The organism is Stenotrophomonas sp. C-A (assembly GCF_054030835.1).
This window is the reverse complement of record NZ_CM132916.1, coordinates 1,239,807-1,294,913: the sequence shown is the minus strand read 5'-3', so window position 1 is coordinate 1,294,913 and position 55,107 is coordinate 1,239,807. Positions and strand designations below refer to the sequence as shown.

Sequence of the window (55,107 nt, the reverse complement as noted above, 5' to 3'; positions counted from 1 at the left end):
GCATAAACAATGGAACCACCAACAAACGCTTCAACATCATTCCTCCAAATCGATCACCTCCTTTGATCCAACCGAAACATTTAAAGTTGTCAACCCACCCTCAAAAGAAAACCCCCGGAGATATCCGGGGGTTTGGTAGAAACCCTTTGAGGGTCAGTAAGTCAGGGTCACGGCGATGGTATCGGAGAAGGTCCCGCCGGGCACCTTGTTCAAATCATAGAAGGCATAACCGATGCCAATCATCTGCTGCTCACCGGTTCCCACGCCCTCCCAAGCGTCGGCCCCACTGCCCCACACTTGACTGGCACCAGGATCTTTGAAGAGGCCGTAGGCGACGAAGTTTCCGGCCCCATCGGACACGGCGCGGTGATTGGGACGAGCAATCGCGGCGCCGTAGTTCAACCCATCGCCGGGCACGATGCTGAAGGCGGTGCCTTGGTTGCAGCGAACCATCAACGCACCATTGGAATAGCCCTGCGTGCCGGACGCCAAGCCGTTGTATTCACCGCCGCCCAGCTGGGTCACGAGTAGGCTGCACTCGTTGTTCACGGTCGCAGAAATCATCAGGTCTTCGGTGACGTCAGCGGCGGACGCCGAAGTGGCAGAAAACGCGGCCATCAAGGCCAGAGAAAAAGAAAGGGTCTTGCGCATGAAAAATCCTCCTCGGATATTGGGGAAAAGGGATATGGCCCGACCTGGGCTTACTTCACCAATACTCGATAAATCCATTTCCGCAAGAGGATCGGGCAACAAGAGTTGCAGGAGCCAACCCAAGCGCTTGCACCGAGGACACGAGTGAGCTAAAAAGCAATCGCCGGTCGCAGAAGCGTCGGTGTTGTGCTCGCATAGCCAATAGGCTCCGGGTGCCCGAGGTCCACCCAATGGGGGCGCGGGAATCTTTTTTTTGATTCCGGAGCCATCCATGACGACCAAACGCCGCAAATCCCTCCGCACGTCTGCCTTCCATGCCCAGTTCGGCCGCTGCTACTACTGCGGCCTGCCGATGTGGCTCGCGGCTCCTTCAGAGCTCGGGCTGAAGCCCAGCAAGGCCCGAGCCTTTCAATGCACCGCCGAGCACCTGCTCGCCCAGCAAGACGGGGGCCGAGACGTATCCGGGAACGTGGTGGCCGCGCATGCCCGGTGCAACCAGTGCAGGCACAAGCGAAGCGGGCCAGCTCCTTCCCCCGATGCTTTCCGGGCGCTCGTGATGAGGCGCGTCAACGCGGGGAAGTGGTGGCCCCAAAACCAGAAGTTCTGGCAACATCAGTCGACCCAGTAGGGGCGATGCCTTGCCCCACTGCAAGGAGGCTTTGATGTTGATCCGGGGGGCAGAACCCGTCAGTTGCTTTGGGCTAGCCGGCTGCGATGAGAACGCGGGCACCTATGCCCTGGGATGGTGCTTGGAGCAGTCCGCAGCGCTTCGTGCGGAGCTCTTCGGTTCCATGGGGCTTGATCCGTTGGCACAGGTGGCGCTTTCCAGCCAAGACTTCGGGATGAAGGATCGCGGGTTCACTGATTTGGAGGTTCTTTCAGGCACGGCCTTTCATCTGGTGTTTGAAGCCAAGAGACACTGGCAGGTGGCCACGCATGCGCAGCTTGCCCGGTATGTCCATCGCTTGGCCGACTCGAATGTGCAGCACAAGCGGCTCATCTCGGTCAGTGCGGCTCGGAAGGAGTGGGCCGTTCGGCACCTTCCCGCGGACGTCAAGGGCATCCCCGTCGATCACCTCTCCTGGTCTGAAATCCGTGCCATGGCGAAGCGGGCTCATGCTGCGACCAGAAACCAAATCGAGCGCTTGTGGCTGGACCAGCTCGCCTTGCACCTATCGGAATATGGAATGACCTCCAACGCTTTTGACTCGCTCGCCTATGTGGTCTCGCTAAGCCGCGACTTGATGCCCAGCTCTCAAGAGCTGACCTGGATCGATGTCGTAACCAAGCAGGGCAGGTATTTCCATCCCATCGGTGGCAACGGCTGGCCCACTGTCCCGCCGGCCTACATCGGCTTCCGCTACCTATCGCAGTTCCGAAGTGTCCACTTCATCGAGCGCGTAGACACGGTTGATCGGCTTCAGGACGTAGACCCGCATTGGCCGGAGACCCATTCTCCGCACTTCGTTTACACCCTTGGTCCCGCGATGCGTCCAGCGACGGTGTTGCCACTGGGGAACATCTACTACACCGCCCGGCACCGGGTCGCGTTGGATCTGCTTCTTAGCGGCAAAGCAGCCACATATGAGGAGGCGGTTGCGCTCACCAAGGACCGCCAAGCCCAGCGAGGCGAGGCCTGACACCAGGCAAAAAAATACGCCGGGGATGAGCCGGCCGAAGAATCCCGAGGAACAAGGGATGGGCAGAAGTATGCCCGGCCTCATTCGCAGTGGTAGAGACCCTTGGCCGAAATCCCGTCTGCCTCGATGTCAGGCGTGCGTGGGAAGCTTGACCAGTCCCATCCACCCCGACTGCGCAGTGGAAGCACTCGCCATCAGGGGCCCGTGCCCGGGGATGACCGTGAGCTGGTCCACGCCGGCCTGGTCCTGGGGGAAGAACGGGCCGTCTGGGCTGAATATGAAATGGTCTCCCTGCAGCGCACCGCAGATTTGACAGTGGTTGGCCACATAGGTTTGGTTGGCCGTCTGCGAGTAGTTGGGCTTGAGCCAGGGGGCCGCGGCCCTGACCCGGGCCATCGTGCCCACGTCCAGCTCGCTGACGTATTTCAGCAGCGATGGGCCGCCTTCCTCTGGATACTCCTCGTCCTCGTTGTCGAGGAACCTAGGCACCCAAATGGCGGTCACCACGATCGACTCCGAGCACTTCCAGCAGGTGGACTTGCCCTGCAGCAGTGCGTAGCTGGTGGCCGTGATATTGAGATCGGTCATGGCGACTCGTCCACGTATGCACCGCGATCCCAGGAGCGGTAGCGCCAGGGCAACACTTCCTCCAAGAAGGTGACACGGGGGCTGGGGAGGTTCTTCAGCCCGCCGATGGCGGATTGAATGCCCTTGGTATTGGACTCTGGGACAAAGAGCCAGGGCCTGGCACTCCAATCCAGCGGCACACCGCTGTCCCGAGCCAGGGCTGCCCTGACCCCAGGCCAATGCTCGTCCCACGCCCGCAGATGGGCCAGCAGCGACGGCGCGCGTGCGGCGTAGGTGATTTCGCAGAGGTAGGCCGCCTGCTCCTTGAAGCTGACCGCGACGGCGTCGCAATACCAGTGCGGGCCGCTGGTATCCGGGTTCGCGCCTTCATTGAGTTGGATGCAGCACTGGCTGTTAACGAACAGCGCTCGGTCGGCGCGCAGGTAGTCCAGCACCACACCTTCGAAGTGATCCATCGCTATTTGGGCTCCATTGCGGTTCGCAGCTCTTCCAGCCGCTCGGCTATCTTGGCGCCGGAGAGCTTGCAGCCCCCAGCGCCGCAGACGTCTTTGACCATGACCAAGGAAACGACCGAGGCACGCAGGAGGTCTTTCCTGTTGCGCTCCAGCCCCTGCCATTCGTCTGGCAACGCAGGGAGCGCGGCGGTGGCTTCTTTGCCGCACAGGTATTGGAGACAGTTTAACGGTGACCACGCCTGGCCGATCTCGTTGACCAGCAGGCTGCGCAGCTCGCGTTCGCCGGCCTTGCCTTCTGCCAAGTTCAGCACCGCGTGCGCGGCGACGATGGCCTTCTGCCGGGGGGCAACTTCGCGCTGGGCCAGTTTGTGGTGCGGACCATTTCCTTGCTCTCGACATTCTGGGCATTGCCAACCTAGACGATCGCTGTATCGCAGCTTGAGACCCTAGCGGAGAACAGCCAACGGCAGGCTACGTGATCCGCCATGCGCTTCAGGCTTCGATCCATATCTAGGACTTCAACCAAGGCACCGCAGGCTCGTATAGCGGACGATCAACCATCCGAGAATCAGCCCGTGCGCTAAGCATCCCGTTTACATCCTTCGCCCGGGTCCATCCTTACCGCCCCCAAGCTCTTTCTTCATCTTGTCGCCCACGGCTCTATCAAAAACTTGCGCAGCCTTTCTGTAGCGCCCTTTAGCCTGATTCACCAGCTTGCGCTTGAAACGTGTAGGACTCTCCTTCGCGACCCTTTCAGCTTCTTCAAGCTCTTTTCCAGCCTTATCCATACTTCCTTTAGCCAAGCGCACTCTGGCTTCAATCTTTCGTTGTTCGATCTCGTCTTCGGTCACACACCCTCCTTGCACTGTATGGTTAGGCGGCCTTCCGGTGTTCGTAATACGGGGGTGAACCCCACTCACACCTGATCATTTAGAGATCGCTGCTTTAAGTTGCTCAGTGATGCTGTTGCCCTTCTCATCCTTCAACTGGGCCATGAGGTAGACCCCTCGGCCGTTGCTCTTAGCAGCCCATAGCTCGCCGATCATTCGCTTCTCCTTCTCGGAGTCCGCCGTGTATCGGTCGCCGCCCTTGTATTCAACGACCAGCAGGCGACCGTCCTTGAGCTTTGCTACAAAGTCAGGGTAGGTCCGCTGCTTGGACGTCGGCATCCAGAACTGGCTCTTGTCCACCAGGTTGCGGACCCAAAACTCCACCTCGTCCAGCTGATCGATGGCCTGGGCGCAGAGGAACTCCTCGCCCACCTTGCCCCCGGCGGTCTTCCATTGAAGATCGCCCACGAAGGGGTAGTAGTGCTTGCGGAAGCGATATGTGCCGCCTTGGTAGTAAGAATGCGCTGGATACTGGGTCATGTCCGCCGGATAGGTGAACATGGCATCGGGCTCGTCGCTGACCACGATCTCTGCGTCGGCACCAAACAGGGCCTGCTGGAAGCCATCCTTGAGCGCCTCCGCCTTGGCGATCTGAAGCTGCTCGCCGAGCTTCCGTCGGAGCACGAACTGGCCATTGAGCAGTTGGGATAGCGAGAAGCCCCGATCTTCGGACAGCCCGCTGATGGACCGGCGCAACCACTCCCGCAGCACGGGCTGCTTGATCCCCGGATCGCGGATCTTTTGGTCCAGCCAGCCCACCAAGTCCGCTTGAGTGCGGTCCTTGGCGAAGCCTGGCAAGTAGGTGTTGACGTCGTCATCAATCGGCGTGTAGCTGACCTTCTCGTCCACTAAATCGACTTCAAAGGTCTTGGTGTCTGCGTTGAACTTGAGGCTAGTCAAGTCTGCGGGATAGGCCAGCAAGTCCCAGGTGAAGCCCGGCGGCGTGGCGCCGCTCTCCACGAACTCCAGCTCGCCCTGCTCCATGACCCCGAGCCGGGGCACGCTGAACACTGCGCCGTTCTGGCTGGGTGCCTTGACGGACTTGGCGGCGATCTGGTGCCGCTGGATCGTAGCCGTCGCTTCCTCGCGCTCCTTGGTTGGCACAGCCTTGGTGATCGCTTCCACGGTGGACTCGTCCACCTCGCCCGTGATCTCTACCAAGCCCCCCTTACCTTCTTCGTTCGGAGTGAATACCACGCTGGCCTGGTCCCGAGCGGGGATCCCAGTAAGATCCGGCTGTTTGCTCACGGCAATGGTGGCCTTGGGCGTCGCGGGGACCGGATTGATCTTGCCGCCTTGCAAGTCCAAGCCGGGACCGGGGGTGGGATCCGGCAGCACCGCGCCTACGGCCTCCAGAGGGTTGAACCCGATGTCGATGAGCGACTTGGTGAGCTCTGCGGCAGCCAGATTGAACGCCGCAGTGGTGACATGGGCGTAGGCCTTGTTCATGGCCTCCTGCTTGCGGCGGGTGGCATACGGCATGCGCAGCACGCGCCCCAGCAGCTGCTGGATGTCCTTGTCGCTCTTGACCTGGGCCACCGAGCAGAAGACGTAGGCAAAGGAGCAATCCCACCCTTCCTTGAGCGCTTGCTTGGTGATGATGACCTCGATGGGGCAGTCCTTGGCGAACAGGTCCACCCCGTCGATCTCGCGCTGATCGCCCGTGGCGATGGCAATCGCTTTCTCGGGCACCTTCTCGTTGTCGATGAGGTGCTTCTTGACCTCCTCAACCGTGGCGATGCCCCTGGCGTTCTCAGCCTGAATCAGCAGGATGGGACGGATGTAATCCGGCTCGCCCAGCGCGGTCTTGCCCAACTCGTTGCGGCGGGCCACAGCGCTGCCCACGGCGACTTCCCATTGCCCGACGTGCTCCTTGAGCACGACTGGGAACTTGATCATGTCCGCGCCCTTGAGCTCAAAGGCACTGACGCTGACCAGCACATTGCTTTTACTGGCTTCCGGGGTTGCGGTGAGCTCCACCACTACCTTGGCACCCAGGCGCTCGTAGACCTGATAGGACAGGGGCGTGTTGGCATTGTGGGCTTCGTCGGTGATGACCAACGGGCCGTGAAGTTTCAGCAGATTGGCGAAGGACGCTATGGCCTTTCCCGCCTTGCTCTGCTCCAAGTAGGGCAAGTCGGACACGCTGCCGGCGAAGTGAGGCTCCAGATCTTCGTGGTGCTCGTAAACCTTGCGGCCTTCCTGGTTCTCCACGCGCAGGGCCGCCATGGTCGAAATGACCACGCACACCTTGGTGCCCAAGTCAGCAGGGCGGATGTGGGTGAAGTCTTCCACGTCAAACACCGCGACCTTGCCCCCGAACGCCTCGTCCAGTTCCTGGCGGTAGGGATGGCGGGGATTCTTGAAGGCCTCCAGCGTCTGGGTCTTGATCTGGGTGGTGGGGACCATCCACATGACCAGCGGAAACTCGCGCTCGAGGTAGGCGTCACCTGCCGCCTGGATGATGTGCGCACCCATAACGGTCTTTCCGCCGCCGGTGGGGATGCGTAGGCACACGTAGGGCGAGGCCTCAAGATGAGGCATGGGTTTGTATTGGGTGACCAGACCGGCATCCACGTTCTTCTCAAACGCGGATGCGGGGCCGGTCAGCCGGGCGTCTTCGAGGAACTGGGCCAGGCTGGACAACGCCCGCTGCTGATACACCTTGAGGGAAAGAGCCATGCTTAGCGCGCCTTGATGTCGTAGGGGGTTTGCTTGAAGGTGATCTGGAGCTCCTCCAGCCGCTCTTTAGGCAAATCGCAGGATTCGCCGTAGATCACCTTGGGCCCCTCAAAGGGCTGCAAGCCCTTCAAGATCCGCTTGGTCAGCACGTTACCGCCACTCTTGCTTTCATCCCCGAGAATGCCGTTGAACAGCAGGTAGTAGCCGATCCCATGGTGCTCACCCAGAAACGGTTGCTTGGGGGCACGTGTGGAGCGTGCGGTGCCTGTTTCGGCAAACCAGACGTGGGCGGCCAAGTGTTCGAACTTGATGCCCTCGCGGATGTGGCCCGCATCATCGAACACGGGCACACCGAGCTTGTAGAAGCGGAAACCACCGCCGCCTTTCCAATCCACCGCCTCGGAAATCCCTCCTGCTTCACCGTCCACCACCTTTTTCAGGCGGGGCTGACAGTGGCTTCGGGAATGCTCCCCCATCTCGATACCAATCCATCTGCGACCCATCTTGTGGGCAACAGCCGCAGTGGTGCCGGAACCAAGAAAGCTATCCAGAACCAGATCTCCTGGGTTTGTGGCGATCTCTACAATGCGCTTAAGCAACCTCTCGGGTTTGGGAGTTGCGAAAGAGTCCCCCTTTCCCATCAGCTGATGCTGCTCCTTTGCAGCCTCATCTGTATGGCCGACCTCATCCGAAGGCCACCATGTCCAGGGCACAACGCCTTCTGACTGGTCCAGATACCGAATGATGTTTGGTTGCGAGTTGTTGTCCTTACCGAAGTAGATGCGCCCCTCGGCTTTCAGCTTCAGGTATTCCGGCTCAATGGTGCTCCAACAACGCCCCTCTGGCGGCGTGTGAATAGCTCCGCCTGGCGCTTCGATCTCATACATCTGATTGGCGCGAAAGCCTTGTGCGGTCATTGGAATAGGACGCCAGCGCCTTCCCGTTGCCTTGTCTACGTTGCGATAGACCTTCGCCTGCTCCTCGGTGAACGGAACCCGATTTCGCGCTTTCTTGAAAGCATCGGGGTCAGATGCATAGACCAAAATGTAGTCGTGCACATCGCCAATAGCTTCTCGGTTTTCACGGGAATAGCGCTTCTGCCATACGCACGTTGCAACGAAGTTCTTCCTTCCAAAAATCTCATCCATGATGACCTTGAGGTAGTGAGCCTCGTTGTCGTCGATGGTGATCCAGATCGATCCATCATTAGCAAGGAACTGCTTGAGTAGTTCCAGTCGCGGATAAATCAACGACAGCCACCTGGAATGCTCCAAGTTGTCATCGTATTGCTCGAAGGCGCTCTTGGTGTTGTAAGGCGGATCAATGAAGATGCACTTCACCTGGCCTGCGTAGTAGGGCAACAACGCCTTCAACGCATCCAGGTTGTCGCCTTCGATCAGCATGTTCGGAGAGTCGACCTCCCCATAGGACAAGCTGGCCACCGGCTCCAAGAGTCGGTAGGGCGTCAGGGCGGAACGGGTCAGGTCTTCATCACGGTTAGACCAGTTGAGCAGTGGCATCGAATACATCCCCTCGAACAGGCTCCAAGTATCGTTCAGCGGGTGCATTTGGGCCAATCCCTAAGGGCCCATCCGGCCCTAAATCATTGATCAAAACGAGCTTTGCGACATCAGAAGCCGCCCGGGCTTTAGAGCCTCCACGACGCATCGGCAGTGGGGCCAGGAGATACGTCTCGGCTACTACGTGCTGAGGCCCACCTTCCCGCAGTAGCGATAGACGGCGGAACTGCTCACCCCGAGTTCCCGCGCCAGCCGGGCCCGGCTGACCACCCTCAAGCGAGCCCGAACCTGGTCCAGGCCCAGCCCCCGCAAGCTGCGCTGCTCCGGCCTTTTCAGGACACGCCCTAACCGAAGAGCTTGGCGGTCCAGGCCGATAGTGGCCGGCGACACGCCCAAGCGCTGGGCCACCTCGGCCGAGGTCAGCCCGGCTCGGACCAGCCGCTGCACCTGCTGGCGACGCTCAGCGAGCTCGCGGGCTTGGCGGTCCCGGAACGCCTGCCGTCCGGAGCCCGCCAGGCGGTGCCGCCGGACAAAGCGGTTCACGGCTTGGTGGGTGACGCCTAGGCGTTGGGCCAAGGCGCGCTGAGTCACCCCTTCGTCCAGCAAGGATTGAACCTGGGCCGGGGAGCGGCCGCCGAGGAAGCCTTTGCGTGGACTCATCGATCCATCGCCGCCAAGTCGCCCTGAATCTCGGAGGGTGACACACCAAGCGCCTGGGCGATGGCCCCAAGCGTCAGGCCTGCGGTCATTCCGGCGCGAATCGCATACCGCCGCTGACGTGCATAGGCTTGGCGACGCGCCTCCGGCTCGATGGGCATGGCATCGGACGGGTCTACCCGTCGGGCGTGCTCGATTTGATCCCGCTCACCACACGTTTGGCGGTGCGCGGCCAGGGCGTCGTCCACGTCCATGCTGAAAGGCGTGTTGCGTTGGGCAGCGTCGTAGATGGCTTGGATCTCCGCAGGCATGGGGAGCAGCTCGATGCCGTCAGGCCCGGGAAGAACGCCTGGGGCAAACAAGGTGGAAGGCTCGCGGTTCATCGGCCCACCCAGTAGCCCAGTCCCGCGCTAGTCAAGGTGGCCGCGTATAGAACGGCGTCCTCAGCGCTGGAAATGTTGAGGGCCATTACCACCGCCCCGAATGCGAGCGTGAGGACGCAACCCGCGAAGATCCCCCCAAAAATCGCGAAATCCACGTAGAGCGATGCGTCGCGCTTCCCGGCGCAGAATAGGGCCAGCGATTGCTTTACGGTCGGGTAAGTCAACGCGATCATAAAAGAGAGAAACGCCGCCGAGCAGAGAAACACAGCAAGGACCAGCATGGAAAGGACCAGCATCGTCAACGCACTCATCCGCGCGACCTCCCCTTGCCCCAGAAAAAGGCCAGCAGACAGAGCACCGCGACCGTGCCGAGTGCAAAAAGGCCTCCCACGTTGGCGACCTGGTGCCAGACGCTGAAGGTGGCTTGGGCCAGGAATGCGGCGATGACCACCATCCCAACTCCAAACAGCCCGCCATGAATCACGAAGCGGCCGTGCGTGCGGGCGTCTCGCTCACCGCCTCTCACCCGCTGCCACGCTGTCTTGGCGTCGGCAAAGCGCTTCAGCGTCCAGAGCGGAATCAGGACCATGAGGCCAAGCAGGGTTAGCAAAAGAATCGCGCTCACCATCGGCGGCCTCCCGCGCGACTCCTCAACGGGCGCGCCTGGAAAGTGAGAGGTTGGCCCCACTGGCTGGGCTTGAGATTCCATGCCATTGGCAGGTGGTGCAGCTCGCGAGGTTGCGCAGGGGAGCAGTCCATGCCATCCAGGATTAGATGCCCGCATTGCTTGAAGTCTTCGACGGTCAATGAGGCAGCGGAGCGCTTACGAGGAAATGCGTTCCACTTCATCGGCTTTGTCCCTCAATCGGCACAACGCGGGTCTTGCTGCCCTTCCCGGTCAGGAACACCTTGTCCCCGGCGCGGATCGGCAGGTCATCGGCCTGAACAATGGCAATGACTTTTCCGCTCTCCAGATCCCGGACATACACCTCCACGCCCCGGCGCTTGCGAAAACCGTTTTGAACGGCCGTGCCGGCGACGCCCCCAATCACCCCACCCGCCACCTTGGCGGCGCTGCGGTAATCGCCTTTAACCTCGCGAGCGGCCCCATAACCCACGGCCGCGCCGATGGCGCTGCCGGCGTTAACCTTCTTGTCCGATTGGAGGACGACCTCGCGGACCATGAGGACCTCGCCCAGGTGGGCGTTCTGAACGGACAAGGTTTCGCCGCTGCCGTATCGGCGGGCGGAGGTGTTGTCTGCGGCGGAGGCCGTCAAGGGAGCAGGCCGGCAAGGGCCAGAGAAAGAACCAAAACGCGCATGAGGCCTCCTTTTCCGAATGGGTTGCACTACCCATAACAAAAGGTTTGGTTTGCGCAAGGGGATCGGGAAAAGAAAAAGGCGGCTTTCGCCGCCTTTGTCGTTACTTACAGGGATGCGCTTCCGAAATATCCGACGCGACGGCATCCCACCCAACACCGCGAACACAAATGGCCGGCGATGAAAGCCGTGGCTGGTCGCCAGCCCGCACGATCAACCGGGTGGTTCGGCCGAGAACGTCAACGGCCACTGCCAACGAACGGCCGTCGCTCCAAGGACGGTCGAAGGAGCCTTCGAGCTGAACCCTTCCTTCTTGGACCTTCTCCCAAGCGATACCCCCGGCATTGAGAAGGCTGGGGAAATCGTCCAGGGTCGCGCCCTTGGGCAGGTCTACCTCCCCCAACAGGATCACGGAAGTGGCCGCAGTTTCGCTCTCAAGTGGAGCAGTGCCGGGCTGACTGGAACACCCCGCAGAGAGCAGCAACGCACCGGCGATGGCCGACAAACAAAGATTGCGCATAGATCCTCCTTTTTTGTGTGAGTAGAAATACCCATAACAAAGAAAAGGGGATGCGCAAGGGGCTGCAAAGAGAAAAGCGTGGCGTTCGCCACCCCTCTCAATCCAGCGTAAGAAGCTCAAGAAACAACATGGCGCTTAGTTAAACGGCCTAGGAAATCACTAACCAAGCATTCTTTCAACCCCGACGACGGCAAACGTCGGAAACCAAGGATTATAACAACAGCAAGGATAACCACCCAACCACCTTCTAACCGCTCACCCTGGAAAAGTTCTCAGTTAGAAGTAGAGGAATCGGACCACAGCCGGGTCTTCCCCCAGCACATTCATTTCTAACTCGAAACCTCAAAAGGTCAACCCCCTACCTGCGCTAAGCAACCTGGCGTTCCTTGCGTCGCGATGGGGTCCTTCGACCGGCTTCCGTCTTTCGCCCCTGCTCCATGTCCTGCTCCTTCTTGACCTGCGGCAGCGGCTCGCGTTCAAACGCCGGGATGTCCAAAAAGGTCATGACCTTCTCCGCTTGGCTGGCTGCGCGGAACAGGGTCCTGGGGTCATCGGCCAGGGCTTTCATCCAGGACTGCAGGTAGGCGGCGTGTTGCTCTTCGTGCTCCTTGCCCAGGGCAATACCCAGGCGCTCGGAAATGAAAAGGCTGGACAACTCCGCCACCAGTTCCTCTTTTGCGTAGTCCTGGCTGCCGAACCGACCGGCCTGGTCGCGGTCGAGCCGGTGTTTGGCGCCGGTCCAGTGGGCCAACTCGTGGAGCAACGTGGCCTGATAGCTGACGTCATCTCTGAAAGTGTGGTGCTTCGGCAGGTGAATCGAATCCGCGGCGATGGAGTAGAACGCTCGGTTGCCACCGTCGTGATGAAGTTTTGGCTGGTGCTTGTCCAACAACTCCCGCACACGCAAGTGGCGGATCGACTCGGGCATGACGAAGGGCGGCGGGGGCTCGGGCATGCCGTCCATTTGGCTGGCATTGAACACCGTGGCGACGAACACCGATGGCCCTTGGTATCCGTTCTTCTCTTCGCCCTCGGTCAACGGCTCGGCCCCGTCTTTGGCCTTGCCCGTCTTGCTGAAATCCCAGTAGGCGATCCGCTGCCCCTTCTCGCCGCGCTTGACCTGGGTGCCAATGCTTTCGGCCTGGCGATAGGTCAGCCAGCGGTCGTCTTGGTAGCCATGGGTTAGTTGGGCACCGCGCAGGATGAGTGTGTTGCTGCCGCGATAAGCCTTGCCCGTGGTCGGGTTCCAAGGCCCGTTGATCGAGCCGTTCTGCGGGGCGTCGGGATCATTCCATGGGCGGCGCCAGGGGATGGTGCCCTGCTGCATGAGCGCAAGCATTCGCTCGGCGGTGGCTTGGATGAGATCGGAATACTTGGACATGCGGGGTTGCCTCAAATCTTTTTCAACCTCCTGCGCCTCCAAGCGGGTGGTTGTGGGTGGGGTCGGGTCAGAACTCGATATGAAGGGTCAGACTCTTGCGGTGATACAACGCTCGCCGCACCAGCTCGGCGATTTCGTCCTCGCTGCGCAATCCCTGGTCGCCGTCTTTTCCCAGACGGACATGGAGACCAAACCCGCTTTGCACGAGCAAGTATTGCGGGTCCGCTTCCGGTGTCTCTGGGCTCTCTAGATCGGCCAGGCTGATGGCCGATTCGGGGAACGCGTCGTCGGGGATGTGGTTGGGCGATGGCATGGGGGCTCCGTTTTGGTTTGGATACCCCTTTGCAATAGCGCAACGTCGCCGGTTGTAAAGGCCTGCCCCGGAAATGCCCGGCGTTGCTGGGTTAGCCGGCCTTCTTCTTTTCCGCTTCGGCCTTGCGTTGCTCGCGCGCCTGTCGCTCCCGGCGATCCTGCCTCTCCCATGCGGCGGCGTTCTTGGCTTGGCGCTCCCGTTCGGCGCGGCGTTCCGCCTGGACCTGCTCGTAGGGCGTATTGGTGAAGCCAAAGACGTCTCGGATGGCATCGGGCATGTCGGCGAAGTCCTGCTCGTCTTGCCGTTCGGCGGCGACGGCCAGTGCTTCGTTCTGGGCGTCGTTGGCCGCCTTGGCCTGCTCAGATTCGGATTGGCGGGCTTCTGGGGTCAGGGCCTCCAGCCGCTTGAGCTCCTGCTCTTGTGCGCGCTCGGCGTCGGTCTGCTCGCCCTTCCAGCAGCAGAGGTAGCAGTCCAACTGCTCGCCCTCCACGCGCCGATTCGACGGGCGCCCACGCAGGTGCCCGGCGGTCTTCAGGCCACGGGTGAACTGGCGCTGCGAGAGGATTTCCTCCGGTTCAAAGCCCTTCTTCTCGCACCAGGCCACATAGCGGGCATGGATCGCCTTGACGCTCTGCCATTGCTCACTGCCAGCGGCAGCGCCGAACAGCACGCGGTCGGCATGGGCCCAGGCGGCGATGGAATCGGCGTTGTGGATGACGGCCTGCTTGTAAGCACGCGCGGCCTCCGGGAGTTCGTGGTCGGCCATGAAGCGACCGCGGGCCACGACTCGGCGGGCGCCTTCGAGCATCCAATCGAGGAACAGCTGCCCTTCTTCCTCCAGCAACTTACGACTGAAGTCCTCCACGCGGTCTTTTTCCGGAATGACGTTGGCCCACTCCACGATGGAAAGGCGTCGGGCGACGCCACCGGACTTGTCGCGGTAGAACGGCGCGGAGTTGCTGCTGATGATCCACTTGGCCTTGGAGTGGTAGTTCAGAACGGAGAGGTGTTTTCGGTTGATGCCGATCCCATTGCCACTCACCAGCGTTTTGAACGTGCCTTCCTTCCACTTCTCGCACTCCACCTCATCCACCAGGATCAGCTGGCTGCCGAGGATGCCTTCGAGCGCAAACGTGTCCCCCAGGGTGGCCAGGTCCAAGCGAGCCACTTTGTTGTGGACGCCTTCCACGCATTCGGCCAGCGTCGATTTGCCGCTGCCGGCGGCGCCGTGCCACCACGCTGCAATCTGGTAGGAACCGGGCAGCAAGGTCATGCCGCACTGCTCCTGCACCAGGGCGCGCACGCCCTCGTCGGGCAACGCGTGGGCCAGGAACTTGCCCAGCAGGCTATCGGCCGGCACGGGGCTGGGGATGTAGCGCTCGCCGGGCGTGGCGCCCGTGGCGATGTTCAGGGCGTGGGTCATGCCATAGCGCGGCTGGGGTTCCAGCGCCTGGATGCTGTCCGCCGTGATTTCCAGGTAAGCGTCAGCGCAGGGGACCACCGCACGCTTGGGTTCCAACTGCGGCAGCGCGCTTTGCTGGCCCAGCCGAGTGCGGGCGTAGGCCCAGCAGCTGGAAGCGAGCTTGTCGCTGGCCTTTGCGGGGATGTTGGCATCGAGCCAGTCGGACGCCAGGCCGTCGCCGAGGCCGCGGTGAACCAGCGCCCAGTGATTTGCACTCCAACGGTAGACCAACGTCGATTGCGTCGCGGATTCGTCGCGGACGCTGGCCCAGAGGTGGCCGTCAAGCCCCAACTGGAGGTGGCGAGCGAACAGGAAGTCCAGGCTTTCCGGGCGCAGCTCGCCTTTGTTGAGCTTGGCTTGCTTGTGGCGATCCAAGGCGCGTTGTTCGACCTTGAGATTGCTGGCGTAATCTCGCCGGTTTTTCTCCCAGTGCTTTTCGATGAGAAAAGCAACCTCAGGGGGGTTGACGACCGACGGATCTTGAGGGAGATTGTTCGTAGACATTGTAGTTGGCTCCAACGACTCCCCGCCCGGCAAGGCGGGGTTTCGCGTTTGTGGGGTTAGGCGACGTGCGGCAACGCGTTGTCGAGGATCCGGCGCAGCTTCTCGCTGGGAGAAATCCCCGACCGCTTGGCTTCGGCTTTCAGCCGCTCAATCAACGCCCTTTCCATGCGGGCATTGAAAGGGTCTTTGCGTGGGGTTTGGTTCTGCTGCGTGCTCATGGGTTCTCCGTGTTGCATCCGTAATACATTCAAGAAAGCAGGTTTCTTGAAACCGTCAAGCCCCTTTTCCAGAAATATTTTTTAGCTGCTGGTTAACTTTCCTGCTGGTTTTCTGTTTTTTCTTAAACCAGCAGCCAAACCAGCAACTAAAAACCTTCCAAGTGATTGTTTAATCTCGTTTTTGTTCAAAAAATAAGCTAACTGCTGGTTTGCTGGTTAAAAAAACAGGTTTACGCTACGCGCCAACGTCTCATCTGGTCGAGAGATTTTCACTCGCTCTTAACATTTTATAGTTGCATAGAAAAAGTGAAAAAATTAACCAGCAAACCAGCAGGGGCCTTCAAAGCCTTACGTGGCAGGGGTTTTGCTGCTGGTTTGTCTACTGGTTAACGGTTTTGGCGTTAACCAGCAGGAGCGTTAACCAGCAGTCTTTCCTAACAAACCGATACGGCTGGATTATTTTTCGTATGGAATGGCTTTCAGGAAAGCGGGGTAACAAGCACTTGTTACCCGGCTTCTGCGGGTTGAAGAGCAAAAGCAAAAGCGGCTTGGAGCAAGAGCCGGCGGCTGCTCGCCGCCGAGTCTTGGGAGGATTTAGGCCAATGCTCATCGACGGCTGGCATTCTCCAAGCGGATTTCCTCGCCCATGGCGATGAACCGATCTCGCGTGAGAGACCAAAACACCACCCGCGTTTCCAGGTATTGAGTGATGATGTCTTTGCACTCGACCACCACGCTCCCGATGGGCATCCTCCAAATCACCTGGTTTGACAGCAGTTGCAGGGCTGTAATCGCCGAGCACAACGGATCGCGGTCATTCGCTTTCACGGTAAGCCCCAGAAGGGCCTTCGGATCGTTCCTGACCAGTTCGTGAAGCTTCGCAAGCAACAGCGTGCCGGCTCCGCAGGTGGGGTCACCCATGGACCACTTGTCTTTTTGAGGAGTTGGAGCAAAGGCAGTCAGCGCCCTCGCAAAGTCCCAAGGGGTGAAATATTGAGCGTCGTTTTTATTCCCATTCCCCACGAACTCTCCAAAGAGCTGCCCCAGGATGCATTCGAACGGCTCGAAGGTTTCCACTGCGCCCCCATAGGCCTGGCCCGCCTCGAGGCACCAATCCTCGGTCCCATCCACATCGGTCCCAAGCAGCGTCAAGTCGCACCAGGGAGCCAAAGGCCCACCTCGCCCGACGGCCAACTCCGCCTGCTTGAGCACGAGAACCTTCAGCGCAAGCGCGGTGAACTTGCGCATCTTTTCCCTGGGCGATTCCCCGGGGATGGCTTGGATAGCCTTCAACAACCGCTGGTAAGCATTGTTGCGGCGGGAGGTCGGCTTGGCTTTCTTCGGAGTGCGCTTATTCATCGTTAGCCGCCCCCACGTCAGCGCCCGCCACCCGGCTCACGTGGGCCATGTCGAGGTAGGTTCCGCGAATCAGGCCAGACTCCACTCCCCGCTTGAGCCTGCGCGCGGCTGCAGCACCGTAGCCGATGAACACCGATCCCGCCGGGCAACTCGTGCCCAGGGTCCCATCCGGGCGGCAGAACGACAGACGCCCCTTCGTGAACACCACCGCTGAAACGCTGGGGTGGTTGAGCACCGACTCCTGCATCCAGCTCGTTTCCATCCGCGCCAGCACAAGGGCAATCCCGTTGCCATGCTCGGCGGCCTTCTCCATCCAGCGGTGCTGGCTGGTCGGGCTGTTCTTGTGCCCGCCGTAGGGCGGATTCATCCACACAAACGCCGACTTTGGCCAGGGCGTCTTGAGCCCGTCGTCGCTGGGCTTCAGCATCCGGGTGGCCGTGCGCCAGGGCATGCCCTGCTGCGGGATGCAGGGATCCAGGTCAAACGGACCCAGGCCGTGGACGATCTCCGGCGGGGTGAGCCAGGTTTCGGTCGTGATGCCTTCCGGCGCCCGGTCGTAACCAACGTTGTTGGCGACGGCGAGTGAAAGCGCGGTCTGCTTGGGCTTCTTTGCGGGCTTCTTCGGCTTGGTCGAAACAGGGAGGTGGCGAGCAACAGCGTTCATGGGAAATCTCCAGGTTTGAAGGGCTTTTAGGCAAAGCTCCGCCAGCACGGCTGGTCAGCCGCGTCGCGAAAGGGTTTGGGGTTGGGCCTCAGATGACTGCCAGGCCTCGACAGTTACAGCTCTAGTTCGATGTGCTCGGCAATGGCTTGAAGCGTCTCTTCATCGACGCGAAAGGCATACAGGTTTCCTCCCAACGTAAACTCGACGTCGTCGTAAAAGGTCACTCCCCACACCTGCCACCGCGTGGCATTGAGCTGCACCGCGTCAAGCTTGCGAAACTTCTCCAGCGCTTCAGATTTGGTCGCCGCAGCAATCGCATAGCTTTTGGTCGCCAGCCCGTCCCCCGTCAACTCCACACATCCCTCTTTTTGATCGGGATGCTGGATCGCAGGAAACTCCAAGAGAGCTGCACGCCTGCGGGAAAGTACGACCCGCGGCACCTCTTCCGCGATGGCATCGCCCTCCGAGCAACTGATGCGCGTCTCGATCCGATTCAGATCAAAGAAAGTAATCAATGCGTCCGCGGCTTCTTGGGGATCGATGCGATCCATCAGCGCTTCAGCACTTTCAATGCTCCGAGCGTGGCTGGGCAGCAATGCGGTGACGTCAAGAGAAGCGGTGATGTGAAAGGTAAAGATCTGCTGCGTCATGTCGATTCCTTGGTTTGGACAAAGCTCCGCCAGCACGGCTGGTCAGCCGCGTTTCGCGAACGTTTTTTTTGGGGTTCGGCCAGACTGACCAGGTTTACTGCTGCGCTGCTGGCTTAGCCGTTGGCGGCGTCTTCGATGTCCAGGAAGCTGTTCAGCGTTGCCAGCTGCAAGGTGAGCACTTGGTCGGGGGGTACGCCCCGCAGGTCGCGGTTGGGCACGATGACCGACGTGCTGGTGTCGGCGGCAAGCAGGCCCAATGCGTGGGGCAGAACGTCGGCCAAGGCGTCGGCGAGGACCTGCGGGGTTACGTTAGAGAACTGGTTAGAGAGCGAGGGGTCGAGCGAGAGGATGAGCGGCTGCATGAATGTCTCCGTGCTGGTGTGGCTCCATTTTCCAGTCACGATCCGAGCGCTTCGATGCCCTAAGAGGGGTCCCCCTCTTGGACCTGAATCTTCATTCATCCAGCCACGCTGGGGCGGCGGCGGAAGCCGCTGCTTCCCCGCTTTTATCTCTCCACGACCGAGCCGGCGGGCAGCCGGCGAGACAGGGGCGTTGCGCCCCTGAAGGACCGTCTAGAAGGGAGTTCCCTTTCTGCTCGGGGCAGGGGCCGGAAGCGAGAAGTCCAGCAGCTCCGCCCTTGCTTCGTTGCGGGCCGTCAGCGCCAACTTCGCGTCCTTTAGTCGCTCTGCTTCGCGCGCTTTCAGCGCCATGGCTGGCGCGGCCTGCGGGTCCTCTTCGGCATCGAATGCAGCCTGGGCTTCCGATGCGTCCTTGATGGCCAGGGATTCCTCCCACGCCATGAAGTCGGAAACGGCGCCCAGCCAGCCCTTGTGGCATTGAAGTAACGCGCCTTTCAGTGCGGGCTGTGCCCAAGGCCTACCGAACGCTTCGGCAAGCCCGCGTTTCTCGAGCTCGAGTTTGAAGTAGTTGCTTTCATCAACCTCGGCGATGCTCTTGCCTCGGAAGAACATCCGGACATGGTCTTTAGCGCCCAATGAGTTGCCTGGCCTCACCGATGCCACCACCCGCTCGCCTCGCTCATCGACCCCAATCGTGAGCAGGAGGTCGCCATTGAGCTGCTCTCGAAACGTCGCCAAGCCTTCGGGCAGCGTTCGCGTGGCCCCCAAGAGATGGCCTGCCGCCCTCGCTTCCCGCCACGGGCGGCCGCCCGGACGGCTTTTCTCGTCCTCAGCGGCGTCGATCAGGTCCACCAGCGATATGGCTGCATGAGTGCGCGCCTGCCCCGGCTTGTCCACCACCACGCCCACCTTGCGAGCCCACGCGTTGAAGGCTTCGTAAGTCATGTTCAGCAGGCCCGCGGCCTCGGCTGCGGTCCATGTGTCCATCCACACCGCCTCCCGCTTGCCAGCCGCCAGTTCCTGGCGTTGCTTCTTCTCATCGGCCAGCTCTTTGTCGAGAGCGCGCAGCAACTTTCCCCAGGTTACCCCCCACCCGCCCGCGAACGTGTCGTCCACGTGCCCGTAGCGGTCGGCATAGCGACGGATCAGCGCCGCTTCGGTCTTTGCTTTCGAATCAAACGACATACGGGGCAACCACTAGGATCGGTGGGGACTGTAGATGCTTAGAAGCGGAACGGCGTGCGAGTGATTGGACCCGCCGCGGGCGGCAGGCCTTCGTCCAAGCCTTGAGCACGGGCTTGGTTGCGGACCTCGCTCCACGCCGCCTGGAACGCGGACTGTGCCGCCTCCATTGCGTCATCGAATCGCTCGCGCGCCTCCATGCTGACCCAGGGCTCCAGCAGGGCGTCGACCAAGGGGGCCTCCCAGATTTCGCCCATGTCCAAGGCCCTGTCGCGCTCTTCGATGGGCAGCAGTTGCACATGGCCCACCAAACGCCCGTCCTGCCGCACCCAGGGCTGAAGCTCGGCGAAGCAGTCGGCGGGCGTTGCGGTCAGCGCAGGGCGCTGCTGAGGCTGCCCCAGCACGGCCAGCACCTCGCCCCAAAACTCCGCTGCATCGAAGGTGGTCAATGCAAAGGCCAAGGACGTCATGTCGGCCAGTGCCATGTGCTTGGCCCGGTCAGGAACCCGCCCCCCCTTACGCGGCACGATGGGGTTGGCACGGGTGACCGTGTGCCGGGTTGGCAGTGACTTGGGGGTGGCCTGCCCGGCCGCGTCGGTGTCTGTGAGCCCGTCGAGCGCCTCGGCGAGCGCGGTCACCGGGACCAGCCAACTGCCGCCCAGCTTGCGCAGGCCCGGAACGATGACGCCGGCCGCCAGTTGCTCGCGGGTCTGCTCGTAGCCGCCGGCCCCCGTTCGGTTGAGCACCCGCGCCACGTCCTCGACCGACAAGAGCGGCTTGTCGGGGAACATGGCGCGCAGGATGGGCAGCATTCCGGTCATGGGCTGGGGAAAAAGTGGGGAAAAACGATCCCTGGAAATCCCTGTTTTTCCCGGGATGGACCGGGGGAGGCAAGAAAAAGGGACTGGTCGGAAATCCGGCCAACCCCTTAATTTTAAGCTAATTTGAAGCTTGAACCTGGTGCCGGAAACAGGAGTCGAACCTGCGACCTACGCATTACGAATGCGCCGCTCTACCAACTGAGCTATTCCGGCTTAGCAGGGAATTGTAGAGGGTGCCGCTCAGCCGGTCAATCAACCTCGGGAGGATGCGATTACCCTCGCTTGCTCCTGCCACGACGGATCGACTGAACGGTCAGGAAAACAAAGAACAGGCAGAAGAACACGAATCCAGTCAGGGCAATGTCGTGCATGCCGCCCAGCTGCCCGCTCATGGTCCGGCTCCACAGGTATCGCACCGCCAGGATGATGATCAGCATCACCACCACGAGGTTGACCCACTTCATGGTGGCTCGGAACGTCGTTTTACTCATAGGTACAGGAATCGTCGGCGGCCCCCTTGGCCGCCTTGATGGTACGCATCACATCCCAACCTGTCGCGTTGCGTCACAGCACGATCGCTCGACGCCATCGCATTCGTTCCGGACGCCGTTGAAACCATCATTGAAGCCGGCATCGCCGTCCGCCACCAGCACCAGCGCACCCAGCGCCACCTCCGGCTGCACTTCGCGTTCGTGTGGATCCGGAGATGTGGTGCGCGACAGAACAAGCGCCGCAGTCACGATGTCGCCGGATCAGCCAGTCCCCACCGCATTGGCGCACGCCCGTCCCGCCGCGAAATCCTGCAGATTCCCCAGCGTGATTGCCGAGATCTCCTGCAGCGCATCTACGGTGAAGAACCCCTGGTGGCCGGTCACCAGCACGTTGGGGAAGGTCATCAGGCGCTGGAAGGCCTCATCATCGATGATCTCGCCGGACAGGTCCTGGAAGAACAGCGCGCTTTCCTGCTCGTAGACGTCGATGGCCAGATGACCCAGCCGCCGCGACTTCAGCGCGCGGATCACCGCATGGGTATCGACCAGCGCGCCGCGCGAGGTGTTGACCAGCATCGCGCCGGTCTTCATCCGCGCCAGCGAGGCGTCATTGATCAGGTGCTGGGTATCGGGCGTCAGTGGGCAATGCAGTGACACGATATCGGCGCGCGCCAGCAGTTCATCCAGCCCAACCATGTCGCCCACGCCGGCGAAGGCCGGCGACGGGTACGGGTCGTGCCCCAGCACGATGCAACCCATGCCCCTGAAGATGCGCGCGGTGGCCAGCCCGATCTTGCCGGTACCGACGATGCCCACGGTGCGGCCATGCAGGGTGCGCCCGAGCAGGCCATCGAGCATGAAGTTGCCTTCGCGCACCCGGTTGTAGGCGCGATGGGTCTGCCGGTTGAGGGTCATCACCAGCGCCAGCGCATGCTCGGCCACGGCTTCAGGCGAATAGGCTGGTACGCGTGCGACGAACAGATCCAGCGCTTCCGCAACCGCCAGATCCACGTTGTTGAAACCTGCGCAGCGCAGCAGCACGGCCCGCACCCCCATCGCATGCAGGGCATGCAGTACCGGCGCATCCAGGCGGTCGTTGACGAACACGCATACGGCTGCGCAATCCTGCGCCAGCGCCGCCGTATGCACGTCCAGCGCCACATCGAAGTACACGAACGCAAAGCCGTCCTCAGACGCATCGCGCTGGTTCGCCTCATCAAGGAAGCGGCGGTCGTAGGGACGGGCACTGAAGACGGCGATCTGCATGGATGGGCCTGGGTGGAATGCCATACCGACCATACCGCAGCAGCGCCCGCGTTGGGATGGCACCGGCGATGCCGTCATCGCCGGTGCCGGGTGCCATTTAGAACCGGTAGCCCAGGCCCAGCATCACGCCGTTCTGGATCTGCCCGTCGCGGCGCTCACCCACGTAGTCGGCCATGATCGACAGGCGCTCGCTGGCGCGACTGGTCACGCCGACGTTCCAGGCCAGCACCTGCTCGCCCACCGCCTGGCTGCTGGCGCCGAACACCAGATCCGGTGCCGCGGCGAAGCCGGTGCTGTAGCGGGCCTGCGAATCGCCCAGCTCCTTCTGCCAGACCACCCGGGCGCGCGGCGTGATGCGCTCACCGTTGTTGCCCTCAAAGGTCTTGAACAGCTGCAGGCCCGCACCCACGCGGATGCTCTCCAGGCTGCCACTGCGGCCAACCAGCGCACCAGCGCCCTGCCCTTCGTTGAAGCGGGTGGCCGAAGTACGCGCGTAGTCCACCACCGGCAGCAACGGCTGGATCACCAGGCCCTTGCCGGTGGTGAACGAGAACGCATGTTCAACACGCGCGGAGATCGCATCGTTGCTGTACTTGGCGCGCAGCGGCTGCTGCAGGCCATCGATACCACCGATGCTGCGACGAGTGTCATGCCGCAGATCGGTGTAGCGCACCGCTGCCGACAGATAGCCGCGCGCGTACGTCGCATCGAGGTAACCGCCCACGTCCAGCGCGCGCACATCACCGGTGAAACCAGAGCCATCGCTGGCCTTGGTCGACATGTCCGCCGCGGCCACGCTGACGCCCAGGGTCACGCGGTCATCGGCCACGCGGGTGTCGGCACCGACCACGATGCCACCGATGTTGTGGCTCAGGCCGGCCACGCCACCGTCGGCATCGATGCGGCCATGGCTGGCGAAACCACGTGCCCAGATGCCATGGCTGCGTCCGGCATCACCGCTACCCGCAACGCTGCCCGGCGCCGGCTCGACCAGGTGCATCGCCAGCTGGTTGAACAGGCTGCCATGGCGCATGCCCGGCTGGGAGGAGACCGACTGCGCCACCTGCGAGGCCAGGCCATCGGCATCGCCGCCGCTGCGCATGGCCGACTGGTGCTGCTGCACGACGTTGCCGATGCTGCCCACCAGCGCGGTGTCGGCCAGGCGCAGGCTGGCGTGCGCATCACCGCGCAGGGCACCGGCCTGTTGTGCGATCACATCGCGGTCGGCGAACTGCAGTGCGCCCAGCAGCGATCTCAGTCCCTTGTCCTGGCGATCGGAAGCAGTCGCCAGCGCACGGCCCAGGCCGTCGCCGGACGTACCGTTGGCGAACAGGCCCAGCTGGTCAAAGCCCGGGTTGGCGGTCAGCCACAGGCCATCGGCCGTCTGCTTCACGTTGAAGCTCAACAGCGAATTGTGGCGGGGACGGAACACATCACCGCTGATGCTGGCGCTGTAGCTGGTGTCGCCCAGGCGCACGGCCTCTTCGAAGCCGCCCTGGTAGATCGGGCCCTCAACCAGGTCACGACGGAAGTCCTGGCCGTAGTAGCCCTGCGCCACGTTCAGTTCGAGGAAGGCACCCTTGGAGATCACCAGTGCCCCCTCGGTCTGCTCGTCATCGAAGAAGGTGCCCACGCGCAGGCGGCCGGCGGTGGTGCCACCATTCTCTGTAACGTCGAACAGCACCTTGCCGCCCGGCATGATGTTGACGTAGCCATGGGTGACCAGGTCGCCACCGCGCGGCATCAGCGTGCCGAACACGCGCAGGCGGTTGAACCCGTCTTCGCGGTACGACGGGCCGGTGCCGTCCAGCAAAGCAGCGCGGTCCATCGCAGTACCCGCCACGTCACCATGGCCGACCAGCATGCCTGCGCCGAGCACGCGCACTTCCGATGCGCGCAGGGCGCCGCCTTCCAGCGCGATGGTGCCATTGTCGACCAGCATGAAATCCGCACCCGTCGTCGCGGACGTGCGCCAGGTGGCGCCGTTGGTCACCCGGATCACGCCCATGGCGTTGTCCAGCGTGGAGACATCCAGATCAGCCAGCCGCAGCTTGGACAGCAACAGGTCCTGGATGTCCGGGTCACTGAGGTAACCCTGCACCGACAGCGCACCGATGCCCTGCGGACCCTTGCTGGATGCGTTGTAGATGCTCTGCGCGAGATTGATGTAGGTGGATCGCCAGTCGGTATTCCAGCGCGCGAAATCATCATCGACGAACGCCTGCAACTGGCGTCCGGTACGCAGGTAGCCTGGGTTGATGTCGCCGGTCACGTTGGCGGTGACATTCAAGGTGTCGCCCGGATCACGGTACCCGTTCGCGGTGATGATCCTGTTGCTGTAGATGTCCTGGCCGGGGAACGACTCCAGCTTGCTGCCACTGCCATCGGGGTCGAAGGTGACCGAGGAACCGGTGCTGCGTGCCGGATCGCGGAACACCAGCAGGCCATTCGGCTTCACCACTTCGTACATGGCCTTGTGCAGCAGCCCGGCATCCATGCCACCACCGTAGTTGCCGGTATAGATCTGGGTCATGCGCGGCGACGGCGTGTAGATCACCTTGCCGCCGCTGCTGGCCGCGTGGATCTGCACCGAGTCGATGAGCGGCAGATCGCCGGCCAGATAGCGTTCGACGCCACCAGACTGCATGATCGAGCAGGACGAGATGCAATTGCCGGACACGATGGTGTTCAGTCCGGAGGTGCGGATGATGCCCTGCAGCCACTCGCCGGCGATCAACGCACCACCATTGGACGTGCGCAGCACCACCTCACGGACCGGCCGGCCTTCGGCCTGCGCCTTGGCCAGCAGTGCCGGCAGGGACACCACGTCGGCGTAGGTCACATCGCCACTCAGGAAGATGCGATCGCCCTGCACGTGATAATTCATTGCCATGACGTCATCCACCACGGATATGGCGGCAACGCCCATCAGCCCGGCCAGGGCCAGGCTCAACTTCGAATACTTCATGTGTTCTCTCTCCACCCGCAACACGCGGGTAGAACGATCAACGCCGCAGCGGGGTGATCTCCCCCAGTGGAACGGATCCTGAAAAATGAATACATTCACAATGAGAATTCGATCGATGCACACTCTTCCCCATCCGGTCATCGTCGCGTAAAACTCGATGACGCATTCGCCACCGACAGTCGAGGCCAGCCCTGTCCACCCCGTCTCCCCTGATCCATCGCGCGCCGGAGCTACCCGCACCTGCGGATGCCTTCATCGCGTTCGTACGCGAAGAGCGCGCACCGCTGTGCGCGTTCCTGCGCACGCGGGGGGTCGGGCCTGAGGATGCGGAGGATATCGCGCAGGACTGCATGGAGCGGCTGATCCGCTACCGCGCACAGGGTCCGGACGAACTGCGCCTGCTACTGTATCGTATCGCCCGCAACCGCCTGGCAGACCGCGGCCGCTCGCCGCAGTCGCGGCCGCATCTGCCGCTGGCCGAACACGATGGCAGCGACGAACCGTCCAGTTCCTCGCCCGATCCATTGCGCCAGGCCGAGTCAGGGCAGATGCTGTCCCTGCTGCGGCAGGCCCTGTTCAAGCTGCCCGAACGCGCACGCGAGGTCTATCTGCTCAACCGCATCACCGGCATGAGCTACACGCAGATCGCGCGGCATTGTGGAATTACTGCCAAGACCGTGGAAAAACATATCGCCCGGGCCCTGCAGGGCCTGCGTCAGGAGTTGGGATCGGATCCGCTGCACAACGACAGGGACGGCCAATGAGTGGCACCCCGCACAGGGATGATGCACAGCTGTTTGAACGCGCCAGCGCCTGGGTAGCCCGCCTGGAAGCCCCGGACTGCACGTCGGCCGAACGCGAAGCGTTCGAGGACTGGCTGGCCGAAGATCCGGCCCACGTCAAAGCCTGGGTGCAGGCCGAAACCCTGTTCCAGCAGGGTGCGGAGCTTGCCGCTGACCCCTGGCTGCGCACCGCCGCGGCACGCGCGGCGCGTCCGCCGCGCCGGCGCTGGTTGCCGGGCGTGGCCGCTGCTGCCGGTGTCTGCATGGCGATCGGCATCGGCTGGATGGTTGCCGTCGACGGCAACCCGACGCCGCAGGTCTACGCCAATGATTCGCACCAGCCACAGCAGCAGACGCTGGCCGATGGCAGCGTCGCCATGCTGGATGCCGGCACCACCCTCCGCGCCCGCTTCGGCTGGCGCCATCGTGATCTGGTGCTGGAGCGGGGCCGGCTGCAGCTGCAGGTCGCACCGTCAAACAAGGCGCTGCAACTGCGCGCTGGCGACAGTACGATCCGCGACATCGGCACGACCTTCCAGGTGGAACGCCTGCGCGACGGCCTGGTCGAGGTCGCGCTGCTGGAAGGCGCCGTGGAAGTCAGCAACGGCGCAGCGCAGCACACGCTGGCGCCCGGCCAACAGCTGCAGGTACTGCCCTCCGGCCGTATCCAGCCGGGCCCTGCCCTCTCGTCCAACGCAGCCGCTGAAGGCTGGCTGCGGGGGCAACTGGTATTCGATGCCACGCCCCTGTCGATCGTGGTCGAGCGCATGAACCGTTATGGCCGCACGCCGCTGGTGATCGTCGATCCGGAGATCACCGACCTGGCTGTAAGCGGCACCTTCCGCGCCGGTGATGCACAGGAGCTGCTGTCGGCGCTGGAACTGGGTTGGTCCGTGGCTGGCCAGACGCGTCCGGATGGCGCGCTGGAACTGCGCCGCACCTACTGAGGAGACCGGCAGTGAAGGCAGGTCCGGGTGCGCTGCAGTGGGGGCTGCTCCGCGCCCTGCTATGCCTTGCACTGGGTGTTGCCGCACTACCGATGGCCGATGCCGGCGAGCCCGCCGGCACGCTGGAGATCGACGTGGGCGCGGGCCCACTGATACCGGCACTGCAGCAATGGGCCCGGCAGAGTGGCACCGCCCTGCTGTTCGACGCACGTGAACTGGATGATCTGCGCACCGACGGGACCCGTGGCCAACGCGATACCGGGGCCTCCCTGAAGCTGCTGGTCGCCGGCCTGCCGGTGAACATCCTGCGCACGTCCTCGGGTGCCTTTGTCGTGCGACGTGTCCATCCCGAGCCACCTGCCACGCCGCCGAAAGCGGTCGCAGCCCCGCGCCTGCCGCACCCGGTTCCCAGGTCCGCCGACACGCCACACCAGGTGGAACTGGCACCCATCCACGTCACCGGCAGCCGGCTGCCGCGCTCTTCGGTGCAGACCACACTGCCGGTCACCACCATCGATCGCGACGACATCCTGCGCAGTGGCTACGGCAATCTGTTCGACCTGCTGCGGCACCTGCCCGGCATGAACGGCCATCCCGCCATGAGTACCTCGCGCGGCGGCGATTCGCAGTACCTGCCGGTGGGTGCAGCGGCCACCACCAGCCTGGACGGGATGGGCCCGCGGGCGACGCTGTTCCTGGTCAACGGCCGGCGCCTGCCCCGCTATCCCATGGTGTCGCTGGAACAGGGCGGGCTCACCGACCTCGGCGGCATTCCGCTGAGCTTCGTCGACCGCATCGAACTGGTACGCGGCGGTGCCTCGGCCATCTATGGGGCCGATGCCATGTCCGGCGTGGTCAACATCATCCTGCGCGACCAGGCCGATGGGCCCGAAGCCATGCTGCAGACCGGACTCAGCAGCCGCGGCGATGCGGGCCAGTACCGCCTGCAGGCCGCCACCGGCGGCGCGCGTGGCAACGGGGACCGCTGGTTTGCCGGCCTCGATCTGCACCGTGTCGAGCATGTCGCCGGTGACCAGCGTGACTGGCATGCGGAAACCTCGCTGTATCCGATCGGCGCGATCTTCGGCAACTGGTACGTGCCCGCCCGACGCTGCGAGCCGCCCCTGAAGCGGCGCGAGGATGGCTGCTGGTTTGACAGCGCGCGCCCGCGTTCGCTGCAGCCCGCTTCGGATACCGCGTCGGCCTACCTGCACTACCGGCATGAACGTGGCGAGGGACGCTATGCCTATGTCGAGGCAAGGGCCAGTCACAACCGTCAGCGCTTCGACCTGGGCCCGACTGCCGTTGCCGTGGTCTCGCGCGGAATCACCTTCAACAGTGTGCTGCGCGAGGCCGGCAACGTGCGCCCCAGCGTCCGCGCCACCGATGCGGACGTCACCCTCGGCATCGGCCGTGACCAGGGCCGGCGCAGCTGGGAGGCGGGCATCAGCGCGCAGCGCAGCGAAGTCACCTTGTCCACTGCTGGCACCGTGCGCACGACGCGCCTGCTTGAAGCAACGCAGGCGCGCAGGTTCACTCCCGGCTTCGACGCACCTCCGGCGGCCGAGGTGGACACGCTGTTTCCATCCATCCGCAACCGCGGCAGAACCGCACAGTGGCAGGGCTGGTGGGGCGTGCAGCGTGAGCTGATGGCGTTGCCTGGTGGTCCTGCACAGCTGGCCACCGGCATCGACCTGCGCCATGAACGCTGGACCTCGCGTCCCGATGCGCTGCTCAGCCAGGGGGACCTCGCATTGGGCCTGCCGCAGCAGCAACGCCGCCTGTCGCGACAAAGCAGTGGCGTCTATACCGAGCTGGGCCTGCCGCTGGCACCCACGCTGCGCGCGGACCTGGCTGCACGCTGGGACCGCGACGGCGGCTTCATGGCGTTCTCGCCTCGTGCCGGGCTGCGCTGGAGCCCGACACCGCACTGGTCGTTCCTGCTGGCCAGCGGGCGCGGTTACCGTGCACCGAGCCTGTTCGAGCAACGGCGGCCTCCCGGCTACTTCGGCTCGATCACGCTTCCGGTGTCCAGTGCCCTTCCGGAATGTGCAATCGCCACCCGCGGTGGCGGCTGCAGCGTCACGGCCAACGTCGTAGAGAACGATGCACTGAAGGCCGAGCGATCGCGCAGCCATTCGCTGGCAGCCACGTGGACGCCCAGCGATACGTTCTCGCTGTCGCTGACCCACAACATCGTGGAACTGCGCAACGAGATCCTCGCCCTGCAACCCAGCGATGCGGTGTGGAATCGCAGCACTTGGGAACTGGATGAAGACGGCCACCTGAGCAGCCTGCGCCTGTCGTTCGACAACATCGGTCGCACCACGTCCCGTAACTGGGTGCTGCGTGGCGAGTACCGCATCGACAGCGGCAGCAACGGCCAGTGGTTGTTGTCGCTCGATGCGCTGAAACAGCAGGAGCTGCGTCGCCGCCGTGACCACGAGGCCGCCGTGGACCTGCGCGGCCATGTGACACCCGAGCTGGCTGCGGTGTTGAACGTGCAATGGCAGAACAGCAACTGGGACATCGCCCTGCGCGGCAACCAGGTCGGTCGCACCCGTGCCTGGCTGCCCGGGGCCGAGTGCCCGCAGGATCAGGTCGAACAGAACCACTGCATGAATCCACGCCAGCTGCGCTGGAACCTGCACCTGGCACGCCGCCTCGGCCCACGCATCGTCGCAGCACTGGACGTGCACAATGTGCTCGATGCGCAACCGGTGAACTATCTGGTCGGCAATGGCGGGCAGATGCCGGGGCTGGACGATCCGCTCGGCCGCTACTACCTGCTTACCCTGCAGTTCCGCTGAAGCGTAGTAATCTACGCGCCCTGTTCCACCGCGGTCCCCTTCCCCCATGAAAGCCTATCTCTGGTTCTGGGGCGCGTTCCTGCTGTTCTTCGCGTTGCCTTTTCCCTGCATTCTCTATTTCGGCACCTCGTGGCCGGTGGCGTTGGTCGACCGCAGCGCGCCGTGGCCGGCACTGTTGCTGCTCGCACTGTCGATGGCCTTGTGGCTGACGCTGCTGTTCGCCTTCCTGCACTACCTGCTGCTGGGGCCACTGCGCGCACTGCACCGGGTGCAGTCGATCCTGGCCGACGGTGAACCGCGCAGTGCGCTGATCGAACAGGCCGAACAGACCGGCGTGCAGGTGCGCGGCTTCGCGCAGTGGAAACTGCAGTTGTCCTTCAAGAACCTGTCCGGTACGCCGATCCGCGAACAGATGCTGGTGGTCGACAGCAAACCCCAGCTGCATCGCTTCGAGGTGGGCAGGCACATCGATGCGCGCCTGGGCCGGACGCCCGGGGCATTCCCCAACATCGTGCTGGACGGCGCCCAGCCCGAACTGAATGTTGCCAGCCTGTGGCGGCGTGGCATCGGTGCAGCACTCGGCATCGCAGCCGTTACCGCTGCCTATGTGTTGGCCTACCGGCTGCAGAACGAGGGACTGGGCTGGACCTTCCTGTCGTTCGGTCACCCGCTGCTGGTGTGCCCGCTGGTGCTATGTGGCTATGCGCTGGGCCTGCGCCTGCTCGGCCGCCTGCTGCACGCCGATGCCCGCGGCGATTCGCTGAAGTATCGCGGCATCGGCGTTGAGGCCCGGGTGTTGAAGGTGCGTCAGACCGGCACCTACCTCAACGAACAGCCGCAGGTGGAGTTCCAGCTGGAATACATCGACCGCGAAGGCAGCGTGCAACAGGCCCGCGTGCGCCGCTTCATCCCGCTGATTGAACTGGCCAACATCCCGCGCGAGCACGTGACGCTGCTGTACGACCCGGATGACCGCAGCAACGTGCGGCTGTAGGGAATATGAAACAGCCGCCCTCCACCCGCACGGTGTTCCTGGTAGTGCTGCTGGTTCTGGCGGGCGCGGCCATTGCCGGCGGCGCAGTGCAGACCATCAGCGAAACGCTGGGGCATTCGGTACAGCCGGACCGGTTGCCACCCTCCGTCTCGTCACAGTTGCCGCGCGAACAACCCGTATCGCTTGTGCCGTCCCCGGCGCCCTTCCCCGCGGCGAGTACCGCTGCGGCGCCCGAGCGCAACAATCGCCTGTTCGATGCGGACTACCTGCTGGCTGCCCGTCAGGCACTGGAGCAGCTGCCGGCACTGGCCGGTCAGCGGCTGACGGTCTTCCACAGCATCCACTTCTACGACGATGGCCGCATCAACCTGGATCTGGTCGATCCGCAACAGCCGGGCCACGTTGACAGCTATCACTTTGAACGTGGCCAGTGGCGCAAGGGCAATCCGGTGAACCCGCAGCAGTTCGCGCCGACCATCAGCCTGCAGCGCAGCAGCACATCCCTGGCCAGCATCGATTTCGAGGCCGTGCCGCGCGTGGCGCAGGCATTGCAGGAACAACGCAATGCCCTGCAGAACCCCGCATCCGAAGTCGGCCACGTGTATGTGATCGTACGCAAGGGCGGCAAGCTGGTGTGGCTGCCGGATGACGTCGCCGGTGACCGCGAATCCGTGCGCCTGCAGTTCGATGCGCAGGGCACCCTGCGCGGCGTGCACCGCCGATAGGCCACACAAAAAGGGGACGGAGGGGATTAAGTCGTATGTGCCTTGGTGCGGATTGCGACTTAATCCCCTCCGTCCCCTTTTTCTATTTCACCGAGCGGGCGATGGCGTACTGCGCGCCGTAGTAGGTGGACAACACCAGCAGGCTGGCCAACGGCAGGCCAACGGCGAAGCGGTCCCAGGCCAGCAGGGAATCGCTGGCCACGAACAGCAATGCACCTGCCGCGGCCCAGCGGGCGCTTCGGGCGTCCACGGCATCGGGCTGCGGGCTGCGCCACTGCCGTGCCAGGGCCAGCACCGCCATCGACGCCAGCACCACCACGTAGGCCAGCACCGGCACACGCATTGGCACCGGCAGGTGCGGCCACAGGCCCATCACGTTGAGCACGGCGAATACACCCAGCAGCACGGCAGCGCCGAACAGCCCACGCCCGGCACGCAGGCCCTCGCGGAAAGCAACGATGTAGCAGACATGCGCCAGCAGGAACGCGACCAGCCCCGGCACGAACGCATCCATCGGCAGCATCAGCGCGATGTCGCCCACGCACGACAGCAGCATGCCGGCCAACACCGCGCGGCGGTAGAACGGCTGTGCTGGATCATGCACGCGCCAGGCGATGGCGGCGATCAGCAGCGTGGTGGCCGGCTTAGCCAGCCAGTGCAGCCAACGCCCATCACCGTGCAGGAACGCTCCGACGATGGCGAGGATCGCCATCAGCAGGATCACGCCATCGCGCACGCGCGGTTTCATCGCGCCTTCCACAGATCTGCAAGGCGGTCGGGCTTGCCGGTGATGCGCTCCAGCACCGGGTACTGCAGGCCACCGTGGTAGGCGATGTTCATCGTTTCAATGCGGTCGAACTGCTTCACCAGCAGCACGATCGGCGCCTTGTCTTTCGCCGCGCCGGCAACGGCATCCTTCAAGCGCTGGCTGCTGTACTCGCGCCCGCCAACCGCGATCACCTTCATGCCGGGTGCAAGACCGGCGTTGAAGGCCGGGCTGTCCCAGATCACGTCACCGACCGTGCCGTTGTCGAGCACGGTCGCGCCCAGCGAATAGGCGAGCAGTGCCGCCTTGGCGCGTTTTTCCTGTGCCTTGTAGGCGTCGTTCGGCGTATCGCGGTAGACCAGCTTCCAGCCCGCCAGTTCCAGGCCACCGGTCAACGAGCCGTGGCCGTCCAGGCGCCCCCGCAGGAACGTGGCCCAGTCATACGGTGCGATGCCGTTCAAAGTCGCGACCACGTCATCAAAGGTGTACGGGTTGACGTCCCAGTCGCCATTGCCGACGCCGAAGAACGCACGCGCGAAGTCGTCCAGGCTGCGACGGTTGCCACTCAGTTCGCGCAGCTTGCCCTCCACTTCCAGCCACAGCATCTGGCCGCCGGAGTAGTAGTCCTCGCTCATCTGGTAGTTGCGGTAGGGCAGCGTGCGGCGCTGGGCGATGGTCGGGTCGTTGGTGGTGTCCTGCAGTGGGCGCCAGGCCAACCCCGGGCGGCCACGATCATAGGTCGCGGCCACATTGGCCAGCATGTCGCGCGCCTGCGCCGTCGACCACAGCCCCGAGCGCGCGGCCAGCACCTGGCCCCAGAACTGGGTCTGGCCCTCGTACACCCACAGCAGGCTGTCGCCCATCGGCACGTTGAAGTTGGCGGTGGCCAGGTCGGCGCCGCGACGGTACTTGCCGTTCCAGGAATGGGTGTACTCGTGCGGCAGCAGATCACGCATCCACGCGTTGCTGTCCCACTCGGTGAAGTAACCCGGGTCGGCACTGTTCTCGCTGGAGCGGTGATGCTCCAGGCCGATGCCACCCAGCCGGTCGGTCAATGCCAGCAGGAATTCATAGTGGTTGTAGTGGCGTGCGCCATAGAGCTTGTCGGCCTGCTGCACCAGCGCGCGGTGCATCGTGATCTGTGCCTCGCTCGGCTTCAGCGACTTGGCTTCGTCGGCAAACACGTTGAGATGCACCGGTACCTTCGCGCCCGGGTCGAGATCGATGCGCTGGTAGTGCTCACCGGCGAACAACGGCGAATCGACCAGATGGTCATACGAGATCGGCTTGAACACCACGGTGTCGCCGTCGCGGCGCGCGGTCTCCAGCGCAGTGGCGAACGACCAGCCCTTGGGCAGGGTCACGCTGGCCTGCGCCTGCAGGTTGCGTGCATCCACCCCGGCCGGGTACAGCGAGTTGGCGTTCCACTGCAGGTTGAGCATCTCCGGGGTCATCACCACCCGGCCCTGGCTGCCGCCCTGCGAGGACAGGAAATCGAAGTGAGCGACGATCTCGCCGACGCCCTCCGGCACGTCCACCTTGAAGGCATAGACGTTGTACTGGTCGCGCTGCCAGGCCAGCGGCTTGCCGTTGGCGGTAACGCGCAGGCCGGCCAGCTTGTCGATCGGGCCGGTGGGCGAATGATTGCCGGGAATCCACTGCGGGTACAGCAGGGTCATCGGGCCGGGCTTGGCCGGCACCGTGGCGGTGACTTTGAAGATGCGCCGGGCCAGATCGCGGGCGTCCACATCGATGCGCAGCAGGCCGGGAGCCGCGGCGCTCGGCGATGGCGAGGTCTGCGCCAGTGCAGGCGCGGCCGCCAGCGCGAACAGCAACGACATCGCCAGGGCTCGGGTCTTCATCGGGCAACTTCCAACAACGGAGAATCTTCCGATGCTAGGCCTGTGCAGCGTCCGGCCCCATGGCCAAAGGTCATGGGGCGAGCGCCCATCCGCACATGCCAAAGGCGTGCGAACCAAGGTTCGCACCCACCTTGTGCAGTTCTCACCTACCAGAGTCAGGCCCGGTCAGTCGACCAGGCGCAGGCGCAGTTCCTTCGGCAGCGCGAACACCATCGATTCCGGCTCGCCGTCCAACTCGCCCACGCCATTGGCGCCCAGCTCGGCCAGGCGCGCCAGCACGCCGTCGACCAGCACCTGCGGCGCCGAGGCACCTGCGGTCACGCCGATGTGCTGCTTGCCTGCCACCCATGCCGGGTCGATCTCGTGCGCACCGTCGATCAGGTACGACTCCACGCCTTCGCGGCGGGCCAGCTCGCTCAAGCGGTTGGAGTTGGAGCTGTTCGGCGAACCGACCACCAGCACCAGGTCGCAGCGCTTGGCCAGATCGCGCACGGCGTCCTGGCGGTTCTGCGTGGCGTAGCAGATGTCGTCGTTCTTCGGGCCCTGCATGGCCGGGAAACGCTCGCGCAGGGCATCGATGATGCCGCGCGTATCATCCACCGACAGCGTGGTCTGGGTGGTGTAGGCGAAGTTTTCCGGCTGGTTGATGTGCAGCGTGGCAACCTGCTCGACATCCTCCACCAGGTAGATCTGGCCGGTACCGGCTTCGCGGTTCCACTGGCCCATGGTGCCTTCCACTTCCGGGTGACCGGCGTGGCCGATCAGCACCACGTCACGGCCGGCACGGCAGTGGCGGGCGACTTCGAAGTGGACCTTGGTCACCAGTGGGCAGGTGGCGTCGAACACCTTCAGGCCACGACGCTCGGCTTCCTGGCGCACGGCCTGGGACACGCCATGCGCGCTGAAGATCACCGTGTTGTTGTCCGGCACTTCATCGAGTTCTTCGACGAAGATCGCGCCGCGCTGCTTCAGGTCGTCGACCACGAAGCGGTTGTGCACCACTTCATGGCGGACGTAGATGGGCGCGCCCAGCGTTTCGATCGCGCGCTTGACGATCTCGATCGCACGATCGACACCGGCACAGAAACCACGCGGGTTGGCGAGCAGCACATCCATCAGTTCAATCTCCCGGCAGCGGCCGGTTTACGGTTTCGGATTGGCATTATCCGCCTTTTTGGCGGACTTGCCGTCGAACAGGCCAAACAGGGCGATGCCGATGGCACCCACCACGATGGCCGAATCGGCGATGTTGAACGAGGGCCAGGTGTAGCTGCCCACGTACCACTGGATGAAATCGACCACATGACCATGCACCTGGCGGTCGATCACGTTGCCGATCGCGCCGCCGATGATCAGCGCATACGGCACGGCCGCCTTCCAGTTGCCACGGGCGGTGCCGCGCAGCCACCAGGCCATCAGGCCGCTGATGACGATCGCCAACACGGTGAAGAAGTGCTTCTGCCAGCCACCGGCGTCGCTCAGGAAACTGAACGCCGCACCGGTGTTGTAGGTGCGGTACCAGTTCCAGAAGCCGTCGATGACCACCACCGGCTGGAACTCCGGCAGGCTCGACAGGACCCAGGCCTTGGACCACTGGTCCAGCCCGATGATGGCCACCGACAGCAGCAGCCAGACCAGGGCGTTCGGATGCGGACGGGGCGCGGCCATCAGAACCAGCTCCGCACTTCACCGGCACCGGTGATGTTGCTCACGCAGCGGCCGCACAGTTCCGGGTGGTCGGCATTGCCGCCGACGTCGGCGCGGTGGTGCCAGCAACGCACGCACTTGGCCTTGGCGGTCGGCTGGGCGCTGACGAACACCTCGTCGGTGGTCGCCGGGCGCACCTGCACGTCACCACTGATGAACAGGAAACGCAGTTCATCGGCCAGCGGCTGCCAGCGCGCGGCCTGCTCTTCGCTGGCGGCGATGGTGATCTCCGCTTCCAGTGCCGCACCGATCGCGCCATTGGCACGCATCGGCTCGAGCACCTTGGCCACCTGCTCGCGCACGGCCAGCAGCTGGTCGAAATCGGCGGCGTTGAGCTGGGCATCGGCCGGCAGCGGCGCCAGGCCGTCGTACCAGGTGGTGAACAGCACGTGGCCGGCGTGCTCGCCCGGCAGGTAGCCCCACAGCTCGTCGGCGGTGAAGGTCAGGATCGGTGCGACCCAGCGGGTGAACGCTTCGGCGATGTGGTACATCGCGCTCTGCGCCGAACGGCGACCGTGCGAATCGGTCGGCATCGTGTACAGGCGGTCCTTGGTCACGTCCAGGTACAGCGAGCCCAGGTCCACGCTGCAGAAGTTCAGCAGCAGCTGCACGATCTCGGCCATGTTGTAGCCGTCGTAGGCTGCCTTGATCTTCTCCTGCAGCTCCCACGCGCGATGCACGATCCAGCGGTCCAGCGCGACCATCTGGTCGAGCGGCTGCAGGTGCTGGGCCGGATCGAAACCGTCCAGGTTGCCCAGCAGGAAGCGTGCGGTGTTGCGCAGGCGGCGGTAGGCGTCGGCGTTGCGCTTGAGGATCTCCTGCGACAGCGACATCTCGTTGCTGTAGTCGGCCGAGGCGATCCACAGGCGCAGGATGTCCGCGCCCAGCTTGTTCATGATGTCCTGCGGCTCGATGCCGTTGCCCAGCGACTTGGACATCTTGCGGCCGTGCTCGTCCACGGTGAAGCCGTGGGTCAGGCACTGCTTGTACGGGGCGCGCTTGTCGATCGCCACGCCGGTCAGCAGCGAGGACTGGAACCAGCCGCGGTGCTGGTCGGAACCTTCCAGGTACAGGTCGGCCGGCTTGCCGAAGCCACGCGCGGCAAGCACGCCTTCATGGGTCACGCCCGAGTCGAACCAGACGTCGAGGATGTCGGTGACCTTCTCGTAGTCGGCCGCTTCAGCGCCCAGCAGTTCGGCGGCATCCAGCGAATACCACACGTCGATGCCCTCGGCTTCGACGCGGTCGGCGACCTGCTGCATCAGCTCCACCGAACGCGGGTGGATCTCGCCGGTCTGGCGATGGGTGAACAGTGCGATCGGCACACCCCAGGTGCGCTGGCGCGAGATGGTCCAGTCCGGACGACCGTCGACCATGCTCTGGATGCGCGCCTTGCCCCAGGTCGGGAACCAGCCGACGGTGTCGATGGCGGCCAGCGCATCGTTGCGCAGGTTGGCCTTGTCCATCGAGATGAACCACTGCGGGGTGGCGCGGAACACCACCGGCGTCTTGTGGCGCCAGCAGTGCGGGTAGCTGTGGCGGATCGGATGGAACGCCAGCAGCGAACCGTTGTCGCGCAGCACGCCGACGATGGCCTCCTGCGCCTTCCACAGGTGCTGGCCAGCCAGCACCACGTCACCGGCCGGCGGGGTCGATTCCAGGTACACGCCACGGCCGTCGATCGGGGTCACCTGGCCGGCGTTGTACTTGTCCAGCAGGCCGTACTTCTGGCTGACCACGAAGTCTTCCTGGCCATGACCGGGGGCGGTGTGCACCGCACCGGTACCGTCCTCGTCGGAGACGTGGTCGCCATTGAGCACCAGGATCCCGCGCTCCGGGTAGAACGGGTGCGCCAGCAGCTGGTTCTCCAGAGCCGCACCGGTGGTTTCACCGTGCAGCACCACTTCGTCCACGCCGTAGCGCTGCAGTGCGCGCTCGGCCAGCGCGGCGGCCAGCACCAGCCAACGGCGCTTGCCGTTGTGCGCCGGGCCCTCGGCCAGCACGTAGCGGATTTCCGCGCCCAGCGACACCGCCAGCGAGGCCGGCAGCGTCCACGGCGTGGTGGTCCAGATCGGCACGGCCACTTCGACGTCGGCCGGCACGCTCACGCCGAACGCCTGGCCGATGGCCTGCGCATCACGCGCGGCGTAGGCCAGGTCGATCGCCGGCGATTCCTTTTCCTGGTATTCGATCTCGGCCTCGGCCAGCGCCGAGCCACAGTCGAAGCACCAGTACACCGGCTTGGCGCCACGCACCAGGTGGCCGTTGGCCACGACCTTGGCCAGCGCACGGATCTCGTTGGCTTCGAAATCGAAGCTCAGGGTCTTGTACGGGTTGTCCCAGTCACCGGTCACGCCCAGGCGCTTGAAGTCCACGCGCTGGATGTTGATCTGCTCTTCGGCAAACTCACGGCACTTCTGGCGGAATTCAACCGCGTCCAGCTTGGTGCCGACCTTGCCCCACTTCTTTTCAACCGCGATCTCGATCGGCAGGCCATGGCAGTCCCAGCCCGGCACGTAGGGCGCATCGAAGCCGGCCAGGTAGCGCGACTTGACGATGATGTCCTTCAGGATCTTGTTGACCGCGTGGCCCAGGTGGATACGGCCGTTGGCGTACGGCGGGCCATCATGCAGCACGAACAGCGGGCGGCCGGCGGCGTTGTCGCGCAGCTGCTGGTAGAGCCCCTGCGCTTCCCACTGCGCCAGAATGCCCGGCTCGCGCTTGGGCAGGTCGCCGCGCATCGGGAATTCGGTGGCTGGCAGGTTCAGGGTGGTCTTGTAGTCCTGGCTCACGCAGTGGCTCGCAATCTATGTTCGGAAAGGATGGCGCGCGCCTGTTCGGCGTCGCGGTGCATCTGGTCGGTCAGCGCCGCCAGATCATTGAATTTCTCTTCGTCGCGCAGCTTGGCGACGAACTCCACGTCGATGTGGCGCCCGTACAGGTCGCCCTGGAAATCGAACAGGTGGGCTTCCAGCAGTGGCTCCAAGCCCTCCACCGTCGGCCGGGTGCCAAAACTGGACACCGAAGGCCACGGCTGGTCGAACACACCGTGCACCCAGGTCGCGTAGATGCCCGACAGCGCCGGGGTCTTCGGGAACCGCAGGTTGGCGGTGGGGAAGCCCAGCGTACGGCCGAGCTGGCGCCCGCGCACCACCCGGCCGCTGATCGCGTACGGACGACCCAGCAGGTCATTGGCACGGGCGAAGTCGCCCTCCTGCAGCAGCTGGCGGATGCGGGTGCTGGAAATGCGTTCGCCGTGCAGGTCAACCGCTTCGATCTCGCCGGCGGTGAAGCCCAGTTCGGCGCCCATCTTCTGCAGCAGGGCCAGGTCGCCACGGCGGCGGTTGCCGAAGCAGAACTCCGGGCCGATCCAGACTTCGCGGGCGTTCAGGCGCTGCACCAGCAGCTGGCGTACGAAGGTCTCGGCCGGCATCGCTGCCATCGCCGCGTCGAAGCGCAGCAGGCCGATCGCATCGACACCGAGCTCGCGCAGGATCTCGACCTTGCTGCGCGCCAGGGTCAGCCGCGGCGGCGGCGTGCCCTGGGCGAAGAATTCACGCGGCAGCGGCTCGAACGCCACGGCCACGGCGGCCACGCCCAAGGCGCGCGCGCGGGCAACCGCATGGCGGACCAGCGCACGATGGCCCAGATGGAGGCCGTCGAATGCACCGATACAGACCACGCTTCCGTTCGGGAACAGCTCCCCGCCCTCGACGCTTCTGAACAGCCTGCTCATCAACTCTCGTTCCGGCCCGACCGGGGCCGCCGCTTCAATGGTGTAACCCTGAAGTATAGCCGCCACAAGCGGTGATCAATGCCCGCGCAGGTCGCGCGGACGGAAGCCCATCGCCACCATGGCCACCGCGTAGGTGGCGACGCCACCGCCGACCAGCAGCGCCAGGCTGCCGATCCGCTCCCAGACACCCATCGCGGAGAACGCTGGCAGCCAGTACAGCAGGGCCAGCAGCACACCGACCATGGCCGCGCAGGCCAGCAGCAGGCGCAGCAGATAGCCACCCCAGCCCGGCCGGCGCTGGTAGACGTCGGTCTTGCCCAGCCAGTACCACAGCAGGCCCAGGTTCAGGTAACTGGACAGTGCGCTGGCAATGCCCAGCGCCAGGTGCAGGCCCGGCTGCTTGCCGATGGCCGCCATCACGCCCTGCGCCTTCAGCTCATCGGGCACCATCACCTGGTACAGCACCGCCAGCAGGGCGAAGTTGAACACCATGTTGGCCACCAGCGCGGCCACACCGGCGCGCACCGGAGTCTTGGTGTCCTGGCGGGCGTAGAAGGCCGGCAGCACCACCTTCAGCAGGGCGAACGCCGGCAGGCCGAAACTCAGGCCGTACACCGACAGCGCGGTCATGCGGGTATCGAAGGCGCTGAACTGACCATGCTGGAAGATGGTCGCGATCAGCGGTTCGGCCAACAGCAGCAGGCCCAGCATGGCCGGCACCGAAATCAGCAGGGTCATGCGCAGCCCCCAGTCCAGCGAGCGCGAGAAGCCCTCGCGGTCGGTACTCACGTGGTGGCGGGCCAGCGCCGGCAGGATCACCGTGCCCAGGGCCACGCCGAACACGCCCAGCGGCAGCTCCAGGAAGCGGTCGGCCAGCGACAGCCAGGACTGCGAGCCGTCGGTCAGCTTGGCCGCGATGACCGTGTCCAGCAGCAGATTGATCTGCGCCACCGACGAGCCGAACAGGGTTGGCACCATCAGCGTCATCACCTTGCGCACGCCCGGATGGCTCCAGCCCCAGCGCGGCAGGGTCAGCAGGTTGATACCCTTCAGCGACGGCAGCTGGAACAGCAGCTGCAGGATGCCGGCGGCCAGTACCGCCCAGCCCAGTGCCAGGATCTGCTTCTCTGGAGTGCCGCCCAGCCGCGGCGCCAGCCACAGCGCACCGGCGATCATGCACAGGTTGAGGATGACCGGGGTCAGCGCCGGCATCGCGAAGCGCTGGAAGCTGTTCAGCGCGCCACCAGCCAGGGCGGTCAGCGAGACGAACAGCAGGAACGGGAAGGTCAGGCGGAACAGGTCGACCAGCAGGCCCTGCTTCACCGGATCGGTATCAACGCCGCTTGAGAAGACCGAGGCCAGCTGCGGTGCGAAGATCAGCGCCACAGCAGTGACCAGCATCAGCACCCCACCCAGGGTGCCTGCGGTGCGGGCCATCAGCTCGCGCAGTTCGGCGTGGCTGCGGGTTTCCTTCACTTCCGTGAACACCGGCACGAAAGCGGTGGCGAAGGAGCCTTCGGCGAACAACCGGCGCAGAAAATTGGGTACCCTGAAGGCAACCCAGAACGCATCGGTAACCGCATTGGTGCCGAACGTGGTGGTGATCACCTGGTCACGGACAAGTCCGAGCACCCGCGAGACCATGGTCATGCTGCTGAACGACAGCAGGCCTCGCAACATCTTCGGTGAACTCACTCAGCGTCCCTCTTGACAATCGACTTGACGTGCATTTCTCGGGCCATCATACTAGCTAGCTTGCTGTTCCCATAACACCGATTTTTTCAGGAAACCACCACCGTGGCCAATATCAAGTCCGCCAAGAAGCGCGCCAAGCAGACCGTCGTGCGCAACGCGCGCAACGTGGCTCAGCGCTCGATGCTGCGCACCGCTGTCAAGAAAGTGATCAAGGCGCTGGACGCCAACGATGCCGCCGGCGCCGAAGCCGCCTTCGCCGTTGCCCAGCCGATCCTGGATCGCTTCAGCGCGCGTGGCCTGATCCACAAGAACAAGGCTGCTCGCCATAAGAGCCGCCTGAACGACCGCATCAAGGCCCTCAAGGCCGCCTGATCCGGCGTTGCCGCCCTGCCCTTCGGGGTTGGGCTGCAGACAAAAGCCCGGCCTCGGCCGGGTTTTTTGTTGCCTGCGATCCAGCTTATGTAGAGCCGAGCCCACGCTCGGCTGCCGTCTGCGCGGAAAGCCGAGCATGGCTCAGCTCTACAGGAAAGGCAGTCCCAACAAAAAACCCGGCCGAAGCCGGGTTTTTTGCACGGAACCACAACGGCATTACTGCGCGTTGCGGGCTTCCAGTTCGTCTTCCTTCTGGCGATCGAAGAAGGCCATGATCCGGCTCATGATCGGGAAGGTACCTTCACGGCCCAGCGCGGAAACCAGGAACCACGGCTCCTTCCAACCCAGCTCGGCGACGATCTGCTCGGCCGCAGCCTTCGCTTCGTCTTCGAACATCAGGTCAGCCTTGTTCAGCACCAGCCAGCGCGGCTTCTGCAGCAGTTCCGGATCGTGCTTTTCCAGTTCGCGCTCGATCGCACGCACCTGCTCGACCGGGGAAATGCCTTCCACACCGCCTTCCATCGGCGAAATGTCCACCAGGTGCAGCAGCAGACGGGTGCGCTGAAGGTGGCGCAGGAACTGCGCACCGAGGCCGGCGCCATCCGCGGCACCTTCGATCAGGCCCGGAATGTCGGCAATCACGAAGCTGCGGTAATTCTCCACCTTCACCACACCCAGGTTCGGGTACAGCGTGGTGAATGGGTAATCGGCCACCTTCGGGGTCGCCGCCGAAACAGCGCGGATCAGGGTGCTCTTGCCGGCGTTGGGGAAGCCCAGCAGGCCGACGTCGGCCAGCAGCTTCAGCTCCAGCTTCAGCGTGCGCTCTTCGCCCGGCTCGCCCGGCAGCGCCTGGCGCGGCGAGCGGTTGGTCGAGCTCTTGAAGTGCATGTTGCCCAGGCCGCCGCGGCCACCCTGGGCCACCAGCAGACGGTCGTTGTGCTGGGTCAGGTCGCCGATGACTTCATCGGTGGCGACGTTGATCACCACAGTGCCCACCGGCACGGTGATGGTCAGGTCTTCGCCGCCCTTGCCATAGGCCTGGCGACCCATGCCGTTCTCGCCACGCTGCGCCTTGAAGATGCGGTCATGACGGAAGTCGACCAGGGTGTTCAGGTTTTCGTCGGCGCGGATGTACACGCTGCCGCCCGCACCGCCGTCGCCGCCGTCCGGGCCGCCGAGCGGAATGAACTTCTCGCGACGGAAGCCAATGCAGCCGTTGCCGCCGTTGCCGGCGAACACTTCGATTTCTGCTTCGTCTACCAGTTTCATTGTTTCGATGCCTGCGATGGGCGCGGCCTGCCAGCCGTCGCCTTGAATGTTATGCCAGCCGCTGGCCGGCAACCCGGCCTGGCCGGTCTTGCTTTCACTCTAACGAAAAGCCCCGCCGAAGCGGGGCTCTTCATGCAGCACCCCCATGCCGAGGCACGGGTGCCGGCGATGCCTGGATCAGGCGTCGGCCGAGACGATGCTGACGGTGCGACGCTTCTTGGCGCCCTTGACCGAGAACTCCACCTTGCCGTCCACGAGGGCGAACAGGGTGTGGTCACGGCCCAGGCCAACGCCCGAACCCGGGTGGAACTGGGTGCCGCGCTGACGCACGATGATGTTGCCGGCTTCGATGGCCTGGCCGCCGAAGATCTTGACGCCCAGGTACTTCGGGTTGGAGTCGCGACCGTTGCGCGAGGAGCCTACGCCCTTTTTATGTGCCATGACTGCTTCTCCTGATGCTTAGCCGGCGATGCCGGTGATCTCGATTTCGGTGTAGTACTGACGGTGACCCTGACGCTTCATGTGGTGCTTGCGGCGACGGAACTTGATGATCCGGACCTTGTCAGCACGACCCTGGGACAGGACCTTGGCGGTGACGGCAGCGCCCTTCAGCGCATCGCCCAGCTTCACGCCGTCGCTGTCACCCAGCATCAGGATGTTGTCAAACTTGATCTCGCTGCCGACTTCGACTTCGAGCTTTTCAATGCGGAGCTTTTCGCCCTGCGCCACGCGGTATTGCTTACCGCCGGTGACCAGTACTGCGTACATGACCAGGCCTTCCTCTGTAGTTATTGTGGTCTGAGCTGCCGCCATCGAGGGCGGACAGGAGCGGAATTGTACGCAGATCAGCGGGCGCGGGTCAAGTCAACCCCTGAACGGCCTGGAGGCCGGGCCGGAACGGGGTCAGATCCCTCTTCACGTGATGAAAAGGGATCTGACCCCTGCCTGTCGGCCTGTCTCATCAGGTGAGACATCGGGCTGGCATTGTCGCCCATTGCCCCCATCTGGTCACCTCGGTAGGCTGACCGATTGCCGTTCCCTGCTGGCCCGGCACCCAGCCAACGCCCCCACAACCGGATCCCCCATGGCGATGGATTTCATCCGCATCCGCGGCGCGCGGACGCACAATCTGAAGAACCTCGACCTCGACCTGCCCCGCGACAAGCTGATCGTGATCACCGGCCTGTCCGGTTCGGGCAAGTCCTCGCTGGCGTTCGACACCATCTATGCAGAAGGCCAGCGCCGCTACGTCGAATCGCTGTCGGCCTATGCGCGCCAGTTCCTGAGCGTGATGGAAAAGCCGGACCTGGACCACATCGAAGGCCTGTCTCCGGCCATCTCGATCGAGCAGAAGTCGACCTCGCACAACCCGCGTTCGACGGTCGGCACCATCACCGAGATCTACGACTACCTGCGCCTGCTGTACGCCCGCGTCGGCACTCCGCGCTGCCCGGACCACGGCTATCCGCTGGAAGCGCAGACGGTCAGCCAGATGGTCGATCAGGTACTGACCCTGGACCCGGAACAGCGCTACATGCTGCTGGCCCCGGTCATCCGCGACCGCAAGGGCGAACACGCCCAGGTGTTCGACCAGCTGCGCGCGCAGGGCTTCGTGCGTGTGCGCGTGGACGGCGAGCTGCATGAAATCGATGCGGTGCCGCCGCTGGCGCTGCGCCAGAAGCACACCATCGAGGCGGTGATCGACCGCTTCCGCCCGCGCGAGGACATCAAGCAGCGCCTGGCCGAGAGCTTCGAGACCGCGCTGAAGCTCGGCGATGGCATGGCCTCGGTGCAGAGCCTGGACACCGCCGACGCCACGCCGGCACTGTTCTCCTCCAAGTACTCCTGCCCGGTCTGCGACTACTCGCTGCCGGAGCTGGAACCGCGTCTGTTCTCGTTCAACGCACCGATGGGTGCCTGTCCCGGCTGCGATGGCCTGGGCATCGCCGAGTTCTTCGACCCTTCGCGCGTGGTCGTGCATCCGGAGCTGTCGCTGGCCGCCGGTGCGGTGCGTGGCTGGGACCGTCGCAACGCCTACTACTTCCAGCTGATCGCCTCGCTGGCCAAGCACTACAAGTTCGACGTGGACGCCGCGTGGAACTCGCTGTCGGCCAAGGTGCAGCAGGCCGTGCTGTACGGCAGCGGCGACGAAACGATCACCTTTACCTACTTCACCGAAGCCGGTGGCCGCACCCAGCGCAAGCACCGCTTCGAGGGCATCATTCCCAACCTCGAACGCCGCTACAAGGAAACCGAGTCACCGGCGGTGCGCGAGGAGCTGTCCAAGTACATCAGCGAACAACCGTGCCCGGAATGCAACGGCGCGCGCCTGAACAAGGCGGCACGCAACGTGTTCGTGGCCGATCGTCCGCTACCGGAGCTGGTGGTGCTGCCGATCGACGAGGCACTGAAGTTCTTCAGCGAACTGAGCCTGCCGGGCTGGCGCGGCGAGATCGCCGCGAAGATCGTCAAGGAGATCGGCGAACGCCTCGGCTTCCTGGTCGATGTCGGCCTGGATTACCTGACCCTGGAGCGCAAGGCCGACACCCTGTCCGGTGGCGAGGCGCAGCGCATCCGCCTGGCCAGCCAGATCGGCGCCGGCCTGGTCGGCGTGATGTACGTGCTCGACGAGCCGTCGATCGGCCTGCACCAGCGCGACAACGAACGCCTGCTCGGCACCCTCACCCGCCTGCGTGACCTGGGCAACACGGTGATCGTGGTCGAGCATGACGAGGATGCGATCCGGCTGGCCGACTATGTGCTGGACATCGGCCCGGGCGCGGGCGTGCACGGCGGTGAGATCGTCGGCCAGGGCACCCTGCAGGACATCCTGGAGGCACCACGCTCGCTGACCGGCCAGTACCTTTCGGGCAAGCGCGCGATCGAGATCCCGGCGCGCCGGCACACCCCGAACCCGAAAATGACCCTGCATCTGCGCGGGGCGACCGGCAACAACCTGAAGGGCGTGGACCTGGCGATTCCTTCGGGGCTGCTGACCTGCGTGACCGGCGTGTCCGGCTCGGGCAAGTCGACCCTGATCAACGACACCCTGTTCTCGCTGGCCGCCAACGAGATCAACGGCGCCTCGCATCCGATCGCTCCCTACAAGGAGATCGATGGCCTGGACCTGTTCGACAAGGTGGTGGACATCGACCAGTCGCCGATCGGCCGCACCCCGCGTTCGAACCCGGCCACCTACACCGGCCTGTTCACGCCGCTGCGCGAACTGTTCGCACAGGTGCCCGAAGCGCGTGCGCGTGGCTATTCGCCGGGCCGCTTCAGCTTCAACGTGCGCGGCGGCCGCTGCGAAGCCTGCCAGGGTGATGGCCTGATCAAGGTCGAAATGCACTTCCTGCCGGACGTGTACGTGCCGTGCGATGTCTGCCATGGCAAGCGCTACAACCGCGAGACGCTGGAGATCCTGTACAAGGGCTTCAACATCAACGACGTGCTGGAAATGACCGTCGAGGATGCGCTGAAGCTGTTCGAGCCGGTGCCGTCGATCGCGCGCAAGCTGGAAACACTGGTCGACGTCGGCCTGAGCTACATCAAGCTGGGCCAGAGCGCGACCACATTGTCCGGTGGTGAAGCGCAGCGCGTGAAGCTGTCCAAGGAACTGTCGCGCCGCGATACCGGCCGCACCCTGTACATCCTGGACGAGCCGACTACCGGCCTGCACTTCCACGACATCGAAGCGCTGCTGGGCGTGCTGCACAAGCTGCGCGACGAAGGCAACACGGTGGTGGTGATCGAGCACAACCTCGATGTGATCAAGACCGCCGACTGGATCGTCGATCTTGGCCCGGAAGGCGGCCACCGCGGTGGCACGATCCTGGTGACCGGCACGCCGGAAGACGTGGCCGCCTGCCCGCAGTCGTATACCGGCCAGTTCCTGGCGCGCATGCTGCCCTCCACCAACGCACGCCCGGAACAACCGGCCGCCGTGGCCAACAAGCCCGATGCGCGCCCGCCGCGCAAGGTGAAGCCTGAGAAGCCCGCGAAGAAGGCCGCCGCCGCCAAGAGCACCGGCAAGGCCAGCAAGAGCACGACGAAGAAGAAGGACGCCTGATGAGCAGCGAACACAAGATCCTGGCCCGCATCCCGATCAGCGTGCGCTGGCGTGACATGGACAGCATGGGCCACGTCAACAACGCCAAGTACATTTCCTACCTGGAGGAAGCGCGCGTGCGCTGGATGCTGGGCGTTGAAGGCGTGTCGATGACCGACCGCATCGCACCGGTGGTGGCCGCGACCAACGTCAACTACCGGCTGCCGATCGTGTGGCCCAACGACATCCTGGTCGAGCTGTTCGTCGAGCGCCTGGGCAACAGCAGCGTGACCATCGGCCATCGCATCGTCGACCAGCAGGATGATTCGAAGCTGTATTCCGACGGTAACGTGGTGGTGGTCTGGATGGATACGCAGACCGGCAAGAGCGCACCGCTGCCGGAGGCGATCCGCAGCGCGTCGAGCTGAACAGCAACGCTGCCGCACCTTGGAAAAAGCCGCTCTCGAGCGGCTTTTTCCTTGCCATTCCGCACAGGAACTCAGCCCACCTCCGGCTCTCCAAACTTCAGTGCATTGCCAACGCGTGCGATGGCGTGGATCGCCGGCAACAGTTGCGCCCCCAGGGCGGTGAGTGCGTATTCGATCGAAGGCGGCGAGGTATCGCGCTCGTGCCGGGTGATCATCCCCTTCAGCTGCATGTCGCGCAGGCGCGCCGTCAATGTTTTGGCCGTCACCGGCGCCAGATCGATGCGCAACTCTCCAAAGCGTCGTGGCCCCGCGCTCAGCGACCACACGATCTCGGCCGTCCAGGCACCCGCCAGCAGTGCCATGCATTTGGTCAACGGACAGATGCTGCCCGGATCCTGCGCTTGGCTTTTTCGCACCTTCAAGCCCATGTCATTTGCTCCAAGTGGTTTCCAGTTGGAAACCCGATTCTCGCGTCGCGTTGCTGCCGGGAGCTCCTGCGCCCTGCAGTCGCCAGCATACTGGCCAGCCTCTCCCCCACGATGAAACAACGATGAAGCTCTACTACACACCGGGAACGTGTTCGCTGGCTGCTCATATCCTGCTGCGCGAACTGGGAATCGAGTTCGATATGGATCGAGTCGACCACGCCACCAAGCGCACCGAAAGCGGCGAGGATTTCCTCAAGATCAACGCCAAGGGCTACGTTGCCGCGCTGCGGCTGGACAATGGTGAAGTCCTGACCGAAGGCGCGGCGATCCTTCTCTACCTTGCCGATGTGGCGGGTGTTGAATTTTCGGTTCCGGTGAGTGCAATCGGCGCGGCGCGCTTGCACGAATGGCTGGTCTACATCGCCGCCGAACTACACCCGACATTTGGTCCGCTGTTCCATCCCGAGTCGGATACAGTGCTGGAACGGTCCAAGCAGCGACTCTACCGGAAGCTGGACATTGTCGAATCCGGCTTGTCCGATGGCCGCAGATACCTGTTGGGCTCGTCCATTTCCATTGCCGACATCTACCTGTTCGTAGTGGTCAACTGGACAGGGCATCTTGGTATCGATCTCACCCCCTGGCCCTTTACCCAGGCACTTCTGCAGCGAGTCAGTGAACGGCCTGCGGTGAAGGAGGCCATGACCTTCGAAGGGCTGCTGTAAGGCACCACCCGGGGCGTCCACTGTACGTCCCGGCTCCATCCGCATTAGTGCAGCGGTGGTCTATCCTTGCTGCACGCCGCTGGCATTCATGGCCGGCACAAGTGCAAAGGACTGACATGATCCACCAGACTGAACTGCGCGACCTGCTACCCGGCATGGTCCCCTTCCCCACCGACGTCTTCCCTGCCGACCAGGCCTGGCTCGGCCAGCATCTGCTGCCGCTGCTGAAGATCGACCTCGGCCTGCTGCGCCCGGAACTGGCCGGCCAGCTGGCGACCATGCTGTGCCCGATCGAACCCTATGAAGGATTGATCGGTGAGTGCACCGAAGCGCACCACAACGAGCTCACCGCCACCAACTGGATTGCCTTCGAACTGACTGCGGACAACCGCATGCGCTTCCTCGGCAACGAGGGCTACTTCCAGGGCAACGCAATAGAAGACGAAGACGCGCGTGCGCACATCGCCGAGATGCGCGACAGCCATGCCAAGGCCAGGGCGTTCTTCCAGCAGCATGGCAAGCTGGCCAGCTACTCGCGCTATGGCGATGGCGAGCCGGGCGAACAGGCGTGGCTGGATACGCTGGGTGGGCAGATCTCGACCGGCAACTGGATCGAAACGACCGACGTTCCGCCGGCCTTCGCACTGGAATTCACGGCGGCGGCCGACGACTGGGATGCACCGGAGGACACGGAACGGGCCATCATCACCCGTGACGGCAGGAAATTCTTCGCCGTGGCCGAAGTGGCCGGCTACAACTGGTGTGCGGCCGGCGCCGATGCCATCGTGATGCTGTACGAGCCGGTGAGCCGCACGGTGCTGTTCTCGTACGACTGGTCGTAAGCCCCACAGCGCTGCGCGCTCGCCGGGCCATGCCCGGCGGAACCGGCGCCGCGTTACGGCGCGGCCTTGCGCACGATCAGTGTCGCGCTGGCCTCGCCACCGCCCTCCAGCTGAAGCCGCAGCGGCACTGCCTGCCCCTCCTTCAGCGCGCCCTTGCCCTGCATCAGCATCAGGTGCAGGCCGCCGGGCTTGAGCTCGGCGCGTGCACCCGGTGCCAGCGGCATGCGCTCGATCGCGCGCATGCGGCTGACGCCATCAACGATCGTGGTCTCGTGCAGCGACACATCATCGAAGCTGCTGCTGGCTGCGCCGGTGATCACCACCGCCTTGCTGCAGCCGTTGTGGATCACGCCGTAGCCGGCGGTCATCGGCATCGCCGGATTCGGTGGCACCCGCGCCCAGCCCTGCTCCACCGTGACGCAGGCCGGTTCCGCCGCCGAAACCGATGCTGCGGCCGCACACAGAACCAACAGTACGCCAACGAATGGTTTGGTTATCATCGTCCAGGTTCCTTCTTCGCAACGAGACCGCAGCATGACGACGCTCATCGAGGTGATCAACCATGGCCCCATCCGCGAACTGCGCCTGGCGCGGCCGCCGGTCAACGCACTGGACACCGAACTGTGCCGGCAGTTGATCCATGCCATCGAGCTGGCCATGGCCGAAGACGCACACGGCATCGTGCTGTCGGGCAGCGAGCGCATCTTCACCGGCGGCATGGACGTGCCGCACCTGCTCTCGCACGGCGATGACAAGCACAAGTTGCTGGACACCTGGAACGCCTTCTTTGGCGCCGTGCGCACGCTGGCCGAGAGCCGCATTCCGGTGGTCGCGGCGATCACCGGCCACGCTCCGGCGGGTGGCTGCGTGCTGGCCCTGTGCTGCGACTACCGCGTCATGGCGCGCAGCGCCGATCCGTCGCGACCGTATGCCATCGGCCTGAACGAAGTGCAGGTCGGCCTGATCGCGCCGGAGGGCATCCAGCGCCTGCTGCGCCGTGCGGTGGGCGTGCACCGCGCCGGCGTCCTGCTGACCACCGGTTCGCTGGTGCCGGCCGAACAGGCGCTGCAGATCGGCCTGGTCGATGAACTGGCCGAAGGTGACCTGGTGGTGGCCCGCGCAGTGGCCTGGCTGCAGAACCTGCTCAAGCAGCCGCGCCAGCCGATGCTGCTGACCCGTGCGATTGCCCGTGCGGACCTGCACGTGGCGCTGCAGCCGGACCTGATCCAGCTCGACCGCTTCGTCGAGGCCTGGTTTGCGCCGGACGCACAGAACGCCCTGCAGGCGCTGGTCGCCCGGCTGGGCAAATAGCGGTTGCCCCGCCCGGGGTCAGATCCCTTTCGCCGGGCGAAAGGGAACTGACCCCTGACCGGTATAATCAGGCCCTCTTTCACTGCCGTGGCCGCCCCCTTGAACGACACGCCCGAACCCGTCGTCTCCGAGCTGATCGACCTGCTCACCCTGGAGCGGCTGGAGGACAACCTGTTCCGCGGGCAGAGCCGCGACATCGGCACCAAGTACGTGTTCGGCGGGCAGGTGCTGGGCCAGGCGCTGGCCGCGGCCCAGGCCACGGTCGACAACGGCCGCCATGTGCACTCGCTGCACGCCTACTTCCTGCGCGCCGGCAACATCGACCACCCCATCGTCTATGACGTGGACCGTACCCGCGACGGCGGCAGCTTCTCGGTACGCCGGGTGACTGCGATCCAGCACGGCAAGGTGATCTTCTTCTGCGCGGCCTCGTTCCAGCAGGCCGAGACCGGCGCCGAGCACCAGCACAAGATGCCCGAAGTGCCGCAGCCGGAAGACATCGAACCGAACCGTCCGCTGCCGGCCGAAGTGCTGGAGCGGCTGCCGATCAAGGTGCAGCGCTGGCTGTCGCGCGGCGGCCCGTTCGAGTTCCGCCATGTCTACCCGCGTGACGAACTGAACCCGCCCAAGCGCCCGCCCTACCACCAGGTGTGGCTGCGCCTGAGCGAGCCGGTCGGCGACGCCCCGGAACTGCACCAGGCACTGCTGGCCTATGCCTCCGACTTCCACCTGCTGGGCACAGCGACCTTCCCGCATGGGATCAGCTACTACCACCCGCACGTGCAGATGGCCTCGCTCGACCACGCGATCTGGTTCCACCGCCCGTTCCGCGCCGACGACTGGCTGCTGTACTCGCTGGACAGCCCCAGCGCGCAGGATTCGCGCGGCCTGGCCCGTGGCCAGTTCTTCACCCGCAATGGCGTACTGGTCGCCAGCACTGCGCAGGAAGGCCTGATCCGCGTGGTTCCCGACCAGGCAGCGGCCGCCGCCTTGCCGGCCAAGGACTGATCCGATGCGCCAGATCTTCAGCAGCCAGCGCGTGGAAACCGTCGAAGGCGTGGCCGAGCTCCTGCGCGGGCATGGCATCGACGTCAAGGTGACCAACGGGCGCTCGTACAAGACCCGCCGCCGTGGCCAGTTCAGCTACACCGACCTGGGCAACGCCAACGCCTACCCGGCGGTGTGGATCGTGCGCGCCGACGACCAGCCGCGCGCGCGAGAGATCCTGCGCGAGGCCCGCCTGCTCGACACCACCCGCCGCGACCACCCGACCGCCGAGTTCGCCTTCCGCGACACCGCCGAAACGACCGGCAGCGGCCGCGGCTGGGCCTGGCGCATCCGCATCGCCCTGCTGGTGGTGATCGCCGGCGTGGCGCTGGTGATCGGCCTGCGCCATCGCGGCACCCCGGCACCTGCCGCACCGGCCCCTGCCCCGCAGGCCCAGCCGCAGCAGGCGCAACCGGCCCCTCAGGCCGCGCCGGAAGAGGAAGAAGTGCGGGTCCGCATCCAGCCGTCCAAGTAAGGGGCGGTAGCGCCGGGCCATGCCCGGCGAGCACAGCGGCCTGGCAGCGGGGCCGCGATTTCACCATAACCCGTCAGGATTGGAGCCCCCTTGTTGTTCAAGGGGGTGCGCCAACGGCGCGGGGATGAGGTGGAATGCGCGGACCGCAGATGCATCAGCATCTGCGGTCACATTGGGCGCGCAGCTCCGTCTTGGGACACAATCCCTGCAGGAGCCGCCGCCATGACGACGTTCGCCGCATCGATCGACCAGACCCTGGAACGCGAACTGCCGGCCGCCGCCAGCGGTTGCCAGCACGCCTACGGGCGCATCGTGCTGGCCTGCCAGAACACCGTCACCGCCATCGCGCTGGCCATCACCCGCGACCGCCAGGCCAGCGAGGACATCGCCCAGGAGGCCTTCGTGAAGGGCTGGCAGCAGCTGCACCAGCTGCGCAGTTCGACCAGCTTCCTGCCCTGGCTGCGCCAGATCACCCGCAACCTGGCCCGCGACTGGCTGCGCGCGCAGCGTGGCCGGCCGCTGACCGGCGAGGCCGCCGAGGTGGCTCTCGGCATGGCCGCCGACCCGGCCCCGGGTGCCGCCGACCGCCTGCAGCGGGTGGAAGAAGAGATCGCTGCCGAGGACATCATTTCCGCGTTACCGGCCGACAGCCGCGAAGTGCTGTTGCTGTACTACCGCGAAGGCCAGCGCTCGCAGCAGGTGGCCGACCTGCTCGGACTCAGCGATGCGGCCGTGCGCAAGCGCCTGTCGCGCGCCCGTGCCTTGGTCCGCGACGGCCTGCTGCAGCGCTTCGGTGAGTTCGCGCGCAGCAGCGCACCCAGTGCGGCATTCGCTACCGCCGTGGTGTCGATAGTACTGGTGGCCGCTCCCGGCACCGCCAGTGCCGCGATCCTGCTCAGCACCGGCGTCGGCGTGGGCGGCAGCAAGCTGGGCCTGGGCGGCGTCAGTGCCGCAGGCGGCGCAGCCATGGGTTCACTGACGGCCGCCGCCAGCCAGCTGCACCTGATACCCGCCAGCAACTGGGCCGCCGTTGCCGGGGGCGTCGTCGGTGGCATCATCGGCAGCTATCTGGGGGGCCGCTTCCTGCTGCGCTTCGCAGACACCCCGCAGGAACGGGCGGCCGTGCGACGGTTCGTGCACCTCAATACGTTCACTGCGATGGTCGTCTGCACCAGCCTGTTGGTTTCGCTGATGCTGCAGGTGCCGCTGTGGCTGCAACTTGCCATTCTCGTCATCGGCCTGGGTACGGTGAACTACCAGTGCCTGGTGCCGCTGCAGCGCGTGATGGCCCCCATGATCGCGCGTGATTCAGCGCGGCGCGGCCGCAGCGGAACCAACTGGCAATACGAATCCGTCTACGGGCGCACCGGCATCATCGGCGCGAACGTCTTCGTGATCGCCCTGGTGGTGTATGCATTGATGCGCAGCGGAAACGTATAACGGACAACGCCGGCAGTCTGCCGGCGTTGTCATCATTCACTGCGTCGACCCTCAGCGCTGCGGCGCCGGTGCACCACCGTCGCGCGGACCGCCATGGCGCGGGCCACCGTGCATCGGGCCCTTGGCGGCGTCGAACTCGGCCTTGCTCAGCTGGCCGTCCTTGTTGGTGTCGGCTGCAGCGAACCAGGCATCACGATGCTGCTTCATGCGCAGCTCGCGGTCGGCCTTGTCCAGATAGCCGTCCTTGTTCAGATCAAGCTGGTCGAAGCGCGCGGCCAGGCGCGGATCGGCCTTGGCTTCCTCGCGACTGATGCGACCGTCCTTGTTGACGTCCAGCTTGGCCCAGCGCTCACCGCCGTGGCCACGGCTGCCATGCTTCCAGCGCGGCAGCTCATCGCGCGAGAGCTTGCCGTCCTTGTTTTTGTCCAGCTCGTCGAACTTCGCGGCCAGGCGCGGGTTGGCAGCGGCTTCGCCGCGGTCGATGACGCCGTCGCCGTTGGTGTCCAGCTTGGCCGGACGCTGCGCGGGCGTGGTCGGGGTGTCGGCAGCGAGCGCGATACCGGAAGCGGAGGTGCCGAGCAGCAGGGCCAGCAGCAGGGGGGTACGGATCATGAGGTCACTCCTGGGGATGGGAACAGCGTCGGGGTGATCACTTCACCCTCGGGGGACAACAACGCCCGGGCGCGACATCGGTTGACGCCGCTGCCGGTTCCATTCATCCGGCGGACAGTCGCCGCCACTGCGACAACCTGGGGCTATGCTGTGCCCATGGCGATGCATGGCGACAGAGACGACGAACTGCGACTTTTCCAGACCGGCGAGCACCCCTGCGGGTACTGGTCGGACCGGGTGGCACGCGACCTGGTGCTGGACCCGAACGACCGCCGCCTCGGCGCCCTCTATCCGCTGGCACTGAGCTGGGGCTTCCGCCGCAGCGGCGACCTGGTCTACCGGCCGCACTGCGCGCACTGCCAGGCCTGCGTGGCAGTGCGCATCCCCGTGGCCCGCTTCGCCCCGGACCGCAGCCAGCGCCGTTGTGCCGCCCGCAATGACGACCTGGAGGTGCGGATCACCGCCGCCACCGCCCGTGACGACCTGTTCGCGCTGTACCACCGTTATCTCACCCACCGCCACGCCAACGGCGGCATGGACGACCATGGCCCGCACGAGTTCGAGCAGTTCCTGATCGGCAGCTGGTCGCACACCCGTTTCATGGAAATGCGCCTGCCCGGCCACGACGGCCAGCCCAGCCAACTGCTGGGGGTGGCGGTGACCGACGTCACCGAGCACGGCCTGTCGGCGGTCTACACGTTCTTCGACCCGGACCACGCCGCGCGCGGGCTGGGCACCTTCGCGATCCTGCAGCAGATTGAATGGGCGCGCCGCGAGGGCCTGCCACACGTGTACCTAGGCTACTGGATCCGCGGCCACCAGAAGATGGACTACAAGCGCCGCTTCCATCCGCTGGAGGCCTACGATGGCCGCCGCTGGCACGATTTCGACAACGAACTGGACGGGCGCTGACAAACCGCTGACACCGGGCCGGGTGCACAATACGGCCCATGAACATGACCCGCCGCCATCCCCTGATCCTCGCCCTGGCCCTGCTCTGCGGCGCCACCGCCCCTGCCTTCGCCACGTCCCCCGCGATGACCGAAAAGCCGTCCGCTGCGCTGCGCCTGGCCACCTACAACACCTCGCTGTACTCCGACGACGCCGGAGGCCTGATCAAGGAGCTGGAAGGCGACAGCGAGC

The 55,107-nt window shown here is 64.4% G+C and carries 59 protein-coding genes and 1 tRNA gene (2 of these 60 running past the window's edge); 18 read left to right on the top strand and 42 right to left on the bottom strand.

The window, feature by feature from the left end; all coding sequences use genetic code 11:
• Both ACW5IY_RS06140 and ACW5IY_RS06135 read right to left on the bottom strand, forming a co-directional pair.
• Positions 1-37 carry the 5' end (the start) of a fimbria/pilus periplasmic chaperone gene (locus tag ACW5IY_RS06140; RefSeq protein WP_160314057.1) on the bottom strand. The gene continues 620 nt to the left of window position 1, outside the view, so the window shows 37 of its 657 coding nt (coding positions 1-37); the start codon lies at positions 35-37; the stop codon falls past the left edge of the window.
• 116 nt (positions 38-153) lie between these two features.
• Entirely contained in the window at positions 154-651 is a 498-nt protein-coding gene (locus ACW5IY_RS06135) for a Csu type fimbrial protein (protein ID WP_008266871.1), read from the bottom strand.
• A 271-nt stretch (positions 652-922) separates the two neighbouring features.
• On the opposite strand from ACW5IY_RS06135, the gene ACW5IY_RS06130 reads away from it, so the two are divergent.
• Positions 923-1,279 carry an HNH endonuclease gene (locus tag ACW5IY_RS06130; protein WP_049433818.1) on the top strand — a complete coding sequence of 119 codons (357 nt, stop codon included), beginning with the start codon at positions 923-925 and terminating at the stop codon, positions 1,277-1,279.
• A gap of 34 nt (positions 1,280-1,313) precedes the next feature.
• On the top strand, positions 1,314-2,291 hold the full coding sequence (locus tag ACW5IY_RS06125; protein ID WP_049433819.1) for a hypothetical protein: 978 nt from the start codon (positions 1,314-1,316) through the stop codon (positions 2,289-2,291).
• 129 nt (positions 2,292-2,420) lie between these two features.
• Here ACW5IY_RS06125 and ACW5IY_RS06120 read toward each other — a convergent pair whose 3' ends face one another.
• The 27 genes from ACW5IY_RS06120 to ACW5IY_RS05990 all read right to left on the bottom strand — a co-directional run bounded on the left by ACW5IY_RS06120 (position 2,421) and on the right by ACW5IY_RS05990 (position 24,943).
• Positions 2,421-2,879, bottom strand: a complete 459-nt coding sequence (locus ACW5IY_RS06120; protein ID WP_049433820.1) for a hypothetical protein — start codon at positions 2,877-2,879, stop codon at positions 2,421-2,423.
• A complete protein-coding gene (locus tag ACW5IY_RS06115; protein WP_457327048.1) occupies positions 2,876-3,334 on the bottom strand; it encodes a hypothetical protein in 459 nt (152 codons plus the stop codon). The genes ACW5IY_RS06120 and ACW5IY_RS06115 overlap by 4 nt, the downstream gene beginning before the upstream one ends.
• A 2-nt stretch (positions 3,335-3,336) precedes the next feature.
• Positions 3,337-3,636: a hypothetical protein gene (locus tag ACW5IY_RS06110; protein ID WP_152904927.1), complete on the bottom strand. Its 300-nt coding sequence runs from the start codon at positions 3,634-3,636 to the stop codon at positions 3,337-3,339.
• A 291-nt stretch (positions 3,637-3,927) separates the two neighbouring features.
• On the bottom strand, positions 3,928-4,185 hold the full coding sequence (locus ACW5IY_RS06105; RefSeq protein ID WP_152904926.1) for a hypothetical protein: 258 nt from the start codon (positions 4,183-4,185) through the stop codon (positions 3,928-3,930).
• A 75-nt stretch (positions 4,186-4,260) separates the two neighbouring features.
• Complete coding sequence (locus tag ACW5IY_RS06100) at positions 4,261-6,906, bottom strand: DEAD/DEAH box helicase (protein ID WP_049433824.1); 2,646 nt, start codon at positions 6,904-6,906, stop codon at positions 4,261-4,263.
• Positions 6,907-6,908: 2 nt separating this feature from the next.
• Positions 6,909-8,426 carry a site-specific DNA-methyltransferase gene (locus ACW5IY_RS06095; RefSeq protein WP_049433838.1) on the bottom strand — a complete coding sequence of 506 codons (1,518 nt, stop codon included), beginning with the start codon at positions 8,424-8,426 and terminating at the stop codon, positions 6,909-6,911.
• Positions 8,427-8,606: 180 nt separating this feature from the next.
• Positions 8,607-9,086 (bottom strand): hypothetical protein, encoded by a 480-nt coding sequence (locus ACW5IY_RS06090; protein ID WP_049433825.1) that lies wholly within the window; start codon positions 9,084-9,086, stop codon positions 8,607-8,609.
• Positions 9,083-9,466: a hypothetical protein gene (locus ACW5IY_RS06085; RefSeq protein ID WP_049433826.1), complete on the bottom strand. Its 384-nt coding sequence runs from the start codon at positions 9,464-9,466 to the stop codon at positions 9,083-9,085. The genes ACW5IY_RS06090 and ACW5IY_RS06085 overlap by 4 nt, the downstream gene beginning before the upstream one ends.
• On the bottom strand, positions 9,463-9,777 hold the full coding sequence (locus tag ACW5IY_RS06080) for a hypothetical protein (RefSeq protein ID WP_152906219.1): 315 nt from the start codon (positions 9,775-9,777) through the stop codon (positions 9,463-9,465). The genes ACW5IY_RS06085 and ACW5IY_RS06080 overlap by 4 nt, the downstream gene beginning before the upstream one ends.
• Positions 9,774-10,094 carry a hypothetical protein gene (locus tag ACW5IY_RS06075; RefSeq protein WP_049433828.1) on the bottom strand — a complete coding sequence of 107 codons (321 nt, stop codon included), beginning with the start codon at positions 10,092-10,094 and terminating at the stop codon, positions 9,774-9,776. The genes ACW5IY_RS06080 and ACW5IY_RS06075 overlap by 4 nt, the downstream gene beginning before the upstream one ends.
• Before the next feature lie 217 nt (positions 10,095-10,311).
• A complete protein-coding gene (locus ACW5IY_RS06070) occupies positions 10,312-10,743 on the bottom strand; it encodes a hypothetical protein (RefSeq protein WP_049433829.1) in 432 nt (143 codons plus the stop codon).
• A 145-nt stretch (positions 10,744-10,888) separates the two neighbouring features.
• Complete coding sequence (locus ACW5IY_RS06065) at positions 10,889-11,305, bottom strand: hypothetical protein (protein WP_049433830.1); 417 nt, start codon at positions 11,303-11,305, stop codon at positions 10,889-10,891.
• Between the two features lie 367 nt (positions 11,306-11,672).
• Positions 11,673-12,686 (bottom strand): zincin-like metallopeptidase domain-containing protein, encoded by a 1,014-nt coding sequence (locus ACW5IY_RS06060; protein ID WP_049433831.1) that lies wholly within the window; start codon positions 12,684-12,686, stop codon positions 11,673-11,675.
• Positions 12,687-12,753: 67 nt separating this feature from the next.
• On the bottom strand, positions 12,754-12,999 hold the full coding sequence (locus ACW5IY_RS06055; RefSeq protein WP_049433832.1) for a hypothetical protein: 246 nt from the start codon (positions 12,997-12,999) through the stop codon (positions 12,754-12,756).
• A 91-nt stretch (positions 13,000-13,090) separates the two neighbouring features.
• Positions 13,091-14,965 (bottom strand): DUF5906 domain-containing protein, encoded by a 1,875-nt coding sequence (locus ACW5IY_RS06050; protein ID WP_146033372.1) that lies wholly within the window; start codon positions 14,963-14,965, stop codon positions 13,091-13,093.
• Between the two features lie 56 nt (positions 14,966-15,021).
• Complete coding sequence (locus tag ACW5IY_RS06045) at positions 15,022-15,183, bottom strand: DUF3450 domain-containing protein (protein ID WP_136191690.1); 162 nt, start codon at positions 15,181-15,183, stop codon at positions 15,022-15,024.
• A gap of 606 nt (positions 15,184-15,789) precedes the next feature.
• On the bottom strand, positions 15,790-16,542 hold the full coding sequence (locus ACW5IY_RS06040; RefSeq protein ID WP_152906220.1) for a hypothetical protein: 753 nt from the start codon (positions 16,540-16,542) through the stop codon (positions 15,790-15,792).
• The gene (locus tag ACW5IY_RS06035; RefSeq protein ID WP_100049908.1) at positions 16,535-17,206 is read right to left on the bottom strand and encodes a DNA N-6-adenine-methyltransferase; all 672 of its coding nucleotides are present in this window, start codon (positions 17,204-17,206) and stop codon (positions 16,535-16,537) included. The genes ACW5IY_RS06040 and ACW5IY_RS06035 overlap by 8 nt, the downstream gene beginning before the upstream one ends.
• Before the next feature lie 113 nt (positions 17,207-17,319).
• Complete coding sequence (locus tag ACW5IY_RS06030; protein WP_049433834.1) at positions 17,320-17,856, bottom strand: hypothetical protein; 537 nt, start codon at positions 17,854-17,856, stop codon at positions 17,320-17,322.
• 113 nt (positions 17,857-17,969) lie between these two features.
• Positions 17,970-18,218 carry a hypothetical protein gene (locus ACW5IY_RS06025; protein WP_049433835.1) on the bottom strand — a complete coding sequence of 83 codons (249 nt, stop codon included), beginning with the start codon at positions 18,216-18,218 and terminating at the stop codon, positions 17,970-17,972.
• Positions 18,219-18,428: 210 nt separating this feature from the next.
• A complete protein-coding gene (locus tag ACW5IY_RS06020; RefSeq protein WP_049434664.1) occupies positions 18,429-19,400 on the bottom strand; it encodes a hypothetical protein in 972 nt (323 codons plus the stop codon).
• A 38-nt stretch (positions 19,401-19,438) separates the two neighbouring features.
• The gene (locus ACW5IY_RS06015; protein WP_049434662.1) at positions 19,439-20,209 is read right to left on the bottom strand and encodes a hypothetical protein; all 771 of its coding nucleotides are present in this window, start codon (positions 20,207-20,209) and stop codon (positions 19,439-19,441) included.
• A 146-nt stretch (positions 20,210-20,355) separates the two neighbouring features.
• Positions 20,356-20,431: transfer RNA gene (locus ACW5IY_RS06010), tRNA-Thr, on the bottom strand.
• Positions 20,432-20,490: 59 nt separating this feature from the next.
• Positions 20,491-20,682 (bottom strand): hypothetical protein, encoded by a 192-nt coding sequence (locus tag ACW5IY_RS06005; RefSeq protein WP_152906222.1) that lies wholly within the window; start codon positions 20,680-20,682, stop codon positions 20,491-20,493.
• Positions 20,683-20,757: 75 nt separating this feature from the next.
• Positions 20,758-20,958, bottom strand: a complete 201-nt coding sequence (locus tag ACW5IY_RS06000) for a hypothetical protein (RefSeq protein ID WP_312390502.1) — start codon at positions 20,956-20,958, stop codon at positions 20,758-20,760.
• A 12-nt stretch (positions 20,959-20,970) separates the two neighbouring features.
• Complete coding sequence (locus ACW5IY_RS05995; protein WP_049434658.1) at positions 20,971-21,975, bottom strand: 2-hydroxyacid dehydrogenase; 1,005 nt, start codon at positions 21,973-21,975, stop codon at positions 20,971-20,973.
• 97 nt (positions 21,976-22,072) lie between these two features.
• Complete coding sequence (locus ACW5IY_RS05990; RefSeq protein WP_049434656.1) at positions 22,073-24,943, bottom strand: autotransporter family protein; 2,871 nt, start codon at positions 24,941-24,943, stop codon at positions 22,073-22,075.
• Between the two features lie 284 nt (positions 24,944-25,227).
• Here ACW5IY_RS05990 and ACW5IY_RS05985 point away from each other — a divergent pair, with 284 nt between their 5' ends.
• From ACW5IY_RS05985 to ACW5IY_RS05965, 5 genes are read left to right on the top strand one after another with little or no spacing between them, the layout of a single operon-like run.
• Positions 25,228-25,707, top strand: coding sequence for an RNA polymerase sigma factor (locus tag ACW5IY_RS05985; RefSeq protein WP_229301228.1), 480 nt, complete (start codon positions 25,228-25,230; stop codon positions 25,705-25,707).
• Positions 25,704-26,672, top strand: a complete 969-nt coding sequence (locus ACW5IY_RS05980; RefSeq protein WP_049434653.1) for a FecR family protein — start codon at positions 25,704-25,706, stop codon at positions 26,670-26,672. The genes ACW5IY_RS05985 and ACW5IY_RS05980 overlap by 4 nt, the downstream gene beginning before the upstream one ends.
• Before the next feature lie 11 nt (positions 26,673-26,683).
• Positions 26,684-29,482, top strand: a complete 2,799-nt coding sequence (locus tag ACW5IY_RS05975) for a TonB-dependent receptor plug domain-containing protein (protein WP_049434652.1) — start codon at positions 26,684-26,686, stop codon at positions 29,480-29,482.
• Positions 29,483-29,528: 46 nt separating this feature from the next.
• Complete coding sequence (locus ACW5IY_RS05970) at positions 29,529-30,476, top strand: hypothetical protein (protein ID WP_457327046.1); 948 nt, start codon at positions 29,529-29,531, stop codon at positions 30,474-30,476.
• Positions 30,477-30,481: 5 nt separating this feature from the next.
• Positions 30,482-31,201, top strand: coding sequence for a hypothetical protein (locus tag ACW5IY_RS05965; RefSeq protein ID WP_049434649.1), 720 nt, complete (start codon positions 30,482-30,484; stop codon positions 31,199-31,201).
• Positions 31,202-31,283: 82 nt separating this feature from the next.
• On the opposite strand, the gene ACW5IY_RS05960 is transcribed toward ACW5IY_RS05965, so the two are convergent.
• From ACW5IY_RS05960 to murJ, 7 genes are all read right to left on the bottom strand, one after another.
• Entirely contained in the window at positions 31,284-31,949 is a 666-nt protein-coding gene (locus tag ACW5IY_RS05960) for a lysoplasmalogenase (RefSeq protein WP_049434645.1), read from the bottom strand.
• On the bottom strand, positions 31,946-33,829 hold the full coding sequence (locus ACW5IY_RS05955) for a M61 family metallopeptidase (RefSeq protein WP_049434642.1): 1,884 nt from the start codon (positions 33,827-33,829) through the stop codon (positions 31,946-31,948). Before ACW5IY_RS05955 ends, ACW5IY_RS05960 begins: the two co-directional genes overlap by 4 nt.
• Positions 33,830-33,994: 165 nt before the next feature.
• The gene (ispH, locus tag ACW5IY_RS05950) at positions 33,995-34,945 is read right to left on the bottom strand and encodes a 4-hydroxy-3-methylbut-2-enyl diphosphate reductase (protein WP_049434640.1); all 951 of its coding nucleotides are present in this window, start codon (positions 34,943-34,945) and stop codon (positions 33,995-33,997) included.
• Positions 34,946-34,972: 27 nt separating this feature from the next.
• Complete coding sequence (lspA, locus tag ACW5IY_RS05945) at positions 34,973-35,497, bottom strand: signal peptidase II (RefSeq protein ID WP_049434638.1); 525 nt, start codon at positions 35,495-35,497, stop codon at positions 34,973-34,975.
• Complete coding sequence (gene ileS, locus ACW5IY_RS05940) at positions 35,497-38,328, bottom strand: isoleucine--tRNA ligase (protein ID WP_049434636.1); 2,832 nt, start codon at positions 38,326-38,328, stop codon at positions 35,497-35,499. The genes lspA and ileS overlap by 1 nt, the downstream gene beginning before the upstream one ends.
• Positions 38,325-39,272, bottom strand: a complete 948-nt coding sequence (locus ACW5IY_RS05935) for a bifunctional riboflavin kinase/FAD synthetase (protein WP_049434634.1) — start codon at positions 39,270-39,272, stop codon at positions 38,325-38,327. The genes ileS and ACW5IY_RS05935 overlap by 4 nt, the downstream gene beginning before the upstream one ends.
• Positions 39,273-39,347: 75 nt before the next feature.
• Complete coding sequence (gene murJ / locus ACW5IY_RS05930) at positions 39,348-40,952, bottom strand: murein biosynthesis integral membrane protein MurJ (RefSeq protein WP_049434632.1); 1,605 nt, start codon at positions 40,950-40,952, stop codon at positions 39,348-39,350.
• A gap of 117 nt (positions 40,953-41,069) precedes the next feature.
• Here murJ and rpsT point away from each other — a divergent pair, with 117 nt between their 5' ends.
• Positions 41,070-41,339, top strand: coding sequence for a 30S ribosomal protein S20 (gene rpsT / locus ACW5IY_RS05925; protein WP_005408560.1), 270 nt, complete (start codon positions 41,070-41,072; stop codon positions 41,337-41,339).
• A gap of 216 nt (positions 41,340-41,555) precedes the next feature.
• Here rpsT and cgtA read toward each other — a convergent pair whose 3' ends face one another.
• From cgtA to rplU, 3 genes are all read right to left on the bottom strand, one after another.
• On the bottom strand, positions 41,556-42,608 hold the full coding sequence (gene cgtA, locus ACW5IY_RS05920; RefSeq protein WP_049434686.1) for an Obg family GTPase CgtA: 1,053 nt from the start codon (positions 42,606-42,608) through the stop codon (positions 41,556-41,558).
• A 177-nt stretch (positions 42,609-42,785) separates the two neighbouring features.
• Positions 42,786-43,049 (bottom strand): 50S ribosomal protein L27, encoded by a 264-nt coding sequence (gene rpmA, locus ACW5IY_RS05915; protein ID WP_005415704.1) that lies wholly within the window; start codon positions 43,047-43,049, stop codon positions 42,786-42,788.
• Between the two features lie 18 nt (positions 43,050-43,067).
• Entirely contained in the window at positions 43,068-43,376 is a 309-nt protein-coding gene (gene rplU / locus ACW5IY_RS05910) for a 50S ribosomal protein L21 (protein WP_005408557.1), read from the bottom strand.
• Positions 43,377-43,692: 316 nt separating this feature from the next.
• On the opposite strand from rplU, the gene uvrA reads away from it, so the two are divergent.
• On the top strand, positions 43,693-46,677 hold the full coding sequence (gene uvrA, locus ACW5IY_RS05905; protein ID WP_049434630.1) for an excinuclease ABC subunit UvrA: 2,985 nt from the start codon (positions 43,693-43,695) through the stop codon (positions 46,675-46,677).
• Positions 46,677-47,084 carry an acyl-CoA thioesterase gene (locus ACW5IY_RS05900; RefSeq protein WP_049434629.1) on the top strand — a complete coding sequence of 136 codons (408 nt, stop codon included), beginning with the start codon at positions 46,677-46,679 and terminating at the stop codon, positions 47,082-47,084. The genes uvrA and ACW5IY_RS05900 overlap by 1 nt, the downstream gene beginning before the upstream one ends.
• A 71-nt stretch (positions 47,085-47,155) precedes the next feature.
• Here the strand turns inward: ACW5IY_RS05900 and ACW5IY_RS05895 are convergent, their stop codons facing one another.
• Entirely contained in the window at positions 47,156-47,512 is a 357-nt protein-coding gene (locus tag ACW5IY_RS05895) for a winged helix-turn-helix transcriptional regulator (protein ID WP_049434627.1), read from the bottom strand.
• 122 nt (positions 47,513-47,634) lie between these two features.
• Here ACW5IY_RS05895 and gstA point away from each other — a divergent pair, with 122 nt between their 5' ends.
• Together gstA and ACW5IY_RS05885 are read left to right on the top strand one after the other, a co-directional pair.
• Complete coding sequence (gene gstA / locus ACW5IY_RS05890; protein ID WP_049434626.1) at positions 47,635-48,237, top strand: glutathione transferase GstA; 603 nt, start codon at positions 47,635-47,637, stop codon at positions 48,235-48,237.
• Positions 48,238-48,353: 116 nt separating this feature from the next.
• Complete coding sequence (locus tag ACW5IY_RS05885; protein ID WP_049434623.1) at positions 48,354-49,079, top strand: hypothetical protein; 726 nt, start codon at positions 48,354-48,356, stop codon at positions 49,077-49,079.
• A gap of 53 nt (positions 49,080-49,132) precedes the next feature.
• Here the strand turns inward: ACW5IY_RS05885 and ACW5IY_RS05880 are convergent, their stop codons facing one another.
• A complete protein-coding gene (locus ACW5IY_RS05880) occupies positions 49,133-49,579 on the bottom strand; it encodes a copper chaperone PCu(A)C (protein ID WP_049434621.1) in 447 nt (148 codons plus the stop codon).
• 34 nt (positions 49,580-49,613) lie between these two features.
• Between ACW5IY_RS05880 and ACW5IY_RS05875 the strand changes: the two genes are divergently transcribed.
• The 4 genes from ACW5IY_RS05875 to ACW5IY_RS05860 all read left to right on the top strand — a co-directional run bounded on the left by ACW5IY_RS05875 (position 49,614) and on the right by ACW5IY_RS05860 (position 53,352).
• Positions 49,614-50,390 (top strand): enoyl-CoA hydratase/isomerase family protein, encoded by a 777-nt coding sequence (locus ACW5IY_RS05875; protein ID WP_010483336.1) that lies wholly within the window; start codon positions 49,614-49,616, stop codon positions 50,388-50,390.
• Positions 50,391-50,477: 87 nt separating this feature from the next.
• Positions 50,478-51,398, top strand: coding sequence for an acyl-CoA thioesterase II (tesB, locus tag ACW5IY_RS05870; RefSeq protein WP_457327044.1), 921 nt, complete (start codon positions 50,478-50,480; stop codon positions 51,396-51,398).
• A 4-nt stretch (positions 51,399-51,402) separates the two neighbouring features.
• Positions 51,403-51,912: a pathogenicity-like protein gene (locus ACW5IY_RS05865; RefSeq protein ID WP_049486807.1), complete on the top strand. Its 510-nt coding sequence runs from the start codon at positions 51,403-51,405 to the stop codon at positions 51,910-51,912.
• 222 nt (positions 51,913-52,134) lie between these two features.
• Positions 52,135-53,352, top strand: coding sequence for an RNA polymerase sigma factor (locus tag ACW5IY_RS05860; RefSeq protein ID WP_049434616.1), 1,218 nt, complete (start codon positions 52,135-52,137; stop codon positions 53,350-53,352).
• A 51-nt stretch (positions 53,353-53,403) separates the two neighbouring features.
• Here ACW5IY_RS05860 and ACW5IY_RS05855 read toward each other — a convergent pair whose 3' ends face one another.
• Positions 53,404-53,964 carry an EF-hand domain-containing protein gene (locus ACW5IY_RS05855; RefSeq protein ID WP_049434615.1) on the bottom strand — a complete coding sequence of 187 codons (561 nt, stop codon included), beginning with the start codon at positions 53,962-53,964 and terminating at the stop codon, positions 53,404-53,406.
• Positions 53,965-54,120: 156 nt separating this feature from the next.
• Here ACW5IY_RS05855 and ACW5IY_RS05850 point away from each other — a divergent pair, with 156 nt between their 5' ends.
• Both ACW5IY_RS05850 and ACW5IY_RS05845 read left to right on the top strand, forming a co-directional pair.
• Entirely contained in the window at positions 54,121-54,876 is a 756-nt protein-coding gene (locus tag ACW5IY_RS05850) for an arginyltransferase (RefSeq protein WP_049434612.1), read from the top strand.
• 38 nt (positions 54,877-54,914) lie between these two features.
• Positions 54,915-55,107, top strand: the beginning of a protein-coding gene (locus ACW5IY_RS05845; RefSeq protein WP_049434611.1) for an endonuclease/exonuclease/phosphatase family protein. Its footprint extends 1,022 nt past the window's final position; the window shows 193 of its 1,215 coding nt (coding positions 1-193); the start codon lies at positions 54,915-54,917; its stop codon lies off the right edge, out of view.

Excerpts from the sequence above, each read along its gene's own strand:
- ACW5IY_RS06030 (WP_049433834.1), bottom strand. The coding sequence starts at position 17,856 with ATGACGCAGCAGATCTTTACCTTTCACATCACCGCTTCTCTTGACGTC.
- lspA (WP_049434638.1), bottom strand. The coding sequence starts at position 35,497 with ATGGCCGCGCCCCGTCCGCATCCGAACGCCCTGGTCTGGCTGCTGCTG.
- ACW5IY_RS05865 (WP_049486807.1), top strand. The coding sequence starts at position 51,403 with ATGCGCCAGATCTTCAGCAGCCAGCGCGTGGAAACCGTCGAAGGCGTG.
- rpmA (WP_005415704.1), bottom strand. The coding sequence starts at position 43,049 with ATGGCACATAAAAAGGGCGTAGGCTCCTCGCGCAACGGTCGCGACTCC.
- ACW5IY_RS05955 (WP_049434642.1), bottom strand. The coding sequence starts at position 33,829 with ATGAAGACCCGAGCCCTGGCGATGTCGTTGCTGTTCGCGCTGGCGGCC.
- murJ (WP_049434632.1), bottom strand. The coding sequence starts at position 40,952 with ATGTTGCGAGGCCTGCTGTCGTTCAGCAGCATGACCATGGTCTCGCGG.
- ACW5IY_RS05875 (WP_010483336.1), top strand. The coding sequence starts at position 49,614 with ATGACGACGCTCATCGAGGTGATCAACCATGGCCCCATCCGCGAACTG.
- ACW5IY_RS06135 (WP_008266871.1), bottom strand. The coding sequence starts at position 651 with ATGCGCAAGACCCTTTCTTTTTCTCTGGCCTTGATGGCCGCGTTTTCT.
- ACW5IY_RS05970 (WP_457327046.1), top strand. The coding sequence starts at position 29,529 with ATGAAAGCCTATCTCTGGTTCTGGGGCGCGTTCCTGCTGTTCTTCGCG.
- ACW5IY_RS06050 (WP_146033372.1), bottom strand. The coding sequence starts at position 14,965 with ATGTCTACGAACAATCTCCCTCAAGATCCGTCGGTCGTCAACCCCCCT.
- ACW5IY_RS06115 (WP_457327048.1), bottom strand. The coding sequence starts at position 3,334 with ATGGATCACTTCGAAGGTGTGGTGCTGGACTACCTGCGCGCCGACCGA.
- gstA (WP_049434626.1), top strand. The coding sequence starts at position 47,635 with ATGAAGCTCTACTACACACCGGGAACGTGTTCGCTGGCTGCTCATATC.
- ACW5IY_RS06080 (WP_152906219.1), bottom strand. The coding sequence starts at position 9,777 with ATGAGTGCGTTGACGATGCTGGTCCTTTCCATGCTGGTCCTTGCTGTG.
- ACW5IY_RS05980 (WP_049434653.1), top strand. The coding sequence starts at position 25,704 with ATGAGTGGCACCCCGCACAGGGATGATGCACAGCTGTTTGAACGCGCC.
- cgtA (WP_049434686.1), bottom strand. The coding sequence starts at position 42,608 with ATGAAACTGGTAGACGAAGCAGAAATCGAAGTGTTCGCCGGCAACGGC.
- ACW5IY_RS06095 (WP_049433838.1), bottom strand. The coding sequence starts at position 8,426 with ATGCCACTGCTCAACTGGTCTAACCGTGATGAAGACCTGACCCGTTCC.
- ACW5IY_RS06120 (WP_049433820.1), bottom strand. The coding sequence starts at position 2,879 with ATGACCGATCTCAATATCACGGCCACCAGCTACGCACTGCTGCAGGGC.
- rplU (WP_005408557.1), bottom strand. The coding sequence starts at position 43,376 with ATGTACGCAGTACTGGTCACCGGCGGTAAGCAATACCGCGTGGCGCAG.
- uvrA (WP_049434630.1), top strand. The coding sequence starts at position 43,693 with ATGGCGATGGATTTCATCCGCATCCGCGGCGCGCGGACGCACAATCTG.
- ispH (WP_049434640.1), bottom strand. The coding sequence starts at position 34,945 with ATGGATGTGCTGCTCGCCAACCCGCGTGGTTTCTGTGCCGGTGTCGAT.
- ACW5IY_RS06125 (WP_049433819.1), top strand. The coding sequence starts at position 1,314 with ATGTTGATCCGGGGGGCAGAACCCGTCAGTTGCTTTGGGCTAGCCGGC.
- ACW5IY_RS06035 (WP_100049908.1), bottom strand. The coding sequence starts at position 17,206 with ATGAACGCTGTTGCTCGCCACCTCCCTGTTTCGACCAAGCCGAAGAAG.
- ACW5IY_RS06085 (WP_049433826.1), bottom strand. The coding sequence starts at position 9,466 with ATGAACCGCGAGCCTTCCACCTTGTTTGCCCCAGGCGTTCTTCCCGGG.
- ACW5IY_RS05935 (WP_049434634.1), bottom strand. The coding sequence starts at position 39,272 with ATGAGCAGGCTGTTCAGAAGCGTCGAGGGCGGGGAGCTGTTCCCGAAC.
- ACW5IY_RS05860 (WP_049434616.1), top strand. The coding sequence starts at position 52,135 with ATGACGACGTTCGCCGCATCGATCGACCAGACCCTGGAACGCGAACTG.
- ACW5IY_RS06025 (WP_049433835.1), bottom strand. The coding sequence starts at position 18,218 with ATGCAGCCGCTCATCCTCTCGCTCGACCCCTCGCTCTCTAACCAGTTC.
- ACW5IY_RS05960 (WP_049434645.1), bottom strand. The coding sequence starts at position 31,949 with ATGAAACCGCGCGTGCGCGATGGCGTGATCCTGCTGATGGCGATCCTC.
- ACW5IY_RS05880 (WP_049434621.1), bottom strand. The coding sequence starts at position 49,579 with ATGATAACCAAACCATTCGTTGGCGTACTGTTGGTTCTGTGTGCGGCC.
- ACW5IY_RS05995 (WP_049434658.1), bottom strand. The coding sequence starts at position 21,975 with ATGCAGATCGCCGTCTTCAGTGCCCGTCCCTACGACCGCCGCTTCCTT.
- ACW5IY_RS06015 (WP_049434662.1), bottom strand. The coding sequence starts at position 20,209 with ATGCTGCCCATCCTGCGCGCCATGTTCCCCGACAAGCCGCTCTTGTCG.
- ACW5IY_RS05855 (WP_049434615.1), bottom strand. The coding sequence starts at position 53,964 with ATGATCCGTACCCCCCTGCTGCTGGCCCTGCTGCTCGGCACCTCCGCT.
- ACW5IY_RS05850 (WP_049434612.1), top strand. The coding sequence starts at position 54,121 with ATGGCGATGCATGGCGACAGAGACGACGAACTGCGACTTTTCCAGACC.
- ACW5IY_RS06130 (WP_049433818.1), top strand. The coding sequence starts at position 923 with ATGACGACCAAACGCCGCAAATCCCTCCGCACGTCTGCCTTCCATGCC.
- ACW5IY_RS06005 (WP_152906222.1), bottom strand. The coding sequence starts at position 20,682 with ATGAAGTGGGTCAACCTCGTGGTGGTGATGCTGATCATCATCCTGGCG.
- ACW5IY_RS06045 (WP_136191690.1), bottom strand. The coding sequence starts at position 15,183 with ATGAGCACGCAGCAGAACCAAACCCCACGCAAAGACCCTTTCAATGCC.
- ACW5IY_RS06020 (WP_049434664.1), bottom strand. The coding sequence starts at position 19,400 with ATGTCGTTTGATTCGAAAGCAAAGACCGAAGCGGCGCTGATCCGTCGC.
- ACW5IY_RS05990 (WP_049434656.1), bottom strand. The coding sequence starts at position 24,943 with ATGAAGTATTCGAAGTTGAGCCTGGCCCTGGCCGGGCTGATGGGCGTT.
- ACW5IY_RS05900 (WP_049434629.1), top strand. The coding sequence starts at position 46,677 with ATGAGCAGCGAACACAAGATCCTGGCCCGCATCCCGATCAGCGTGCGC.
- ACW5IY_RS06090 (WP_049433825.1), bottom strand. The coding sequence starts at position 9,086 with ATGAGTCCACGCAAAGGCTTCCTCGGCGGCCGCTCCCCGGCCCAGGTT.
- ACW5IY_RS05885 (WP_049434623.1), top strand. The coding sequence starts at position 48,354 with ATGATCCACCAGACTGAACTGCGCGACCTGCTACCCGGCATGGTCCCC.
- ACW5IY_RS06100 (WP_049433824.1), bottom strand. The coding sequence starts at position 6,906 with ATGGCTCTTTCCCTCAAGGTGTATCAGCAGCGGGCGTTGTCCAGCCTG.
- ACW5IY_RS06040 (WP_152906220.1), bottom strand. The coding sequence starts at position 16,542 with ATGAATAAGCGCACTCCGAAGAAAGCCAAGCCGACCTCCCGCCGCAAC.
- ACW5IY_RS06075 (WP_049433828.1), bottom strand. The coding sequence starts at position 10,094 with ATGGTGAGCGCGATTCTTTTGCTAACCCTGCTTGGCCTCATGGTCCTG.
- ACW5IY_RS06060 (WP_049433831.1), bottom strand. The coding sequence starts at position 12,686 with ATGTCCAAGTATTCCGATCTCATCCAAGCCACCGCCGAGCGAATGCTT.
- ACW5IY_RS05895 (WP_049434627.1), bottom strand. The coding sequence starts at position 47,512 with ATGGGCTTGAAGGTGCGAAAAAGCCAAGCGCAGGATCCGGGCAGCATC.
- ACW5IY_RS05965 (WP_049434649.1), top strand. The coding sequence starts at position 30,482 with ATGAAACAGCCGCCCTCCACCCGCACGGTGTTCCTGGTAGTGCTGCTG.
- ACW5IY_RS06065 (WP_049433830.1), bottom strand. The coding sequence starts at position 11,305 with ATGCGCAATCTTTGTTTGTCGGCCATCGCCGGTGCGTTGCTGCTCTCT.
- ACW5IY_RS06055 (WP_049433832.1), bottom strand. The coding sequence starts at position 12,999 with ATGCCATCGCCCAACCACATCCCCGACGACGCGTTCCCCGAATCGGCC.